The 57,671-nt window shown below is 41.8% G+C and carries 41 protein-coding genes, 1 pseudogene and 1 riboswitch (2 of these 43 cut by a window edge); of the genes and pseudogenes, 6 read left to right on the top strand and 36 right to left on the bottom strand.

Annotated features, from left to right (window positions below; all coding sequences use genetic code 11):
* The 8 genes from leuB to dhaS form a co-directional block, all read right to left on the bottom strand.
* Positions 1–902 carry the 5' portion of a 3-isopropylmalate dehydrogenase gene (gene leuB, locus ACEE44_RS03275; protein ID WP_449171268.1) on the bottom strand. Its footprint begins 151 nt before the window's first position, so 902 of the gene's 1,053 nt are visible here — the first part of the coding sequence; its start codon is at positions 900–902; its stop codon lies off the left edge, out of view.
* A gap of 8 nt (positions 903–910) precedes the next feature.
* Positions 911–2,473 carry a 2-isopropylmalate synthase gene (locus ACEE44_RS03270; protein WP_449171267.1) on the bottom strand — a complete coding sequence of 521 codons (1,563 nt, stop codon included), beginning with the start codon at positions 2,471–2,473 and terminating at the stop codon, positions 911–913.
* 379 nt (positions 2,474–2,852) lie between these two features.
* Positions 2,853–3,086 carry a GlsB/YeaQ/YmgE family stress response membrane protein gene (locus ACEE44_RS03265; RefSeq protein ID WP_002938398.1) on the bottom strand — a complete coding sequence of 78 codons (234 nt, stop codon included), beginning with the start codon at positions 3,084–3,086 and terminating at the stop codon, positions 2,853–2,855.
* A gap of 208 nt (positions 3,087–3,294) precedes the next feature.
* Positions 3,295–4,536 (bottom strand): aminopeptidase, encoded by a 1,242-nt coding sequence (locus ACEE44_RS03260; RefSeq protein WP_105159152.1) that lies wholly within the window; start codon positions 4,534–4,536, stop codon positions 3,295–3,297.
* A gap of 366 nt (positions 4,537–4,902) precedes the next feature.
* Positions 4,903–5,505 carry a nitroreductase family protein gene (locus ACEE44_RS03255; protein ID WP_449171266.1) on the bottom strand — a complete coding sequence of 201 codons (603 nt, stop codon included), beginning with the start codon at positions 5,503–5,505 and terminating at the stop codon, positions 4,903–4,905.
* A gap of 144 nt (positions 5,506–5,649) precedes the next feature.
* Positions 5,650–10,041, bottom strand: coding sequence for a PolC-type DNA polymerase III (locus tag ACEE44_RS03250; protein ID WP_449171265.1), 4,392 nt, complete (start codon positions 10,039–10,041; stop codon positions 5,650–5,652).
* A gap of 116 nt (positions 10,042–10,157) precedes the next feature.
* Positions 10,158–11,147 carry a DhaKLM operon coactivator DhaQ gene (gene dhaQ / locus ACEE44_RS03245; protein ID WP_449171264.1) on the bottom strand — a complete coding sequence of 330 codons (990 nt, stop codon included), beginning with the start codon at positions 11,145–11,147 and terminating at the stop codon, positions 10,158–10,160.
* Positions 11,128–11,709 carry a dihydroxyacetone kinase transcriptional activator DhaS gene (gene dhaS / locus ACEE44_RS03240; protein ID WP_449171263.1) on the bottom strand — a complete coding sequence of 194 codons (582 nt, stop codon included), beginning with the start codon at positions 11,707–11,709 and terminating at the stop codon, positions 11,128–11,130. Before dhaS ends, dhaQ begins: the two co-directional genes overlap by 20 nt.
* 143 nt (positions 11,710–11,852) lie before the next feature.
* Here dhaS and dhaK point away from each other — a divergent pair, with 143 nt between their 5' ends.
* The 3 genes from dhaK to dhaM are packed head-to-tail and all read left to right on the top strand — an operon-like array spanning position 11,853 to position 13,799.
* Positions 11,853–12,842, top strand: a complete 990-nt coding sequence (gene dhaK, locus ACEE44_RS03235) for a dihydroxyacetone kinase subunit DhaK (RefSeq protein WP_172002655.1) — start codon at positions 11,853–11,855, stop codon at positions 12,840–12,842.
* A 10-nt stretch (positions 12,843–12,852) separates the two neighbouring features.
* Positions 12,853–13,428, top strand: a complete 576-nt coding sequence (gene dhaL, locus ACEE44_RS03230) for a dihydroxyacetone kinase subunit DhaL (RefSeq protein ID WP_449171262.1) — start codon at positions 12,853–12,855, stop codon at positions 13,426–13,428.
* Complete coding sequence (gene dhaM / locus ACEE44_RS03225; RefSeq protein WP_449171261.1) at positions 13,425–13,799, top strand: dihydroxyacetone kinase phosphoryl donor subunit DhaM; 375 nt, start codon at positions 13,425–13,427, stop codon at positions 13,797–13,799. Before dhaL ends, dhaM begins: the two co-directional genes overlap by 4 nt.
* 90 nt (positions 13,800–13,889) lie before the next feature.
* On the opposite strand, the gene ACEE44_RS03220 is transcribed toward dhaM, so the two are convergent.
* The 18 genes from ACEE44_RS03220 to ACEE44_RS03135 all read right to left on the bottom strand — a co-directional run bounded on the left by ACEE44_RS03220 (position 13,890) and on the right by ACEE44_RS03135 (position 41,421).
* Positions 13,890–14,471 carry a DUF4352 domain-containing protein gene (locus ACEE44_RS03220; protein ID WP_449171260.1) on the bottom strand — a complete coding sequence of 194 codons (582 nt, stop codon included), beginning with the start codon at positions 14,469–14,471 and terminating at the stop codon, positions 13,890–13,892.
* 10 nt (positions 14,472–14,481) lie between these two features.
* The gene (locus ACEE44_RS03215; RefSeq protein WP_449171259.1) at positions 14,482–15,324 is read right to left on the bottom strand and encodes a mechanosensitive ion channel family protein; all 843 of its coding nucleotides are present in this window, start codon (positions 15,322–15,324) and stop codon (positions 14,482–14,484) included.
* 257 nt (positions 15,325–15,581) lie between these two features.
* Positions 15,582–15,746, bottom strand: coding sequence for a hypothetical protein (locus tag ACEE44_RS03210; protein ID WP_332412130.1), 165 nt, complete (start codon positions 15,744–15,746; stop codon positions 15,582–15,584).
* A gap of 229 nt (positions 15,747–15,975) precedes the next feature.
* Complete coding sequence (locus ACEE44_RS03205; RefSeq protein WP_449171258.1) at positions 15,976–16,185, bottom strand: hypothetical protein; 210 nt, start codon at positions 16,183–16,185, stop codon at positions 15,976–15,978.
* Between the two features lie 519 nt (positions 16,186–16,704).
* On the bottom strand, positions 16,705–19,392 hold the full coding sequence (locus tag ACEE44_RS03200; protein WP_449171257.1) for a hypothetical protein: 2,688 nt from the start codon (positions 19,390–19,392) through the stop codon (positions 16,705–16,707).
* Between the two features lie 103 nt (positions 19,393–19,495).
* Positions 19,496–20,047 (bottom strand): hypothetical protein, encoded by a 552-nt coding sequence (locus tag ACEE44_RS03195; protein WP_449171256.1) that lies wholly within the window; start codon positions 20,045–20,047, stop codon positions 19,496–19,498.
* A complete protein-coding gene (locus ACEE44_RS03190; protein WP_449171255.1) occupies positions 20,040–21,080 on the bottom strand; it encodes a hypothetical protein in 1,041 nt (346 codons plus the stop codon). The genes ACEE44_RS03195 and ACEE44_RS03190 overlap by 8 nt, the downstream gene beginning before the upstream one ends.
* A 6-nt stretch (positions 21,081–21,086) precedes the next feature.
* Entirely contained in the window at positions 21,087–23,477 is a 2,391-nt protein-coding gene (locus tag ACEE44_RS03185; protein WP_449171254.1) for a hypothetical protein, read from the bottom strand.
* Between the two features lies 1 nt (position 23,478).
* Positions 23,479–24,660 carry a TRAFAC clade GTPase domain-containing protein gene (locus ACEE44_RS03180; RefSeq protein ID WP_449171253.1) on the bottom strand — a complete coding sequence of 394 codons (1,182 nt, stop codon included), beginning with the start codon at positions 24,658–24,660 and terminating at the stop codon, positions 23,479–23,481.
* Between the two features lie 11 nt (positions 24,661–24,671).
* Positions 24,672–25,622: a hypothetical protein gene (locus ACEE44_RS03175; protein WP_449171252.1), complete on the bottom strand. Its 951-nt coding sequence runs from the start codon at positions 25,620–25,622 to the stop codon at positions 24,672–24,674.
* A gap of 141 nt (positions 25,623–25,763) precedes the next feature.
* Positions 25,764–26,531, bottom strand: a complete 768-nt coding sequence (locus ACEE44_RS03170) for a hypothetical protein (RefSeq protein ID WP_449171251.1) — start codon at positions 26,529–26,531, stop codon at positions 25,764–25,766.
* A gap of 94 nt (positions 26,532–26,625) precedes the next feature.
* Positions 26,626–28,482: a hypothetical protein gene (locus ACEE44_RS03165; protein ID WP_449171250.1), complete on the bottom strand. Its 1,857-nt coding sequence runs from the start codon at positions 28,480–28,482 to the stop codon at positions 26,626–26,628.
* A 419-nt stretch (positions 28,483–28,901) separates the two neighbouring features.
* A complete protein-coding gene (locus tag ACEE44_RS03160) occupies positions 28,902–32,264 on the bottom strand; it encodes a tubulin-like doman-containing protein (protein WP_449171249.1) in 3,363 nt (1,120 codons plus the stop codon).
* A 55-nt stretch (positions 32,265–32,319) separates the two neighbouring features.
* Positions 32,320–35,232: a tubulin-like doman-containing protein gene (locus ACEE44_RS03155; RefSeq protein ID WP_449171248.1), complete on the bottom strand. Its 2,913-nt coding sequence runs from the start codon at positions 35,230–35,232 to the stop codon at positions 32,320–32,322.
* 25 nt (positions 35,233–35,257) lie between these two features.
* A complete protein-coding gene (locus tag ACEE44_RS03150; RefSeq protein WP_449171247.1) occupies positions 35,258–36,991 on the bottom strand; it encodes a vWA domain-containing protein in 1,734 nt (577 codons plus the stop codon).
* A 98-nt stretch (positions 36,992–37,089) separates the two neighbouring features.
* Positions 37,090–37,659, bottom strand: a complete 570-nt coding sequence (locus tag ACEE44_RS03145; protein ID WP_277697343.1) for a ParB N-terminal domain-containing protein — start codon at positions 37,657–37,659, stop codon at positions 37,090–37,092.
* Positions 37,649–40,222 carry an ATP-binding protein gene (locus ACEE44_RS03140; RefSeq protein ID WP_449171246.1) on the bottom strand — a complete coding sequence of 858 codons (2,574 nt, stop codon included), beginning with the start codon at positions 40,220–40,222 and terminating at the stop codon, positions 37,649–37,651. Before ACEE44_RS03140 ends, ACEE44_RS03145 begins: the two co-directional genes overlap by 11 nt.
* A gap of 638 nt (positions 40,223–40,860) precedes the next feature.
* On the bottom strand, positions 40,861–41,421 hold the full coding sequence (locus ACEE44_RS03135) for a hypothetical protein (protein WP_449171245.1): 561 nt from the start codon (positions 41,419–41,421) through the stop codon (positions 40,861–40,863).
* A 372-nt stretch (positions 41,422–41,793) separates the two neighbouring features.
* Between ACEE44_RS03135 and ACEE44_RS03130 the strand changes: the two genes are divergently transcribed.
* On the top strand, positions 41,794–42,993 hold the full coding sequence (locus tag ACEE44_RS03130) for a hypothetical protein (RefSeq protein WP_449171244.1): 1,200 nt from the start codon (positions 41,794–41,796) through the stop codon (positions 42,991–42,993).
* A 20-nt stretch (positions 42,994–43,013) separates the two neighbouring features.
* On the opposite strand, the gene ACEE44_RS03125 is transcribed toward ACEE44_RS03130, so the two are convergent.
* The 10 genes and pseudogenes from ACEE44_RS03125 to treR all read right to left on the bottom strand — a co-directional run bounded on the left by ACEE44_RS03125 (position 43,014) and on the right by treR (position 53,795).
* Positions 43,014–44,348, bottom strand: coding sequence for an alanine/glycine:cation symporter family protein (locus tag ACEE44_RS03125; protein ID WP_449171243.1), 1,335 nt, complete (start codon positions 44,346–44,348; stop codon positions 43,014–43,016).
* 113 nt (positions 44,349–44,461) lie between these two features.
* A riboswitch (glycine riboswitch) is annotated at positions 44,462–44,565 on the bottom strand.
* A 107-nt stretch (positions 44,566–44,672) separates the two neighbouring features.
* Complete coding sequence (locus ACEE44_RS03120) at positions 44,673–45,305, bottom strand: ABC transporter ATP-binding protein (RefSeq protein WP_449171242.1); 633 nt, start codon at positions 45,303–45,305, stop codon at positions 44,673–44,675.
* 1 nt (position 45,306) lies between these two features.
* Positions 45,307–47,292, bottom strand: a complete 1,986-nt coding sequence (locus tag ACEE44_RS03115; RefSeq protein ID WP_449171241.1) for a DUF1430 domain-containing protein — start codon at positions 47,290–47,292, stop codon at positions 45,307–45,309.
* A 242-nt stretch (positions 47,293–47,534) separates the two neighbouring features.
* Positions 47,535–48,473, bottom strand: a complete 939-nt coding sequence (msrB, locus tag ACEE44_RS03110; protein WP_449171240.1) for a peptide-methionine (R)-S-oxide reductase MsrB — start codon at positions 48,471–48,473, stop codon at positions 47,535–47,537.
* 57 nt (positions 48,474–48,530) lie between these two features.
* A complete protein-coding gene (gene trxA, locus ACEE44_RS03105; RefSeq protein ID WP_002941035.1) occupies positions 48,531–48,845 on the bottom strand; it encodes a thioredoxin in 315 nt (104 codons plus the stop codon).
* A 219-nt stretch (positions 48,846–49,064) separates the two neighbouring features.
* Positions 49,065–49,777: pseudogene (locus ACEE44_RS03100) on the bottom strand (GNAT family N-acetyltransferase).
* Between the two features lie 23 nt (positions 49,778–49,800).
* Positions 49,801–52,134 carry an endonuclease MutS2 gene (locus tag ACEE44_RS03095; protein ID WP_449171239.1) on the bottom strand — a complete coding sequence of 778 codons (2,334 nt, stop codon included), beginning with the start codon at positions 52,132–52,134 and terminating at the stop codon, positions 49,801–49,803.
* Between the two features lie 35 nt (positions 52,135–52,169).
* Positions 52,170–52,718: a CvpA family protein gene (locus tag ACEE44_RS03090; RefSeq protein ID WP_105124490.1), complete on the bottom strand. Its 549-nt coding sequence runs from the start codon at positions 52,716–52,718 to the stop codon at positions 52,170–52,172.
* On the bottom strand, positions 52,715–53,026 hold the full coding sequence (locus ACEE44_RS03085; protein WP_449171238.1) for a hypothetical protein: 312 nt from the start codon (positions 53,024–53,026) through the stop codon (positions 52,715–52,717). The genes ACEE44_RS03090 and ACEE44_RS03085 overlap by 4 nt, the downstream gene beginning before the upstream one ends.
* Before the next feature lie 55 nt (positions 53,027–53,081).
* Positions 53,082–53,795: a trehalose operon repressor gene (gene treR / locus ACEE44_RS03080; RefSeq protein ID WP_449171237.1), complete on the bottom strand. Its 714-nt coding sequence runs from the start codon at positions 53,793–53,795 to the stop codon at positions 53,082–53,084.
* Between the two features lie 407 nt (positions 53,796–54,202).
* Here treR and treP point away from each other — a divergent pair, with 407 nt between their 5' ends.
* Positions 54,203–56,194: a PTS system trehalose-specific EIIBC component gene (gene treP / locus ACEE44_RS03075; protein WP_449171236.1), complete on the top strand. Its 1,992-nt coding sequence runs from the start codon at positions 54,203–54,205 to the stop codon at positions 56,192–56,194.
* Positions 56,195–56,274: 80 nt separating this feature from the next.
* Positions 56,275–57,671, top strand: the 5' portion of a protein-coding gene (treC, locus tag ACEE44_RS03070; protein WP_449171235.1) for an alpha,alpha-phosphotrehalase. 229 nt of this gene lie beyond the right edge of the window; only the first 1,397 of its 1,626 coding nucleotides appear in the window; the start codon lies at positions 56,275–56,277; its stop codon lies beyond the right edge, outside the window.

Genomic DNA, 57,671 nt, shown 5'->3' with positions numbered 1-57,671 from the left:
CTTTCCTCCAGCATCATGGCAACAGATAGAATCATGCTGACAGGATTGGCAATCCCTTGACCTGCAATATCAGGTGCTGAACCATGAATGGGCTCATAAAGACTAGGGCCTGCCACCGCATGACTGGCAGAAGGCAGGACGCCCAAGGTACCTGTCAGTACGCTGGCCTCATCCGACAAAATATCACCGAAGAGATTTTCCGTCACCAAAACATCAAAGCGACTCGGATTGGTCATCAGGAGCATGGCAGCACTGTCAACCAACTGGTGCTCCAAGGTCACATCTGGGTAATCCTTAGCCACTTGATCCGCTACCTTCCGCCACAATTTTGACGTCGCTAGCACATTTTGCTTGTCAATGCTGGTGACTTTTTGTCGTCTTTTTCGGGCTAAGTCAAAGGCAGAGCGGACAACCCGTTCGATTTCTGCTACTTGATAAGCACAGACATCACTAGCCCGGTCTTGTCCCAGCTGGTGCTCTCCAAAGTAGATGCCACCTGTCAACTCCCTGACCATGACCAAATCCACTCCCTCCAACCGCTCCGCTTTCAGAGGAGAATAGTCTTTCAAACTATCAAAAATCTTAACCGGACGAATATTGGCAAAGAGACCTAATTCCTTACGAAGTTGAAGAAGACCTTGTTCTGGTCGGACAGCCGCATTGTCATACTGAGGACTACCGATTGCTGCCAACAAAATCGCATCTGCCTGCCTGCAAGCCTGCAAGGTATCCTCAGGTAGAGGATGGCCAGCCGCATCAATCCCAGCACCACCAAAAGCTCTCTCCTCAATCTCATAATCAAATCCTACTTGCCCAGCAACAGCCTCGAGGACTGCTAGGCCAGCCTCCATGATTTCAGGACCGATTCCATCACCAGCCAGGGCTACAATTTTTTTCGTCATATTTCCTCCTAGATGTGTGGTAAGTCTTTCTCTGATAGTTTCTTATCTATCTGGCCACTATTTTCTTTTTGCACCATGACATTGGCATGGATATAGGCAATGGCCGAAGCCTTCAGTACGTCAAAGTCAATACCAGAGGCATTGAAGATAGTTTCCGTAGCTTTGTTTTCTACAGCGACAAGCACACGAGCTTGGGCATCGATACCATCGGTAATAGCGTCGATATGATACCGTTCCAAGCTGATTTCCTGCTGGAAGAATTGGTCAATGGCATTAAAGACAGCCTCAACCGAACCCTTGCCTGACTCTACAACAACCACTTCTTCTTCATCCTGATTGATGAAGGTAACTTGAGCCTGAATACTTCCGTCAGACTGACTATCCAAACGCAAATCTTTAAATTGAAAGCCATCACGATTGCTGATTTCTGTACCAACTACCAAGGCACGAATATCAGCATCCGTAATTTTTTCCTTCTTGTCTGCCAGGTTTTTGAAACGAGCAAACAAGCTAGCAACGTCTCCTTCTTCAAAATACAGGTCTAGTTCTTTCAGCTTTTCTACAAAGGCATGGCGACCAGATAGTTTACCCAGTGGCAGAGAATTTTTCTTGACCCCTACCAACTCAGGTGTAATGATTTCATAGGTCAATGGATTTTTCAAGACACCATCCTGATGGATACCGGATTCATGTGAGAAGGCATTGCCACCGACAACCGCCTTATTGCGTGGAATGGCAATCCCAGAAAAACGAGATACTAATTCCGAAGTATTGAGCGTTTCCTTAAGAACAATCGGACTAGTCACATCATAGAAATCTTTCCGAATTTCAAGGGCAACAGCTACTTCTTCAAGGGCCGCATTCCCTGCTCGCTCACCGATACCATTGATAGTACCTTCGACCCGACCTGCACCGTTTTTAATGGCCGATAGGGTATTGGCAACAGCCATACCCAAATCATTGTGGCAATGGGGACTGAAAATAATCTCACGGTCCGATTTGACGTTTGTTGTCAAGTAACGGAAAATTTCTCCGTAGTGCTGAGGAGTGGTAAAGCCGACTGTATCTGGAATGTTGATGTAAGTCGCACCCGCATCTACCGCTGTCTGCACCACTTCAAGCAAGTAATCCAACTCCGTCCGTGTCGCATCCTCTGGCGAGAATTCCACTACCTCAAAACGCTCACGTGCATAGCTGACATGTTCAGTGATTTGCGCCAAAATTTCTTCTTTGGTCTTTTGAAGTTTAAATTCACGGTGGATGGGACTGGTCGCAATGAAAACATGGATCTGCGGATACTTGGCATCTTTCAGAGCCTCATAACAAGCATCAATGTCTGATTTTACTGACCGTGCCAAACCTGTCACAGCCGTCTTGGTCATCGCTGCCGCAATCTGACGAACCGCTTCAAACGAATCAGGACTGGCCGCTGGGAAACCCGCTTCGATGGCAGAAATCCCCCATTTCTCCAACTGCTTGGCGATGCTCACTTTTTCCTTGATAGAAAAATTCACACCCGGCGTCTGTTCACCATCTCGCAAAGTCGTATCTAAAAATTCAATCACACGCATAAGAATACCTTTCTAAATAAGCCTAACGTCAATATTAGGTTCACTTTCTTAGTTATCTAAGTAAACTAAATAAAAGAAAACACCTCGAGGATAACTACCTGCGAGATGTTGTCAACAGCGCCCGCTTGGTAAGCCAAACAGGACTAATGCATTCTTTCAGCACTAGCCCGACCGTCGCAACAACAAAGCAAAGAATTTTGTAGTGACAGGTTTCATTTGACTTTTCCTTTCAGTGTTTTAATTATTTACAATGATACCCTACTAATTTTCACTTGTCAACAGAAAAATGGAAATTTTCTGAAAAATCCGAACAATGCGGCAATTCGCACAAATCCAGATAATAGAAAACCATGCTCCAATTGAAGCACGGTTCAGGTGTTTAATTCCGTCTAGAACTGCTAAAAATTGCCACTAACAATACCGCACCAAAGACTGACGGTACTAGGGCCATACCAGCAAACTGTGGACCCCAGTCACCGAAGAGCAGCTGTCCAATCCATGAACCTGCAAGACCAAGGATAATATTTCCTAGACAGCCACGACGGTCATCTGATGAGGTCAATGCCCCAGCAATCAGGCCAATAATGGCACCTGCGATTATACTTGTTAACATTCTATATTCCTCCTTATTTACAAAATGGGAGTGGGAAAGAACTCGACTAGGTCAAAAAGAGTTCGTCTTCCCACCCCCGCACAGTTGATTAGGTCAGATTTGGAGTGCAAAACACGAACAAATCTGACAATCAACCACTGCGCTGAGATGTTGACACGAACTCTGAGAAGTGATCCTGGGCTTTTTGCCCAGTTTCATTCAAATATCATTAGATAGCCCACTCACCGTCACGGAAGATTGGTACACGGGTACCATCCTCACGGATACCGTCAATGTTCATCTTATTAGAGCCAATCATGAAGTCCACATGGACATCAGAACGGTTAAGGCCTGCTTCTTTGAGCTCTTCTTGGCTCATTTCTGTACCACCTTCGATAGAGAAGGCATAGGCTTGCCCAATCGCCAAGTGGTTTGAGGCATTTTCATCAAAGAGGGTGTTGAAGAATGTCACACCTGATTGAGAGATTGGGCTCTTGTCTGGCACAAGGGCAACTTCACCAAGACCACGTGCACCAGCATTGTCAAAGACCAATTTCTTCATGACTTCATCGCCTTTTTCAGCTGTTACATCCACGATTTCACCGTCTTTGAAGGTTACTTTGATGCCTTCGATGATGTTACCGTTGTAGCTGAGTGGTTTGGTTGATGTTACATAGCCGTCTGCCACACGGTAGTCAGGTGCAGTGAAGACCTCTTCTGTTGGCATGTTGGCAATAAAGTGCTCACCTTGGGCATTGATTGAGCCTGCCGCTTCCCACAAGTGATTTTTCGGCATACCGAGCACCAAGTCCGTTCCAGGAGCTGTGTAGTGCAATTTGACAAACTGCTCGTCGTTGAGGACCTTAGCCTTAGCTACCAAGCGTGCTTCATGCTCTTCCCAAGCCTTGATTGGATCTTCCTCGTAGATACGGCAAGTCTTGAAGATTTGGTCCCAAAGAAGATCCACTGCCTCTTCGTCAGACGCTGCATTTGGGAAGACTTTTTTGGCCCATTCCAAACCTGAGGCTGCACCAAGTGTCCAGCTGATTTTGTTAGCTTGGGATGCTTGTCGCATTGGGTTCAAAGCCTGGCTGAGTGCACGAGCGTTGCGAGACAATTTCTCTGGATCCACACCGTCGTAAGCACCTGGATCTTCTGACAAGACAACCAAACGGCTGGCCTTACGCTCCAAAAGGTAGTTCATTTCAGTGATGCGTTGTGGATGAACTTGTTCCAAGAGTTCCACATCGACATTGACCAAACGCTCACGAGCAATCACATCGTCCAACCAGTTGACCAAGACTTCCTTAGCACCGTGGGCGTAAGCTTCTTTGACAATCAAACGAGCCAACTCAGCCTGTTCTACACCGATAGTCAATTGAACAGTGTGACCAGGTTGGACATTGATACCTGTTGAAACCAAGAGTTTAGCGTATTTAGCAAGATTTTCTTTAAAATTTGGTAGTACCATTTTATTCTCCTTTGAAATGTAATACTAGATTATTGTATCATATTTTAAAGCCAGACTGACAAAAAAACTTCCTGTTTAGCAGGAAGTCTCAGATTCTATCCGACAGTCTTACACTCACCTGGACAGACTGAAAACGAATATTTCCAATTTTCGCAGAGTAAAGTTTTCAGTTTGCATTTAGTACTAGCTTCAACTATCTGGGAGATAGTTGAAGGTTGGAGATGAAACGAACGAAGTTCGTGTCAGCAAGCCGAAGGTTGAACCCCGCTCCTCTCTTGTTTTAAGGGAGCAGGCTGTAAAGCTCCACTGGAGCTTTACACTCATCACATCAAGTCAACAACATCTGACTTCAATTTTCGCAGAGTATTAGTTACCAAAAACTTTTACACGGTCAGAATCCGCCATGTAGTCTTTGTCTGCTGCTGGAGCTGCAATGCTACCGAATGGTGCTTGGGCACGGAGTTTCCAGTTAGCTGGGATACCGTATTTTTCAGCAACTTGTGCATCAACCAATGGGTTGTAGTGTTGTACGTTCATGCCGATATTTTTCTCAGCGAAAGCCAACCATACTGCGTACAAGTTGATACCGTGAGCTTGTTCAGACCAGATTGGGAAGTTTTCAGCGTAGAGCGGGAAGCTTTCTTGCAAGCCTTTCACCACATCTTGGTCTTCGAAGAACAAGATCGTACCTGCACCAGCCGCAAAACCAGCTAAGCGACCTTTTGTGCCTTCAAAAGCTTCTGCAGGCGTTACTTTTTCCAATTCGCTGTAGGCAATTTCGTTCCAGAAAGCTTCTGACTCCGCACCGAAAAGTACTACTGCGCGGCTTGATTGTGAGTTGAAAGCTGATGGAGATTCTTTCATGGCTTTCTCAACAAGTGCTACTACTTCTTCATTTGATACTGGCAAGTCTTTACCAAGTGCGTAGATTGAACGGCGAGTTTCTTGAAGTTTTGCAAAGTTTGACATATAGTTTCCTCTTTTCTTATTGTTACTACATAGTAGTTTTTATCACTATGTAGGGATTATATACCTATCAACAACATTAGTCAAGAGGTTTGACTTCATTTTTTAAAAAAAATTCACTGCTTCCAAAAGAAACAGTGAACAGATTTAAAACAAATCATCAAAGAGACTGAGCTGGTTATCTTCTGGCATTTTGCCCAGAATGCCCATCTCATCCATTTTTTCAACGAGGGTGCTGGATAGACCGCCTCGCTTACGGAGTTCTGTCTTAGAGAGAAATTCCCCTTCCGCACGCGCAGCAACCACCTGCTTAGCTACGTTCTCCCCAAGGCCATCCATAGCGACAAATGGCGGGATAAGGGTATCATCTTCAATCAAGAAATCGGTCGCATGGGACTTATAAAGGTCTAATTTCCCGAACTTGAAGCCACGTTCCAGCATTTCATTGACCAATTCAAGTGTGGTATAGAGATCCTGCTCAACGTTTGAGGCCTCATTGTTTTTCTTCTTGAGGGCAATCTCTTCCATCTTGGCCTTGACTCGATCCAGACCACCGGACATGGTTGCCAAATCAAAGGCCTTGGCACGAATGGAGAAATAGGCACAATAGTAGTAGATTGGATAGTGAACCTTGAAATAAGCAACCCGCAGGGCCATCATAACATAGGCAGCCGCGTGGGCTTTGGGGAACATGTACTTGATTTTTCCACAGGATTCGATGTACCAGTCCGGCACCTTGTTATCCTTCATATGTTGGATATAGCTGTTTCGCTCTTCCTCAGAAATCTTTAGCCACATGCCCTTCCGAACCCGCTCCATGATATTAAAGGCCATCTTGGGTGGCAGACCAGCATGCATTAGATAAACCATGATGTCATCCCGACAGCCGATAACAGTGGATAGATCGGCAATTCCTGCCTTAATCAAGTCCTGGGCATTGCCCAACCATACGTCTGTACCATGGGATAGACCAGACAACTGCAAGAGTTCCGCAAAGGTGGTCGGCTTGGTTTCCTCCACCATCCCCCGTACAAAGTTAGTTCCAAATTCAGGAATGCCCAGCATACCTGTCGGCGTCCCAATCTGTTCTGGGGTAACTCCCAGAATTTCCGTGCCAGAGAAAAGGGCCATCACTCCCTTGTCATCAGCAGGAATGGTCTGCGGATCAATGCCCGACAAGTCCTGCAGCTTGCGAACCATGGTCGGATCATCGTGTCCCAGGACATCGAGCTTCAAGACGTTTTCATCAATATCGTGGAAGTTAAAGTGGGTGGTCTGCCAGTTGGCCGTCACATCATCGGCAGGATATTGGACAGGCGTAAAGTCATAGACATCCATGTAGTCAGGGAATACGATAATCCCCCCCGGGTGCTGACCAGTCGTCCGTTTGACACCGGCCGCGCCAGCAGCCAAGCGTTCTACCTCTACATCACGGTAGAATTTGCCATAATCCCGCTCATAGCCTCGGACAAAACCATAGGCAGTCTTGGCCGCCACCGTACCAACCGTTCCTGCACGGAAGGCATTTTCTTCACCGAAAATATCCCGAACATCCAAATGGGCAGACGGTTGGTCATCCCCTGAGAAGTTCAAGTCAATATCGGGAACCTTGTCTCCATCGAAACCAAGGAAGGTCTCGAAAGGAATGTCCTGTCCATCTTTTTTATACTTGGTCCCACACTTTTCACAATCCTTGTCAGGAAGGTCAAAGCCTGAACCGTAGGAACCATCTGTGATAAATTCACTGTGTTGACAATTTGGACAGACATAGTGAGGAGGCATAGGGTTTACTTCCGTAATCCCAATCATGGTCGCAACGAAACTGGAACCGACAGACCCCCGTGAACCAACCAGGTAGCCCCGTTCATTTGACCGTTGCACCAACATCTGCGATGCCAGGTAAATCACGGCGAATCCATTACCCAGAATAGATGTCAGTTCCTTTTCAATCCGCAGGTCAATAATATCTGGAAGAGGATTGCCATAAATTTCAAAGGCTTTTTGATAGGTCAATTCCGCAACCGTTTCCTCGGCCTTCTCAATATAAGGCGTATAAAGGTCAGTCTTAACCACCTGGACATCTTCAAACCGGTCCAGCATAGCATTTGGATTAGTAATGACAATCTCACGAGCCAGACTTTCTCCCAAGAAAGCAAACTCGTCCAACATCTCGCTGGTCGTTCTAAAGTGAGCCTTTGGCAGGGGAGCTGGTTGAGCATTCTCACCATTTCCAATGGTCCAGTTAATCGGTGCCCCTTGACCTAAAGCGCGGACAATGATTTCTCGATAGATTTCCTCTTCTGGGTCAATATAATGGACATTTCCAGTCGCCAGAACAGGCAAACCTGCCCTACGCCCTACCTCAATCAACTGCTTGATGGTTTCTTCAATCTCTGCCATGTCCTTGAATTGCTCCTTGGCAATCATGGGAGCATAGAGGGCAGGTGGCATGACTTCGATAAAATCATAATAGCCCGCTGTCTTAACCGCATCATCCATGCCCTTAGAAAGCAGGTCATCAAAAACCTCGCCATCCTGGCAGGCTGTTCCTAGTATCAAGCCTTCTCGGTGGGCATCCAGAACCGTTCTGGGAATGCGAGGAACTCCCTCAAAATACTTGGTGTTGGACAGGGAAACCAGCTTGAAGATATTTTTTAAACCAACCTGATTGACCACATAGAGCGTAGCGTGTTTGACACGGGCCTTCTTATAAGAATCCTCCGCCACCAATTCTGTATTGAGCTGGTTGAGATTGGTCAGATTGTGTTTCTCCAAGGTTTCTTTTAGGAAGATAAAGAGCAGGCGACCAGTGGCCTCCGCATCGTAGTTGGCCATGTGGTGATGCTCCAGTGCAACACCAAACCGCTTGGTCAAGGCTGCTAGACCATGCCGCTTGTAGTCTGGATAAAGGTTTCGGGCAAATTCTAGTGTATCGATGACCGGTTGGCTGATGATCGACAAGCCAGCTCGCTCGTAGTTGACATTCATGAAACCTACGTCAAAGGTGGCGTTGTGGGCAACCATAATGGAATTCTGACAGAAGTCCTGAAACTCCCGCAGAACTTGCTCCAAGGGCTTGGAACCACGCACATGCTCATCTGTAATCCCTGTCAGTTCAGTCGTAAATTTACTGAGCGGGTGACCTGGGTCAATAAATTCATCAAATTCCGCAATGATATTGCCCTTGTGCATCTTAGATGCTGCAATCTGAATCAGGGCATTGTTGACCGCAGAAAGACCGGTCGTTTCCACGTCAAAGACCACATAGGTAGCATCAGACAGGACTACATCTGCTTCGTTGTAAGCAATGGGCACAGAGTCCTCGACAATATTAGCCTCCATCCCGAAGAGCGGCTTAATCCCAGCCTTACGAGCAGCATGATAGCCATGGGGGAAGGACTGGACATTGCCGTGGTCGGTAATCGCCACCGCCTTGTGTCCCCAGGCTGCCGCACGCGCCACCAAGTCCTCAACGGCAGGCAGGGCATCCATAGTGGACATGTTGGTATGGGCATGAAACTCGACCCGCTTCTCCCCCTCAGGCATGAGATCTTTGCGAATTTCCTTCTTGACCTCCTGGACTTCCTGTACGTTCATCGTCAAATCACGGGTGAAATTATTGGTCTCCACATTTCCACGCACCCGCAACCAGTTGCCCTTTTTAACCATATCAAACTTCTGGGCCTCTTCCTCATTCTTAGCCCACTTCTGCAAGGTGAAGGACGACGTGTAGTCGGTCATCTTAAAGTTGATAATGACCCGCCCCGTCTTGGTCGTCTTCTGCTCCACCTCAAAGACAAGACCCTCAAAGACAATCCGATTCTCCTCGCTATCCACCTCAATCATAGGCGTAATCTCAGCTTTTTCAATATTGACCTTGGCAGGACGATTTTTCTTATATTCTGGGACGAATGGCTGAGCTGCCTCTGGTGGTGGCGCCATTTGAGCCAGTTGTTCAAGGGCCGCTAGGTTTTCTTCATTGGCCTGCTGGTAAATTTCTTCATTCTGCGCATGGAAGGTCGCAGCCTGCTGCTGCGTCATCTCTTGACAAACTTCAATATCCACCGCAAGATTAGCAAATCCAAATCGCTTGTATTGTTCCACAAGGTTTGGCAGGTGATTCTTCCGAAAATGATCTGTGTCAATGGTTTCAGGACCTTTTATCCACAGAGTATTCTCCCGATAAACAACCTCCAGAGATTGAAACAGAGCCTTGAAGCCTGCACTCTGGCACAAATCTTCCGTAAAAGCTTCTGGATAATATGCCTCTATCAAACCAGCTTCAACGGCCTCCGCATCACTGACGATAGAAAATTGAATTTTATTGCCCACCTTTTCAAACTCCGTTGCCAAACGAGCCTTGAAGAGTTGATAATCCATCAGAGGCAAGGGTTTTTCAAAGCGGAAGGTAAATTCCCAGAGTTTGCTGACCTTGTGCAAGACCACTTTCTCAATCGTTGCAGTCGAAAAAGCCCCTGATTGTCGTGCATCAAGAGGCATTCCGATTTGTTGTAGCAAGAGTTGAAACTTATCTGACATACTAATTTCCTTTGTAGTTCGTTAGAAACATTTTACCATAAATGGAGGAAAATTTCTTGGGGGAGAGAGAAAACCTCTTCTGGTTTCCAAAAGAGGTTCATCATTTGATACTTAACTTACCAAGCCGCTGCTTCTGTCGGAGCCTGCAAGAAGACTAGCCAGACTGGATCCTTGACACGACAAAGGGTGACAGATATACCTTCCATATCCAAACTGGTCATAAACTTACCTGTTTTAATATAGGGCAGTTTCAAGCCTTCTAATTCCAAAAATTGGCACAAATCGTTGAGAAAGATCCCTTGTTCTAGCTCAGACATGGTCCCTAGATTGTTGACCAATAGGGCATACTCTTCCCCCTCCTTCCAACGGAATTTCAGTTTGAGCTTATTGACAATTTCATTTGCTAATTGCTCCGAAGATTCGTAGGTTACGGTGCGATAACCTTCCTCTCCATGAATGCCGATTCCATAGGAGATTTCTCCATCTGCCAAATCAAATAAAGGCTGGCTGACATCTGGCAAGCAGGCAGACTTGGTCGCAAAACCGATGGTCGCAATCTCTGTTGCCAGAGAAAGCCCCAGTTGCTCCAATTGATTTAAATTGTAGCCTGAGAGAGCTGCAGCTCCAAGAACCTTATGCAGGAGAATAGTACCCGCCAGCCCACGGTGGCGCATCCGAAAATTATCCTTGGTATCAACAGAAATATCATCGTGGGATACAATATATTTCACAGCTATACTTTCTTTTCTCGCTTCCGCAATAGCCTGACCAAAGGTTTCTAAGTCCGCCTCAAAATTTTTGACAATCACAAAGACCCCCTTGCCCCTATTTACGGCGCGAATGGTAGCCAGGACCTCCTCAGCAGTTGGTGGAACAAAAATCTCTCCATAGACAGCCGCAGTCAGCATTCCTTTGCCGACGAAACCAACATGGGCCGGTTCATGCCCAGAACCACCGCCTGAGATGATGGGAACCAGCTGACTGTCCTGCTCTTTTTGGACTAGAATAGGTAGAGGTTCAAGTTTCTTTACATACTTATTTGTCCGATAGAATCCTTCAATGTAATCCGCAATCACATTATCCTGTCTATTTTTTATAAATACCATCCTTCTTCTCCCTCGAATTGTGATTAGAAAATGACTGCTCTAGCAAGGCTATAATCTGTCCATACATAGCGTGAATGGAAGAAGGTGATTGATGTAAGCCCCTCTTTATCAAGCCAATCCAAGCGCTTGAATGGTAGGTCACAAAAAACTCCTGTTCCTGCCTTGTAAAATATCGACCTTCTTTGAACTGATATTCCGCCAGTAATTTTTCCATCATAACCCTAAAATAGCCTTCCAGATAGGTCACAAAGTCATTTTGTCCCTCAATTTCAAACAAGTGTTTGTAAAATACCTGGTTACAATCAATGTAATAGAGCAGTTCATCTAAGAGTTTTACTCCACTGATATAGGTTAGATTGTCGGTCACCTGCTCCTGCAATTCTGTTTCAAAAATCCAATCCAGTAGCTCATACTTGTCCAAAAAATGGTTGTAAAAGGTTTGACGACGGATACCTGCTTCCTGCATGATATCGACAACAGAAAGCTTGTCAAAAGATTTTTGCGATAATTGCCTTTTAAAGGCCTTTGCGATTCTTTTCTTGGTAATCAACGAGGTTGGCATATGTCACTTCCTTTCGCTTCCTCTCCATTATACCCTATCATGATTTCCTTGTGAACAAAAGGGACACTTCTGTAAATTTGTCCCTTCCTTTTTCAACCATTTAAAAATATAATAACAGTATAAAAAACAAAGGAGTCTATCTCATGAAAAAAATCATTAACCAACCTGAACATGTCGTTGACGAAATGTTGAAAGGCCTTGTCTTTATGCACCAAGATGTGATTGAGCGTATTGACGGTTTTGAAGTCATTGTTCGCAAGGCGGAAAAGACTGGCAAAGTTGGCATCATCTCAGGAGGTGGTTCTGGTCACGAACCTTCTCATGCAGGCTTTGTCGGCAAGGGCATGTTGTCCGCTGCTGTATGTGGCGCAGTATTTACCTCACCAACACCAGACCAAATCTTAGAAGCTATTAAGGCTGCTGACGAGGGAGCCGGAGTCTTCATGGTCATCAAAAACTACTCTGGCGACATCATGAACTTTGAAATGGCGCAAGAATTGGCTGAAATGGAAGGTATCGAAGTGGCTAGTGTCGTTGTGGACGACGATATCGCTGTGGAAAATAGCCTCTATACCCAAGGCCGTCGTGGCGTAGCAGGTACCATCCTTGTCCACAAGATTCTCGGTCATGCTGCTGAAACTGGTAAATCACTTGCTGAGATTAAGGAACTGGCTGACCGTCTCGTCCCACAAATCAAGACTATCGGTCTTGCACTTTCAGGCGCTACTGTTCCTGAAGTGGGCAAACCAGGCTTCGTCCTTGAAGAAGATGAATTTGAATACGGTGTCGGTATCCACGGTGAACCTGGCTATAAGAAAGAAAAACTCCAACCATCTGCAAAATTGGCTGAAGAATTGGTCGAGAAATTGGCTGAAGGCTTTGACATTCAAGATGGTGAACACTACGGTGTCCTTATCAACGGTCTTGGAGCAACTCCTCTCATGGAGCAATATGTCTTTGCCAATGACGTTGCACAATTACTGGCCAAAAAAGGGGTTATTGTTGATTACAAGAAGATTGGTAATTACATGACTTCAATTGATATGGCTGGACTGTCACTGACTTTGATTAAACTAGAAGATCCAAGCTGGATAGACGCTTTACAGGCCCCTGTTGAAGTTGTCGCTTGGTAGGAGATTGCTTATGGATGTAAAAACAGCATTGACATGGATGGAGAAATTCAACGAAAAAATTCAAACGAATAAGGATTATTTGAGCCAGCTAGATTCTCCAATCGGAGATGGAGATCACGGGGGCAACATGGCGCGAGGAATGGCTGCTGTCATGCAAGAACTGTCCGATAAAGATCACACGAGTGCTGATCAGGTTTTCAAAGTGGTTGCCATGCAACTCCTCAGCAAGGTGGGCGGTGCCTCTGGTCCTCTCTACGGTTCTGCCTTTATGGGGATAACTAAAGCCAGTCAGGCTGGCGCGGATTTAGCTGATACGCTACAAGCAGGTTTGGACATGATCCAAAAACGTGGCAAGGCCGAATTAGGTGAAAAAACCATGGTGGATGTTTGGGTCCCTGTCATTGCTGCCCTAAGAGAAAACCAGCTGACAACGGAAATTATCCATAAAGCCGTTCAAGGGACAAAGGATATTGCTGCAACCAAGGGACGCGCGTCCTATGTTGGGGAAAGGTCTATTGGACACATTGATCCAGGCTCTTTCTCATCTGGACTTCTCTTTGAAGCAATGTTGGAGGCAGGACTATGACAAAGGTTGGTATCTTACTCGTATCCCATTCAAAAAATTTGGCCCAGGGAATCATCGACCTAGTATCTGAAGTCGCCAAAGATATTCCCATCACCTACTGTGGCGGATTGGAGGATGGTAGTATCGGAACTAGCTTTGAAATGGTACAAGACAGGATTGAAACAAATCCAGCAAGTACAGTCCTTGCCTTCTTTGATCTTGGGAGTGCTAGGATGAACATTGAACTGGCTGCCGATTTTACAGACAAACAAATTCTTATCCAAACCGTACCAGTCGTCGAAGGTTGCTATACTGCCGCAGCTCTCTTACAGGCAGGAGCAGATTTAAACACCATCCTTGACCAATTACAAGAGCTTGAAATCAAAAAATAAATTTATTGTTAGCTAAAAAAATGGTAACCACACCAAAAAGTCCACAGTAGAATTCATTCTACCGTGGGCTTTTATTTCGCTAGAGCAAGATCAAATTCCTTCTCCGACTAACTCTGTCCAGATGGCGTTTTCATAAATGAAACCCACACTGCTCTCTTGATCTACCTCATAGATCAATTTTACCTTTATCATTTCTCCAGGGTTTATTTTCTCCATGAGATTAACATCGTAGGTTCGCATATCCAAGTCATAGGGAAGGTAGGTTTCATCATCAATAAGTTGAAAATGGTACTCATCAAAATACACCACTTCATCTGTGGGATTTTTCACATCCATTTCCACAAGATAAGGATAGCCAAAATCACCGACTGGAGCAAGGCTGTCATCCTTACCCATCGAAGTCACCGTAATCTGCAAACCCGTAGAAAAATCTACACTATCACCCACTTGGTACTCTGTGTAGCTAATGCTATCGTCGAAATAACTTTCCGAATTCCAAGAATCACTTGTATCTGACAAGCTTAAACCGGCCATTAAAATCAAACAGGTCACTCCTAGGATAAAAGACAGGACTGCTCCAACTAAGGTCGTCCAAAATAATGGTTGTTTGAAGATGGGCTTTTTCTTATAATACATTTGGCCATTTTCAACGACAAAATCTTTCACTTCCATTGCTGTCTCCTTATTTTGTTAGGCTAGTGGAAGGCAAATCAATACCCGCCTGGCGAAGAGCTTCCTGATAAAAACCAAGGAACTGGTGATAAATACTACTTTGTTGCCCGTGGGCTACAAAGAGATTGACACGGAAAACAAATTGACCATTGGTCGTATTTTGTGGTCCAAGAACTGTCACTCCTGTAATCTGATCAAAGTTGCCAATTTCTCTACGGTTGACTTCCTCAATAACCTGACCAACCTGCTCCAAGTCGGTATTAAACTTGAGTGGGATATCTACCTGAGCCCGCATATCTCCACGGGATTGGTTGGACACGACAAGGATATTACGATTGGGGATAAAGTGCAGGGTCCCATCCGCATCCCTCACTTGTGTGGTCCGAATGCCCATGCTCACAATGGTGCCTGAAATAGTAATTGGTCCATTGGTCAGCTTGACCACATCCCCCACGTCAAACTGTCGCTCTATCAGGATAAAGAAGCCATTGACTAGGTCTGACAAAAAACCTTGCGCCCCCAGGCCAACAGCTACCCCCGCAATCCCCGCACCTGCAAGCAGACTTGAAACAGGTAAACCTAGGATACTTAAAATACAGTAGATAAGAATAAAGTAGAGCAAATAATTCAGGATACTCTCCACTAGACGGCTGATGGTTTTCTGGCGACCAATGTCCTGAGTGGATACTTTCAGAGATGGCACTAAGACTTTTTTTACAGATGCCTTAGCGAGTTTTTTCACCATATAAAAGGCAAGAAAGAGGAGCAATAACGACAGGGTTTTATTGACAAAGGCTGTCAAGATGGCATCCACATTAAACTGAGAAACATATTTTTGGATAAATTCATTCATACGTTCATTATAGCAGAAAAAGGATAAAAGATGAAAACCAGACCAAAAATTTCTGTTTCCTTCCATACTTCTATTTCGTTCAAGAATATTTTGGAGCAAATGTTGCGTAACCACTCAATACTTTTAATGTAAAAACGACTCCCTATCTAGTGAAAAGATTTGGAGCCGTTTAATCATTTATTATTTCAATGTCTGCTAATAAGTGTAGCTGATAGTTTCAACAAATATCAAATTCCCAGACCTTATAGAAATACGTACTAATAATTATTAAATTGATTTAGCATGAACTGCTTATCTGCTGACTGTGAATGAACCCTTCCATCCACATACAAAACATAAGAGATTCCACCCAAAAATCCCATTTCTTCCTTTAAAACAATATTTTTACCGTATTTATTCTTCGCATCTATAATAGTTGACATATTATTTCTCCTCGCTATAAATTAATTTTTGTTAAAAAATATAAATAAACTTCTAAGATAAATTGTAAAATCATATTGGCCCATACGCTAACATATAAAATACAATTAATAAGCAGTTATAGTCTGATTATCTAACTTGATAAAACTTATCAGCTCCTACCATCGCTTAGACAAGAAAATATATAACATAAATTATAAATGTACCACCTGTACATATTAATAGAAATGGTCAAGATATTCCCATTCTATCTTGCTTAATACCTAAATAGTCCTTGTTAAATCTAAGCATCGTTCTTACAATAATGTCCGCATGCTCAATTCTAGATTGATTTGAAATCGTTTGAAATTCATCTACTCTGCTTTGTTGCAATGATAAATATACTTTCTCTATTAGATGAGCTGGTATTGCTATCTGGATATTTCTAATAATACGGTTCATCAAACGGTCATCCAAGTGACGTACAATTTCAGATTGAACGGGTGGTACTCAGAGAGCATAACCATATTCCCCAGCCAAAGCTAAAATAAATAATTCAAAACTATCCATAGAATCCTCCTTGCAAAATGTAATATTTTAGTTTACTTTTGGTAGCCACCTTACCAATCTAGAAATAGACTAATAAAAATTGAAAACGAATCGAACGAAGTTCGTATCAAAAGCTGTAGATTGCTTGTACGGACATTCGACTATTCAAAGTTGGCGACAGCACGTGCAAAGCACACACAGGGCAAATTATCGAAGTAATATGAGATAAACTGACCGACTATGATTTATAGAATCATATACAGCCAACCCGTCTTGAATACGTTTGAAACGCAGTTCCCCTATTTTACTTTTTAGGATGCCCTATTCCAATTCAACAGAAACTTCAAAATAAAAATAGGATTCATAGCTATATTCTGTAACAAACATATTTTCCTCTCCGTCAAAACAACAAAATGAGACAAAGAAATAAACCTAGTCGGATCCTTTTAGCTGACTACCTAAATATTTGGCATTTTCAAAATACCCTTCAAGTATCTCAGCCCCTTCAAGAGTGGGAATCATCGAACCATCTGGCAAGGTAATCTGTCTAACTCTTGTAAACTTCCCCTCACCTGTCATTTGATTGTCTTTAAAATCACCCTCATAAAAATCTCCATTTGGATAGTAGAAGCTCCCTTTGCCATTCATTTTCTCATTTACAAACGGTCCTCTGTATACATGACCATCTTTTAATATCAATTTCCCATATTGGCGTTGCCCATTTTCAAAATTTCCTTCAAAAATTACTCCATCCTTATAATAATAAATGCCCTCACCATGTCTCTTTCCATCAACAAATTCACCCTCATAATAATCGCCATCTGAAAATGTTAATTTCCCATGACCACAGTAGACTTTATCTTTCCACTCTCCTTGGTAGATAGAACCGTCACCCCAGAAAAATTTTTGGTGATAACCATCAGTAGGGGATGGATTAAAGCTTCCTGAAATTTCTTGTCCATTCGGTAAGATGACCTTTCCTTCTCCGTTTACCAGATCATCTATCCAAGTTCCATCAAATATTTCACCATTGGGCCATGTCATAGTGCCCTGTCCTGACCTCTGATCATTAACCCAAGTTCCCCTGTAGACTCGACCATCTTTGTATGTAATCTGACCTTGGCCATTCCTTGCTCCATCTGCCCAATCACCTTGGTAAACAGGACCATCCGAAAATACCATTTTCCCCTGACCTGATCTCTTGTCATCTAGCCATAGACCATCGTATACGGCTCCACTTTTCCAGATTAACTTCCCTTTTCCATTTCTCTTGCCATCTTTCCAGTCCCCGATATAAACACTTCCGTCTTTTTGATAAAAATAAGCAGCAATCCCTTTTAGGGGCTCGGCAGTAAACTGACGAATAATTTCTTTACCTTTCGAGGCTAGAAATTTTCCTTTGCCAGAAGCAAGTCCTTGGTCAAACTCTCCAGTAAATATGGAACCATCTTGATAGGTCAGTGTGCCCTGTCCATGAAATAGGTCATCTAAAAATTCACCCTCATAGACCCGTCCATCTGGAAATACCCTTTTACCAATTCCTGTGAATTTTCCATCCAGAAAATCCCCATCATAGTAACCATGTTCCCCCCAGTCGTACTTTCCTTTCCCATTCATATTGTCATTCAGCCAAGAACCTGAGTAGGAATCTCCACGAGCACTTATCCACCTACCTTGACCAGATCTTTTTCCATTTTTCCAATTACCGATATAGATGTAACCGCCTTTATAAAAATAAGCAGCTTTACCATTGCTAGGTTCTAAAACAAACTCCTCTTCAATAACCTCTCCTGTTGCTGTTTCAAACCTTCCCCGACCGTGTGCTCTACTAGCTTCCCATAGCCCCTTAAAACTGCCACCATCTTTGAAAGTTAGAGTCCCTGCCCCATGCGTCTTGCCATCCTTCCAACCTCCCTCGTATATACTTCCATCAGTATAAATCATTTTCCCTTGACCAGTCTTCTGACCATCTACAAAATCACCTATATACTTATCTCCTGAAGTCCAGCAAATCTCTCCCTTACCAGTACGACTGTCTTCCAACCAATCACCTTCGTAAATAGAACCGCTCTTCCAAGTAAGTTTGCCACGGCCATGTCTTCTATCATTGACCCAATCACCTTCGTAAATATCTCCGTTCTTCCAAGTCAACTTGCCACGACCTTGCTTCGTATCCATGAACCAGCTTCCCTCATAGATAGAACCATCTGAGTAAGTTAATTTCCCATGTCCGTGTCGCAATCCTTGTTTGAATTCTCCTGTATATACATTACCATTTGTATAGTTCTTCATTCCCTTACCATGTGGCTTATCACATTCATAGTCCCCGTCATAATAGGAACCATCTTTAAAAATAGATTTTCCTTTTATACGTTGACCGTTTTTAGATTCCCCTTTGAAAAGGCTAGCATCCGATGCCCGAAATCTCTTGCATGATAGTTCCGTTCCATTATCGTATTCAAATGTTGCACAGGCACCATTCGGATAATCAACGATGATTTCCCCATGAAATCGACCATTGAGGAACCTGCCACTACTGCGACTGCCATCCGTGGAGAGATAGACTCCATAGCCCTCTCTTCTCCCCTCTACAAAATCTCCACAATAGATATCTCCATCCGAGAAATAGAGCGTTCCCTTCCCGGTTCTATCTCCCTCCTTGATATCACCATAGTATTTGTCCCCATTCTTCCATATCATTATCACTTTTCCATGACGTTTTTGCTTCAAAATCCCTGACATCGTTCCAATTACTCGTACGACTTCTTTTTCCGGGAGTGACATATCATTAAAATAATCAAACGGTGGATCATCGTGAATGACCGCAACCTTTACCTTGTTTTTGAAGAGATTAGTAACATCCACTTCCATCTCAGCATCCAGCTTACCATATCTCCACTTTTGCACAAGGTAGTCTTCTCCACCTTTGAAATATCTTCCATAGCCGTTTTTTCGACCATTCACCCACCAACCTTTAAATACACTACCATCGTCATGGACAATTTTTCCATAGCCATTCGAAACATAGTTATCGTGTTCACCTGTATAGGTTCCGTCCTCTAATTCAATGGTGGTATTGATCATACCTTTTCTTTTTAAATAAGCCTCATTTTCCATCATTAACCCTCCATATCAAATAATAAATCTTGTATGCAGCCCCTTGAAAAACTAGTCTGTTCATCAATCTCAGGTATAGCTCTTTACTCTCACTCCGTGATAATCCCTATTTTTTTATAAACACCTCATATAACAGGTAAACGACTATCATAAAAACCAAGACTCCCAAGCATATGACAGGCAGAGTTGAAAAACGATTATTTTGAGGGATTAAAAATTTCTCGTATTTACTATTGTGAAACTCATCCTTTTGATAATGAGGAAGTGGCTTTTTATAGAGTATATTTTCTAAGATAGTAGAGTAAATATTCTGCGGAGAAATCTTCGGTACATGCTGCCCTCTCAGATAAGCTAGATCTGTTTCAGTACCAGTCATCCACTCTAAAAAATCAACATAGTAGCTAACAGTATCATTGAAAAGTTTTTTATCGTACTGCTTAAAAGACGACACCTTAAAGTGAGCATTCAAGCGAGTAAATGAGAGAACAATGACACAAGCAATTTTTTTAAATACTCCAGCTGAATGCCATTGCTCATCCAACTCAAGATGGAGGAACAAAGAATCCTTTAATCTGTCATAGATTAGTTTTATGATTAAGGCTATTCCTAAACAAAGGATATAGGTCAAAAGCCTATCGGGCTCAAAATGTTCACTCATAACTATCTCCCTTACATGGTTTTTTCAGCCTATATTTCAATTGATTATTCAATTTGTTTTTTAAAAAATAGTCCAAGAATTTCTTCTGCTCCTTATATAGGTAAGTTTCTCTGACTTCTACAAGAAAATCTCTCAATAAGGCATTTTGAGTGCTGTCAAAATCATCCACATATTGTAGACAAGCACAGGCTAGTTTCTCACAGGCTTTTGTCCCTATTCCAACTACACCATCCTTCTTTGCACTCTGGATATGATATAAAAAATACACCGCTGACTCATAGCCAAATTTATCAATATCCAGTGAACAGACTTTTGCTACATATATTAAAAACTTCTTAGAATAAGAATAGTCATTTGGTATCAATCGATCTGTTTCCAAGTCCATCGTATAGGTTAACTTAGAGAGATTGGCACCCAGATGACGGATGCGCCCTTGTCTAAGTTCCTTAAAATTGGCTATATAACTCAACTCTCTCAACAAGTTATAAAATTCATGGTCGGAGAGGTCCCCTGTTTTTAATTCCTCAGCTAATTCTCGGAGTTGTTCCTGGTAACGACCACGTTGTGCCCTAAACTTTTCAGTTAACTGACTCACTAAGACAGATTTTGAAACACTCCCCTCTAAAGCATAATAGCTTCGTAATGCTTGGCTATTATCCACTAAACAATGAGTATAACGTAAATATACTCGAATAGGCAGATCCCTCATAGAAAATAAGATATAGGCTAGTGTTAAGCAGATTAATAAAAGAAATAACTGATGATGTTGAGAAGAAAATAAGAAATAGTATTTAGATAAAAAATAGAGAGATAAAATGAGTGTTACTGGAAAGAATATCTCCTTCATAAAGTAAAAAAGTTCAACCTTGATAGCCTTATCTAGGAGTTTATCTACAGAGTTTCTATGCCCTTTACGCATATTTACTCCTAGAAAGTAAGTCTGACCTATTTCATCGATATAAATCTGTTTATACTGATTACCTTTCAAGTTCCTATCTGTAATCAAATTGTTTCTATTTTTTTTCAAAAACATAGCGTTTTATCTATCCTTTTTTCCAAATGAAAATCCAAAGAAGTTAGATTTTTCTTTTCTTGATCGCGATTTCCGACTATTCTCATTCTCTCTATTTTTTTTCGGATTCGGTCCCATGACTTCCTTCTCTTCATTCATTTCCTTTTTATACTTTTGATATTCCCGATTAAATTTTAACTCTGCCTTTTCTTTTAAACTGAGCTTATTTCGCATTTCCAAATCAAGTATAAAGGAATGATGATAATTCATTATATCTCTTGAAGCAAGACCAAAGAAGCCCTTATAGTTATTGAGAATATCTACGAAATCTATAGCAGCGGACAAATTCGTCAAGTATCTTTTTTGAAAAGTAGTGACAACAGAGTCAAATATGCCCTCTCCATCCCCCATAAAATCACTTAACCATTCTAAGCGATGTAGATAATTATCAAAAGAACCTGCTGATAAAAACGTATCGACAAACTCTGTCATCGTTTTTTTATCCAATAGAGTCAGCAGATAATTATACTTATAGCTAAGCTCACTATCTTTTTCTGTATAATAGCCATAAAGATGACGTAAGTAGTCTGAATACTTGTCTATATGCCGAGCTCTTCTAACAAAATCTTCTACTTCTCCCAGTTGCCACTGAGGAAGACTACTATGCAAACTCTGTAATTCAACTATCGAATCCAATGTATGTTGACACTCTTTTGAATAGTTGAGCGGAAGTATAATAAAGGATTCAAGAGTAGCTAGAGGAAGGTCTTCCATCATTAGATTTTTTAAATTACTTAGTTTAGCCTCAAGAAATTCGCGGTAGTACCATTTGAGAATCTTACTGCTAGCTACCCGTTGGGCCAGCTCCTCATTTAGTTCCGATAGTGCAAACTCCCTATGAATACTCTTAGATAGGCTCCACAAAATATTTTCAATCGGTCCTTCTTGTTTAGAATCCCCAATAGAATGGTGTATCTCGAGTAAGCGTTCAAAGAGGGAGTCCAAGGTCGTCGGTTTCCCCAATTCGTAGGTTAGATATGTCCTTAATAATGAGTCATTATTTACAATACTGGAAGAAAATAACTGATGGTAAAGATTCAGATTGCCTTTTGTTGCTGAAACGATTTTTATAATGGCTTGAATGTCATCTTTTGCTTTCCTTAAGCCTAAATCCAATAAATCAATGACATCTTCTTTGGAAAGAGTACCCCGATCCATTTCCTGAATGAAAATAGTAATAAGCGATTGATCTGGGACAAGACCATTTCTATCCAGATATTTATAATAATCATAATGTAAAAGAGCTATACGTATGGATAGGATACTAGGAAAGGCATGGTGGGAGTTCATCCAGCTAGAAATGAAGTCTATCTGTGAGCTAATATAGGCAACAACTTCTTCATGTGGGCAGTCTTTGAGACTATAAAATGAAGGATACAATCTCTCTAGACATCCCAAATAGCCGTATTGCCCAATAGCTTCATCTCCGATGACTGCATCAAATAGGGCATAAAACTTAGACAAGCTATCTTTATCAGGGCAATCATCTAGAGATTCTTCCTGATTAACGGCCGCAAATAAGTCATAAAAGTTCGCTAAGGACTCTGAACTTCCCTTCCAAAGTTCTTGAAACTCAAATGTGTCCTGATTTATTTTGTCAAAATACTTACTTTCAACAGCATAGATAATGTCAACATTGACTCTCTTTCCATAAATTCTCTTTGCGGCATTTAAGATATGTCTAGGAACAAAGTAGAGCTGAATATTGGGATGATATAATTCATTGTTGATATCTCCCATAAAAAAAGTATTGTAACCAACAAGTGGACGAACCCGTTCAGGGAGCAAGGAATAAATTGCTTGCATAATAGCTAAGGCTGCATCGGTTTGATTCTCTATCGGTACATCCAATGATAGATAAATCTTTCTACCTTTCTTTTCATCAATGACTTTTAATAAATCAATAACAATGTTTGACAGTAAGCTCTGATCAATGCCGTAGGGATTTTCCAAAATAAAGTTTTGGAGGTCAAAATGACTTTCCACCCCCAAAAAGGATGGCTGAAGATCAACCTCGCTCTCATCAGCAAATCTTTCTATAAAATGTAGATTCCCTGCAAAATGATCGAGATTGCTACAATCTAGGCTATCTATTTGTGTCGTAAAATTATGGGTTAAGGGTGCCATACGACCGTCTGACAGACCATAAACAGACTGCCCTGTAACAAAAGTATCCTTTTCAGTAAAAGAATACCTAATCTTAGGTTTGAAATCTAGCTCATTGATCCCTTGTTGAGATAGGTATTTAGCATTTTTTTCTAAGATTGATAGGACATCATTAGGTAGGCCTGAATGAGCTATGGTTTGGAAGCCACCCATTCTGATATTGCTGCGGGTATATAGATGCTGATTAAACATACTAGTCATCTCCTAACTTCACTCCAGCGCCACGCAAAATCCATAAAAATGGCTCAATCAGTCGGGTAGAGTTATGAATAAAATCAATCCCTCCATTCTCATCTGGATCTGCTCCTAAACAAGAAACGGCAAAATAGTGGTGGTTTTCAAACTCCTCATCGTTAGGGTAGAATAAATCTATTGCATTCATAAAATTTTGTTGGTTTATATTTCTCAGATAGGCTCTAACCTGACGATTGATCTCAGCTAGGTCAGCAGCATTTAATCGGTCGGTATCTTCAAATAGTTTAGAATAGGCTGCTGCATCTGAACGGTGCTGCAACCTGTCCGATTTGCCAAGCACTACAGCTAGTCTGGCATGGATTTGCCTGTTGAGATGATTATTAAACGATGCTATCATGCGATTGTTCTGTTCTAGACCATTTAAAGCATTTTGATTATTGCCCACATCTATTGATCCTGCATCTGGGTGTACCAACATTATCAAGCCATCGCTATTTATAAACTGATTGAGTTTATTCGCCATCTGCTCGTCATTGTGCACACTTTCTCCTGCAATGTCACAAATAGCACAAAGATAGGTATGCCCATTTAAGGTTAACTTATAAATGACTGGCGGAAGGTACTCGAATACTGCTGTGGCGGCAGCAACTTGCCTTTCCTGTCCTCTTATTTTTTCCAAAATCCGTTCATAATCATTACCAATAGGAAACATAGTGCCATTATAAGAATCTGCTATCTTTTGAGGAGCGATATTTAGCAATTCATATAAATAAGTAGTCTTGCCAGACATTGTCGTTCCATACAAACTGATAGTAATCAGAGGATAGTGTCCAAAATCCGTCGGTAAGTCATTATGACACTGGGGACACAACTTCGTTGTATGGTAACGACCATCATTGGTTGTAATGCCGATAATGACACCGTTTTCTGCTACATTTTTTCCACTTATTTCGCTGTCTTCTAATGTAAAAAAGGCTGATTTAGTTTCAGGTGCTATCCCATTTTTTTGGCAGTAAGCATCAAAAAGAGTATCTTCAATTATGTCTTCCTCCCTTGACGACCTAAAATGAACATCATTGGCCCTTACTTGCTCAAAACAGAATGGACAACGATGAACGCGTTCAAGTAGACCTATCTCTTCATCTGCTTCTTTTTTGAATATTTTTAGAAAATCAAACATTATCACTTACCTCAAATCTCTATTAATCGAATGTGTTCCCTGTATCCATCTCGGACACGAGGATAAATCTCACCTTTAACACCTGCAAATATCCGACTAGTATACTGTCCCCTAAAGTCGACAACCCCTTCCGCTATGCCGCCTCCCACGATTTCAATCATATCATTGGTAATAAATGACTGATCTGCTGTGGTTAGAACAATCTGGCCTGTCTTTAATCCTCGTAACCGTTCCCCAAAAGATGTCTGATCAATTAGTCGCCAATTGAGGGTTATCTTCCTTTGCGGATTCCTGGTCAATAGATTAGGTGGCGTTGCAAATCGTGGCACTCCATTTACAAGTGGTAAAAAATACATGTCAAATTCTACATCGTCTTGAACCACTATTTTCATCTCTCTATATAAGGCATATTCATCCCTTGTTATGACCCCAAGTTGACGAACCTGATCGGCATCTTCCAATAATTGTCTCACTGTATTAGCATCTGACCAATCGATTTCCAAATTAGCAAACTGCCCGCTGTAAACTTGTATAGACTCAACTTTGTTTGGGTGAGTCCAGGTAAGAAACAAGGTATCCAAATTCCCATTTACAAATTCACGAGATCTTATTCGTAAATTTCTAAGGATAATGGACTCTGTTCGCCTTCCTAAGTTATTTCTCAGAATATTTTCTGGATGATGATAGGGAATAGCATTGATATAGGGTAAAAAGAGCAAATCAAATCCTTCATTTGCCGTCACTTCAAAAGAATGTTCTGTTTCTGTCGGCAAAAACGAATGTAGTCTTACTGCATTTGTTCCCTCAAAAACTGCCTCTACCCCCACATCACCCTCAGGAAAATGTTCTGCTTTGTAGACTTCGATTTTGCTAACGTCCTCTCTCGGCAATTCCCAGGAAAACTGGATATAGTCCTTTTCGTCTTGAAAAAAACGTCTCTGACTCAACTTTGGTATTTTCATATAAAAATCCTTTCTAAAAATCAACTCGTCACTAAGTTCTAACCTTACAAATATGGGCAAGCTCGAAGTCGCTATACTTTGTAGATTTTCCTTTCAATCCTGATGGAAAATAAGAATCCACTGGCGTCAATAACAACCCGGCTATGAAAGCGTATTTTGACTCAGCAACCAAGTAGGCAATTCTTCACCCTTAGAGAAAGTGACAGCTGGTAAAATCGATTGAATCTCTCTACTGAAAGCCAAAGAAATATCCACTAGATCCATCCCTGGAGACTGAGCATCCTCAAACAATACAGCGACAGGTTTCTCTAATTTTGATTTCTTGACAAATTTTAAAGTAGAATGGTAGAGACTTTGAAATTGCAATCGTGCAGCATCAAGTGACTCTTGGTTAGGAACCAAACCATCAAAGAATAGAACTAGGTTGTCAGAAAGCGTGACACTGCGATGCAACAACAATTTCAAGCTATTGGAGTAGTCCTCACCCTCATCTATCGCTACATGTAAACCGATATAGTAATAAACCCTTGTCGCCGTTTCTATACGAATAGCTTCTAGATTTTTTCCAGTCCAATCACTGAATCCCTTTTTTGGAAAAGCAAATCTATCCAGTGAATGATCTAATTTTTCAAAAATATCTTTTAAGACACCATTGTTTAGGTTGGATCGAGTAAATAATAATAGTGAAAATACCTGTTGTTTGACCCAGGCAGCCGAATCGATCTCCTGATGACAATGGGGACAAATTCTCCTTATCTCACTAGAATCAACCTGGTCTAAATGAAGCTGCTTTCTTTCAGAAACTGCCAGCTCTTTTGGATTGAAAAATAAATGCTTAGGTGGACATTCAACTTCCTCTGGATCAAATTGGAGTGCAAACTGAAACATTTTCAGATCTTGCCGTTCCAAAAATGGCAAGTCTCCTCTATGGTTGACTGACATTAAGGTCTGATTCCTATCAATCTGAAAAAAACAGTAGGGGCAAATATAGGTGTAGTTAGAATTAATTAGCATGAAACAGTACCTGTAGATTCTCGATTTCCAAACTATGAACTTTCAACACAACTATATCATCAACGTTCTCATCCATATAGTGATTCTTAATCGTTTGCGCGAGTGACTGATAGATGTATAGATTTGGGTTACCAATTAGATAAGGGATTGTCCCCTCTGCAAAGTGGATACCATTGGAGCGGACAGGGATTATTGTTTCTGCCAGTAATTCATTGGCCAAATGATCAGAAAAAGTCCTCATCTCTTGGTCACTCTTTGTTCTGCCTACTGCATTCATCAATTGGCTAATATCGGTAGGCAGCCCCCCTTGATTAATCAACTTGGTAAGCATAGCTTGGAGGCTGCTTATCCTAGAATCAATGGATGGATTCTCATTCCTTATCTCTGGAAAATAGAGTCGAAGTAGGTCTGACATATCTTCTTTTTCAAAGCCTGTCATACTTTGGCCCACTATCTCCTCAAGCTTAGTAGTAACCATTTGTAAAGTCATACCTGGAGTGTAGTATTTCGCAATTTCCTGGTCATAATGCTCTTCTAATTTTGCCATATCCGCCTGATAAGCTTTTAAGAAACCCAAACTACCATTAATCATCTCAGATAAGTGGTCCAAAAGCTTTTTCTCTATCTGAACCTTGATGATTTCGGCCTTCTGTTGATAGATATGTTTCCTAAGGTAGTCAACAAGATGAGTTTCTAGGGCTCTCTGATATGAGTTAAATAAAGAGCTCAAGAAAGATTGTTTCGGCAGGTCCTGTCTGAAGACCACACTATCCTCATAAATCCCTTCTATTCTCTCTTCTATATCGTCAACTGTAGGCAAACTATCCTTACTCTTCTCTACAAAATCGACAAAATTATCAATTACCTTTTTTAGAAGATAGATGCCTCCCTTACTATTGGCAGAAAAACGCTCCATAGACTCCTGATAGACTGTACTAAATATAGCTGCAGCAGCAGTTGTAGCTCGTTCTTCTATGGTTACATCATCAAATATTTTTGTCTGATTTTGATAGCTGATGTCCAGGGATTGACCAAAAAATCTATTTTCTACTGATCTGAGGCTTTCCTGATTAGCAAGTTTTTGCTTGGTCCCAGGAATAACTTGAAAGGACAGCCGATTCAACTCAGTTGTAGCTCCTTGAAAAACTGTTTGATAGGTAGTTGTGAGGTAATCCTTGATAGCATCTGCAGAAACAGGATTTCTTGTCAAGCAATCTTTAAGATGCTGATCCCCCTTTTTAAGTAAGGTTTTTCGTGTTAGGGTTTCTAGAAGTAATCCATTCAGACCTGTAGATTGACTGGATACAGTGAAGAAGTTTCCATTAAGATTAAGTTCAGGGTGACTGTTTAATAACAAGATTGTATTCCAGATATTAAGCACAGACTTTTGAATAGGGTAAATCGGTCTCGCATTACTGTCTATATCACCGAACAGATAAACCTTTCCGTTCAGCTTATTATTCTGTCCAAACTCTTGCAGTTGTCTTAAATTTTCGATCGTAGATGGACCGGTTTCTTGGTAGTAAACCAATAGATTTTCTTTGTATGTATAAAAAAGCGGTAGTTTTTTCTTGATACGGTCCAAAATAGTAGCTAACCAAGTATAGTCGATCTCTTGATGGGAAATATCGGTCATATACGATACCATCAGTGTGTCATACCGAACCATATTTCGTTCAGTCAGCCTATCCAATTCTTCTTGTATTCTGTCTGTAAAAGTGGTCAAATCTTCCTCTGTTGCAATTTCAACAAGGATACAGGGTTCCGCCCTATCTTGAAAGTGGGAGAGAGATTGGATAATCTGCTGGCCAATCAAGCAGACGACATTGACATTATTAAATAACATATCATTCTCCTAATGTATGATTCTTTCTAAACCCTTCGTAGTCTTTCGTCACTATAAAGTGTAACATGGTATGACTAGCGCTGGTTATATAGTCATTTAGTTGACTTTTTTTCTGCGTCAGATGAAAAAGTCGGCAGGATTTTGCTAACTACCTATCAATCAATGAATGGTGGTGACAACCGTAAATAAGGGTAGGATTTTTGAGGTCGAAAATAAGGAAAGGATTTTTCTTCGCTCGTCGAAGTAAGCTAAGTAAAACTAAATGTCTATAAGAGGCTTCCTAAGTCAGTTCAGCTAGTACTTAAAGACGGTAACATGATATCCTGTCTGCTTGGAAACAAGGGAGGAGGACCTTCTACTGGTCCCCTGCCCACCTCCAAGCTAGCCTAATCTAGGTCGCCACTGGTCTTAGGCCAATCTTAGATAATATTAGCAATCTCTCTTTCAAGTCCCTCATAAAAGGCTAGCATCTCCGTTTGACCATCAGGGGCTTTTGCAATGATATTCCTTTTAGCCTGAAGAACCCTTTCTTGGAACTCCTCAACGGTCTGAAGAATGGCAAGTTCCGCCGATAACTTCTCAAAGACTTCATCAACCTCTGTCGCAAATTCTTGCAACTGTTGCGGGTTCAAGACCTCCTCTGCTCTTTGGATCATATAGTACTCTTTCCAATGATTATATTTTAGGAAGTTCCCCAACTCGAACACCTGACCACGCAATACTAACTCGTATACCAAGCCCCCTTCTTTCGGCCTAATCAAGCCAGATAGAAGAACCTTAAAACGCCATTGACTAGCTTTCTCCTGCTCTTCTTTCGCACTATTAGCCGCTTCTTCAGCTTGCCGCCTCTCTGTTTCCTGTTCAACCAGGGTCTTAATCAGCTTGTAATTTTCATACATTTTCATAAACCGCTGAACAGCTGTTCTTTTAGATAAACGCATATCATTATTGATTGGTAAGATGTAGTTATCCCCCTCTTCTCTAATAATGTCATAGTCTACTGCACGATCAAAGAGGGTTGATTTTTCCTCATGCTGGTAGAAGGAGCTTTTATCGGCCATCTTCCTAGCATCACCTGCCCAGTTGGCCAATGGTATGACACCCGGTAGCTGTCTCCAATCTTTGTCCTTGGTCGCAAAGAGGTGGAGAGCTTCTGGATGGCTTGGGTCATGACCAAGAGCAGCCTGATACTCATCCTCATACTGTGAAATTTTTGAGTACATATATAGAGAGAAACCGTAGACGAAGTTTAACATAGAGATATGACTATTATCCTCGATGCGATCAAGCTGATTGATGTCATTCATATCCACAATTGCCTGATGAATCGGATCTGCGGAAGAATCAGCAGGCAGGGCAAGCTGCTCATAGTTTAAGTTTTGGGTCAACTGGGTGATGACTGCATCCCCTGCTGGCATATTGGATCTGAGATGAATTAGGGGTTGACTATCCGTTTTTATTCTTGTAACAATACTTTTTCTAAGATACCCATCTAAATCAATATCATTTATGTTTGGAATATTAGTCAAAGAGTCATCAGCTTGAATAATACCATCTCGAATCCCTGCCTCACGTTTGATAGCAGCAGCTAGACGGGTACTTAAGATGCCTTGACCATACCGTTCTTGCAAGAATGCCTTGACAAAGCCGATAATGTCGACTTCATCGGGTCTTCCGATAAATTTATTCTGCTGAGCAAAATACTGCTCCAAGAATTTTTCCTTCAACTGTTGCTTCTCAATATCAGTCTTGTTATCCACCTCTTTTTTGATGGATTGCAGGACATTTTGCAAATCAAGGAAAAACTTAATAGTCGATGTTTCCTGCAGGGCATAGTCACTGGTCAGGTGCTGAACAGATTCTTCCAAATTCTTCCGCATCTCTAGCAATATTTCTGCCATTGGGCGATAGATATCCCTAAAGACTGTATCGATAATTTTCCCATAGCCCTCATAAATCCTCTGGAAGGTTTGATAATAAAGCTTCTCAGCCTCAGCATTCACCAGATTGATGGTTGTTTGGATGTAGTCCTCTACAATGTCCTCCTTGGTTCGCCGTTTGTCAAATATATTCCCTTTAATCGTTTTAGGCTCCTCACTCTTCAAGTACGTAAGACGCTCCCTTACAGTTTGGATTCGATCCTCAGTCTCTCTTTCAGCCTCCACTGCCAAGTCATACATATAGTCTGCTTGCCTATTAAGAGTATGGTTAGTATAGGGATTACCATCTCCAAAACCGAAGAGTTTAGCGACAAAGATAGGGCCTCTGGCAGGGTCTACAAAAGACTGGTTTAAAATGGTTACCAATTGCTCCCTAAAAGACCGAGCATCATTTGGATCCTTGAAACTATCTGCTGAAGATAGGTTCTTATCATGAATATCGTAGCCTACTTGCGTCATCACATCTTGAATAGGATAATAAATGTCTTTTTTAAGCCTGCTATAGATTTGTGCCCTGTCAGAGGAAATGACATTGTCGTAGGAATATTCCTTCCCAGATTTAATCAACTCTTTCCAACTGACGTGTTCAAAGAGATTTCCTCTCTGATACCAAGCATGGATATTGTTGGTTGACTCTAGCCTGCTAAGGTAGAGGTCGTTAAAAAGCTGTGTAAAGTCTGCATCCTTGGGATTGGATTGATTGGGTTCAAAGAGGGGTTCAAGCGTTTCAAAGGTCAAGCCGAAGAGATACTGGGTCATTTCTTGGAGGGGCAGGCGGTAGCTGGCAGAACCAAAGGTTCTGTAGTCCATACACTCAATATCATCCTTGTCAACGACAGCAGTTAAGCTCTGATTAATATTGGATATGATGCTTTGGGTATTCTGACCATTGTTGTCTATGGAGTCTGATATGAACTCCATGATACTTTCTGACACAATCCCCAGCACTCTATCAAAGCCTTGCGGGCTGGTGTGCCCTTCTGCATCCTCACTTGAAAATAGATAGGGAACAAAGGGGGCTTCATCTCCACTATAGCGATAGGTACCACTATAGGTTTGCTCAAAAAGCTCTCCATTTTCTCTTAAGGAGTTCAAATAGTCCAATTCCTTGAGATAGGCATAGCCATTTTTCCCCAGATAAGGATTGTCTGCATCAAGGGCATTGACATCTGGTAGGATGATGTAGCCGTTCATGCTATAGAAATTATCAGTCAACTGGAAGTCCCTGAATAAAATAGCTCTTAGTAGATAGGCTATATCAAGGGAACAGCCAGAACCGGTCCCTCCACCAATACCGGTCAAAATCATAATATTGATTTGAGTATTATTCCCTGGGACGGCAGCCCCAAGCCTAATCTGCTTGATGATTTTATGTAATTTACTAGCTAAAGCATCAATATGCTTGAAGAGCAGGAACCGGCCTGCTAAGCGGTAGCCGCCCGCTCCTTGAGTTGCTGGATCAAAGGTTACCTGGTCTGGCATGAAACCATGTATTGCCGGTGTCCACTTATGGGGTTCCCTCATTTGAGCCAGCAGGTTGCTATGAAGATGGAAAAATTCCTCATCTTCTAAATTTGTTTGTTGTAGGAGAGATCTTTCGTTGATTGCCTTGGCATTCTCATCGGTATCAATCCCGTAGAAATAGAGGTGCTTGGATTCCTTGTAGCGGGTCTTATAGAGGTGCTTGGTTTTGACCAGGGCCTTGACCCCTGTTCCTCCGACACCGATGATAAGGGTGGGGGTCTTGGTCACATGGCTCTTGAAGTCATCTAGGATAAAGGCCTCACTATACTTCAAATAGGCAAGCTGGTCTTGTACTTTAGTTGGTAAATGATTTGGCATAGGTCGTTACTCCTTTTTTTATTTTTAAGATTTGAATACTGTAGTTTGTGGATGCTTAGGATGATGGAAGCATGTTTTTTATCTGTTTATAATTTTCATACATTTTCATAAACCGTTGGATGGCTGTTGCCTTATCTAGGACCGTTCCTCCATTGATTGGTAGGATATAGCTATCCCCCTCTTCTTTAATAATGCCGTGAGCAACTGCACGATCAAAGACGGCTTGTTTCTCCTCATGCTGATAGAAGGCCCTTTTATCTGCCATCTTCTGAGCATCACCCGCCCAGTTGTCCACTGGTATGACACCGGGTAGCTGTCTCCAGTCTTTGTCCTTGATTGCATAGAGATGAAGGAACTCAGAGTGACAGTAGTCATTCATAAGAGCAGCCTGGTATTCATCTTCATACTGTAGAATGTTTGAGTACATATAGAGAGGGAAACCGTAGACGAAGTTTAACATGAAGATATGACTATTGTCTCCAGGTCGAACAAGCTCCTTGAAAACATCCATATATTTAATCTCATGATAAATCGAATCGGCAGAGCTATCAGCTGGCAGGGTAAGCAGCTCTAGGTTTAAGTCTTTGGTCAACCGATGGATGGCCTGATTACCTCCTGACATACGGGACTGGAGATGGATCATCGGCCGCCTATCCGTTTTTATCATATTAACAATTCTGTTTTTAAGATACCCATCTAAATCAATATCATTTATGCTTGGAATCTTAGCCAAAGAGTCATTAGCTTGAATAATACCATCTCGAATACCTGCTTCACGTTTGATAGCATCGGCCAAGCTGAAGGATAGGATACCTTTTCCATACCAGTCTTGCAAGAATGCCTTGACAAAGCCGATAATGTCGATATCATCCGTCTGACCGATGAATTTTTCCTTCTGTCCAAAATATTTCTTCAAGAAGTCGTCCATCAGCTGTTGCTTTTGAGTATCAGTCTTGCTATCCACCTCTTTTTTGATGGATTGCAGGACATTTTGTAAATCAAGGAAAAACTGACTAGTAGAGGTTTCTGGTAGGGCATAGGTACTGGTTAGATTTTGAACTACTTGAGCAGAAATCTCTCTCATCTCTAGCAAGATTTCTGCCATTGGCCTATAGATATCCCTAAAGACTGTAGTGATAATTTGTCCATAGCCTTGGTAAATCCTCTGGAAGGTTTGATAATAAAGCTTCTCAGCCTCAGCATTCACCAGATTGATGGTTGTTTGGATGTAGTCCTCTACAATGTCCTCCTTGGTTCGACGGCCGTCCCATACTGCTAATTTCGATTTATAGTCCTCCTGCCTCAAGAAAGTAAGCCTATCCTTTGTAGACTGAATGCGTTCCTCAACCTCTCTTTCAGCACTCACTGCCAAGTCATACATATATTTTGCTTGCCTATTAAGAGTGTGGTTGGTATAGGGATTGCCATCTCCAAAACCGAAGAGTTTAGCAACAAAGATAGGGCCTCTGTCAGGGTCTACAAAAGCATGGTTTAAGATGGTTTCCAATTGCTCCCTAAAAGACCGAGCATCATTGGGATTATTGAAACTATCTGCTGAAGATAGGTTTCTATCATAAAAATCGTGGACTACTTGCCCCATGACATCCTGGATAGGCCTATAAATGTCTTGTCTAAGCTTCTGGTAGATTTGTGCCCTATCAGCGATAATGACATTGTCATAGGAATATTCCCTCCCAGATTTAATCAGATTTTTCCAATTATCATGTTCAAAGAGATGCCCTCTCCTATACCATCTATGTATATTACAGGTTGACTCTAGCTTGCTAAGGCAGAGATCATTAAATAGTTGCGTAAAGTCTTGGTCCTTGGGATTGGATTGATTTTCTCCGAAGAGGGGTTCAAGCGTTTCAAAGGTCAAGCCAAAGAGATACTGGGTCATCTCTTGCAGAGGCAGGCGGTAGCTTGCAGAACCAAAGGTCCCGTAGAACGTACACTCAATGTCAGGCTTGGGTACGATAGGGATTAAAGATTGCTCAATAATGGACATGATATCAGGAGCATGTTTTTCTATGTCTTCTGATATGAACTCCATGATACTTTCTGACACAATCCCCAGCACTCTATCAAAGCCTTGCGGACTGGTATATCCTTCTGCATCCTCACTTGAAAATAGATAGGGAACAAAGGGTGCTTCATCTCCACTATAGCGGTATTTTTCATTATAGGTTTGCTCGAAAAGCTCGCCATTTTCTCTTAAGGAGTTCAAATAGTCCAATTCCTTAAGATAGGCATAGCCATTTTTCCCCAAATAAGGATTGTCTGCATCAAGGGCATTGACATCTGGCAGGATGATGTAGCCATTCATCCTATATTGGTCTGCATCCAGCTGGAAATCCCTGTATAAAACAGCTCTCAGTAGATAGGCTAGGTCAAGGGAACAGCCTGAACCCGTCCCTCCACCAATACCGGTCAAAATCATAATGTTGATTTGAGTATTATGTATTTGGACGGCAGCCCCAAGCTTAATCTGCTTGATGATTTTATGTAATTTACTAGCTAAAGCATCAATGTACTGGAAGAGCAGAAAACGTCCTGCTAGGCGATAGCCACCTGAGTTGTGCTCTCCTAAAAAAATGTCTACCTGTTCCGGCATGAAACTTTTGATTTCCTTTGTCCATGTATAGGGTCGTTTCATTTCAGCCAAGGCTTTGCTATCCAGATGGAAAAACTCCTCATCTTCTAAATGTGTTTCTTGTAGGGTAGATTTTTCGTTGATTCCCTTGGCATTCTCATCGGTATCAATCCCAAAGAAATAGAGGTGGTCAGATTTCTTGTAGCGGGTCTTGTAGAGGTGCTTGGTTTTGACCAGGGCCTTGATCCCCGTTCCTCCGACACCGATGATCAGGGTGGGGGTCTTGGTCACATGACCTTTGAAGTCATCCAGGATAAAGGCTTCACTATACTTCAAATAGGCAAGCTGGTCTTGCACATTATTTGGTATTGGCATAGGTGGTTACTCCTGTTCATTTTTATCAATAATCTGGATAGCGAATAGTTAGGGTGAGAGACCCGTTTTTGCTAAAGCCGATTTCGTCTCCCGGTTTTAAGGTATTATTGAAATTACCAATAATTTCCAAATCAGTCACTTTCCTATCAACCTCTACGTGAATTGTCCTAGCTTGATTTCTGGAAGCCACTAAAAAGATTTTAGATTCTGTTCCCCCAAGCACGGATTTCATCCTAGCCTGTTTCAGAAGATCTTTCAAAGCTACTTTATTTTTAGGCGGAAGACTGACATAAGCATCCTGAACCGTTGCTCCTGCATCTGTAAGAACAATCTCTAGACGGGCATTTAATTTCGGTCCACTGTTTGCACTACTAAATAATTTAAGGACTACAGCTAGGACGGACAAGCCCAATAGACCTAAAACAATGATGAGCCAGAGGGGCAAACCAGTAGCTTTTTCTTCTTTGGCTGGAGTAGCCGATGTCAGATTGATGTTAATGCTGTTACTATTCTTATTAAAGTTAACTCCCTTGACAGAGGCTTGAAGGATGTAATCTGCCTCCTCATCTAGAACAAAACTTGCGGTCAATTGATCTGTTTCAAGTGACATGGGTACTGTTTCTACTTTATCCTTGGTGACATTGGTTATGGTTAATTCTCCAGAAAAACCAGAATAATTTTCTGGGGTGAACTCAACCCCCTTTAAGCCAAGTTTGACACTAGCAACAGCCTCTTTACCTACCTTAATATCCTCAGGAACTTCTAATTTGACTTCTGCATCATGATTAAAAATCCAATCAACCTTAACTTGAATCTGTTTCGTTTTTGACTTAACCCTAATGGTCCAATCCCCCTCTTCTGGATGAAGAAGTTTTACGTTTGTATATTTTTCTTCAGAGTAAAGAAGAACTTGCTTCTCATCTGATAAATCAATTGTTTTACCAGCGGTATTGACCACCTCAATTGAAATCGGCTCCTCATGGTCGATCTGAATATTGGCCTCTAATACAGCTTCAGGAACCTTTTGAACAATGTCTGTGAACTGATCTGGTTTAACCGTAACAAACGATGAATTTGCCAAATCAATATTTCCAAGCACTGCTGCAACTTCTTTAATTATGCCATTCAGCTCATCTGCAGACTTGGGAAACCAAGACTTGGCTCCTGATTGTTGCGCAATAGTAATCAAATAATTTTTGAAGTGATCAGTTTCAGGATTAATCCCAATCGTATATACTGGATACCCCTTGCTCATAAATTCAGATAAAACTGCATTTGATTCTGCCTCTGTTCTATTAGTATTACGAAAATCATTGGCTCCATCTGTAATGAGGACAACTGCTTTTTTGGACTGACTGTCCTTATTGGCCTCCAACATTTGTGCTGCACCGGCAAGACCTGCCGCGGTATCTGTATTATGACCTTTTTGAGTAATCTTCTGTATAGAAAAATCTTTCAATTTCTGCTTGGCATCCTTGCCAGTTATAGTCATTAAATCTTGACGTTCAATAGGATTAAAACTATAAGTCAAAATCCCAAGCTTATCTCCCTCCGCTGGAAGTAAGTCAACAAATCGACGAACTGCCTCGCCAGCCAGTTTATTAGGGTCATTATCTTGCATAGAAGCTGAATCATCAACTACAAAGATGACTTCCATACCTCTTGCAACCTCAGAGCCGTTGGCAAATACAGGTAAGTAACCAACAACTAAGTTTATGGCTACAAGGAAAATTGTTAGTATTTTTGCTATTGTTTTCATAGGTCCTCCTTAGAGTTTAATAAAATTATGACTAATCACCTGTGGCAATTTATACATCCTGTAGTGACTAGTTTCCAGCTGACAGTTGCTATATTTGACTATCCCATATAGTCTCCCCGTCCTTTCTTTGTATACTGTCCGACAACCTTGACATTAATGCTACTTAGCCCTGCCTTTTGCGCCGCCCTGACTCGATGCCTTCCATCCGCATCTAACACATATTTTCCATCCAGTTGACTGACAAGTGGTACTTGCTCAAAACCTAGTACAACACTATCTGCTAGTTTAGGATGCGCTTGTTTGATTGATTCCAAGCTCATCCCCTCTCCTTGAAGCTTATCTATTTGAGAATAGCTAGATACCAGTCTAAGATAATCAGACTCCGGTCGTTTTTCCCATCCAAAATTCTCTATATGCGACTCTGTAAATAGAATATCATTGGGATTGACAGAAGCCATATAGGCATTCTCTTTTAATGCTCTGCAATCGTAATTCGAAAGTTCCTCGTCAAGAAGTGTGTTCATTGAATTTCTTTCAATTTCAGCAGGAGTATAGAAAGTAGTATCTAAAGGAATATCAATCGTCGGATGATACTGCTCCCATATATCTAAAGCTTCAATATTGGTTGTTTCTGTCTGTTGCTCAAGACTTTCATTTTCATAGGACATGGCTTCTCCTCCTCTTTTTCAATATAGTTAGATACTCTCTCTGTAAACTAGGTGGGATATTTAAAGAAAGTATGAACGCCTCCATAAATACATTCTCCTCCGCTTCTGAAATAGATACCCTTTCCCTATACTTGGTTAATAGACTATTCAAAACATTCAGTAAGCCATGTTGATGTATCTGACTGATATAGTAACTTGTATCAATCCTATCCTTGTTAAAGTGCGAAAGGAATGGATTACTGAAATCTGAATTGCCTTTATCCTCAAGAAATGTACGATAGGAATCAAAGGTGTTTTTCAACACCTGCTCTCGACTAATTCTTGCTTCACTTTCAACACAAGGCATTTGTACAAGCTTGGGTCTAAAATCCCCTTCTGAATAAACAGCAGCAATCCCACGCTTTAAACTACTTAGATAAGAAAGTTGTTCCTCCGTCATATTCATCGACTTTCCTATAGCCAAGCGATCCTCTTCTGAAACTGTTCGATGGACTATTTTTAAATTTGTGTTTTTAAGAATATCCCCTGCTAGTTTTGTTGGAATTTGATCTATAATAAATATCCCTTGACCAAAACTACGAATTTCTGCTAATAGGTTTGTAAAAAATTCAATAGCTTTCCGCTTGCTTACTTCTTCACCACTGACTTCTTTTAACAATCTATGAGCTTCTTCAATGACTAATAAGTGTTTAAAAGGATTTCTTCCCATTGTCAGAGATTTCGATTGATGATATTCATAAATTTGTGTCAGCAAAAGACCAATAACAAAAGATTTTGTTTCATCGTCTCCTAAATCCTCTAATTCTAGAATGGCTGGTTTTTCCATTAGTAAGTGAATAGGTAGGCTTTTTTGAACATCCAACATGTAACCCTTACCACCAATCCTCAAAGAATTAATTCTAGCTCTCAGACTAGCTTTGATGTTGGCTTCAACCTCTCCTTTGTAACCGCTTACTTTTGTGATTTCATCAATCTTTAAAACTAAGTCTGTCAAGGTAGGGTAGGCTGAGTAACCATACTTATTCTCATTAGTAACAATGTCCCAACCTGCATCTTGGTAAATTTCATATAAAGCTTGTTCCAATATAAACGGAGTCGGGGAGACCAAATCGAAACTAGCTTTAAATGTAGAAAACAATCTATCAATATGAGCTTGAATAGAAGCAGTTCCAATAACTTCAAATGGATTAATACGATAAGGAACACCTCTTTTGCTGGATTCTTCTCCTAAGGTAAATACCATCAAATCAGAAAAATTATTTTGTCCTCCCACAGCTGATAGATTGGATAAATCCCAATATTCTCGCTTGGCTGACTCAATGACCAGAAAAGGAATGGACTTCTGGCACCACAAAGATGACAGCAGTTGTTTACTAGTGTTCGTTTTACCCGAACCTGTCATGCCAATTAATAGAGCATGCCGATTAAAATCAGTCATCTCAATCTGATATGGCTTTGATACAGAGGATTGATTGGTGCAAATTTCACCAATTGTAAATGGAACTTCCAAATGATATCTACGATTCTCAACTTCAAATTCCACCTGCTCATCAACCGCAAATCCTGCTATTTCTTTCTCAGGATATTGGAAATATGTGGCTAATTGTTCGGAATTTAAAACTGTTTGAGTAACATAGCCTTGAAGAGCTAGGACTTTACGGTTAATGGCATACTGAGAAGTATAAATATCTATCAATCTAACACCAAGCGGTTCAATAGCTAGTCTATCTGGAGATTGCTGCATTGGAAATAACTGTAATGGTTCAATAACTTCTGCTCCTTTCGAGTACGAAGTTCGGAACATAGCTGATAAGAGTTTATAATCTGCAGTTCTTCTAGCAGTTAAAAAAATTTGAGTATGCCAGTTTCCTGTCGAAATCCCTTTTTCTATCTGCTCTAGTTTCTTCTCTAAATGACTTACATACCTACTAGCACTATAGTCCTTAGATTCCTTGTTTTCCGTTCCAATAGATCTCTCCATCGTTCTAGTTATTCCCACGGCCTCGCTAGCATCCGTCAATTCCTCAAGAAGAGATTCTTTTGCTAAATACATTAACTGGGGAGAGATGCTTTTAGCTATTACCATAATGGAAAAATCTTTTCCAAGCATAGACTGACAAATAGGATATACCAGACTTTTCTCCTCAATTTCTGTTATTGAAGGTGGGTGTCCAATAACCAAACCAGCCTTACGAGTAGGAATTTTTATAGATTCATAGCTCACTGATTCTGTTTCAAAAACGAGACTCTGTGAAGATAGGACCGATACAACACGCTCTAAGTCCTCAGAAGTTGCTCCGACATAAATACCAATCCCATTTTTATCCCCCTTTATCAGATAACATAAGGGGGAGGACATAGTTGAAAATCCAGATAAAATATTCTCAATACCAAGATTGATACTACCGTTTTCATCTACATCCCTTGAAATCTTATGTATTCGTACAAATGATAAGTTTCCCATGAACTCAATATCATCAAGAGTTAGCTGAATACCTGAATACTCTTTTTCATTCAAATGAAGACGAGACAAAAACTTATCCTTTTCATCAAAAAAACTCATAATCTACCTCTATATCAAATATACAGACCCTATTCCTGAAGGCTAGGCTCAAATCCAACCTCACTTATCAGAGTACATTTCAACATCTCAGTACAGTGGCTGATTAGCAGATTTATTCGTATCTTACTCTCCCCACTTATTTCGTTACTGTAATATCATCTAAAATGATAAATTTACCGTTTTCCTCTTTCAAAAAGTACTTTAGCTATTATAATAAGAACTAATAATACAAAGATAATTGGCCAATATTGTGTGAGTAGATTTATTATGACCACCAATAATATACATAATATAAATAATTGAACAATAAGTTTCCCCATCTCTTTCTCCTTAATAATTTCATTTATTGTCATACAAAGCGATAATAGTTATAGGACCCTATCCAAACTTTTTAGCTGTCTTTTTGTTCCCAAATTAAGACTTTATGGCAGTTCCTTTACTAGTGAGCAAATAATATATTCCCGAAGTACGTCCTCCACTGGGCTACCGAAACCAGAATAAACTAGTTTAGTCATACAAAAAGTAAGCTACTAGCCTTATCTACCAATCTTTTTAGTATCTATATAAAATCCTCTTCTGATTTATGCAGGTTACACAGGTTATGTAAGCTCTAAACCAATCAACAAAGAAGTTCTAGTTTATTTTATATCACTTGAAAACAATAATAGAACAAGAACCACAGCAACTGTTGCTACTGAAACAAGGATATTTCCAAACGTAATGTGCATCATTACACCCAAAAAAATAGATAAAATAATAAACACTGATATTAACAGTTTAGCTACACTCGTTGTTTGTGAATGATAGTAGTAGGTAACCCCAGTTGTCGTATCTGTCAAAGTATTCGTGATAAATTGATGTTTTCTATTAAAGTAGCCACTAGCCTCAATCTTATTACCTACAGAAATTTCTCCAAAATTGCTAGTTTTCCCATGTGCTATAAGTTGACAACTACTCTCCTTGTCGATGGAAATCTGAACAATCGTGACTGCTCTTGATAGTGAAAATCTCTCACCATGAATTGCAGCGTGAAGAATATGTTCTCCTATCCCTCCTTTAAAAACATCATGGGAAATATTTTTAACAACGCCACTCACATAGTTGGTAGAATAAATTCCCAATCTACCATTCTCTAACGTTGGTCTTAAAACAGAAGGAGTTGATAAAGTATTGGAAGGTACACTCGTAGGCACAGCCACCTTTTTCCTACATACATCACAATAATCTCCATCTTTTTCAACTTTTGTTAGTCTACAACGATTACAAAAACACATCTATATCACCTCCATTGACTCTATCTACAAACACCTTTATTTATAGATTAATCACTAGAATCCAGAACAGATTATAAATAATATTTAGATTTCTACATTTCTTATATGTTATATACCATTTTTCGCCGACTATTTCCTTTCTATCCACAACTGAAAAGTTGCCAAAATATTTAATAAATATACACAATAACTTTCCTTATTAAAAAAGAAAGTTTCCGAGCACATAATTAGCTGATTTCCTTTAATTTTTTTGATAAAATAGAAATATAATACGCTTTCAAAGAGGAAGACTGAGCCATGATTTTTTTATCCTTTAGCGAAATTTTACAGGTTATCCTAGCAGTCAATAAGAGAAATAAGAAAACTATCGGCTGGGTTAAACAAGAAGCTATTGTTAACAGTATCTTTCAATTTCTAGAAGTCCCTGGCAAGGAAGATGAGGAATTTTATGTTAGCACTTCGGATTGCTCTAAGTATTTCAACGGAAGGAAAAATATCCCTCAGAAACTCAAGAACTATCTAGCACAACAAGATTTTTCTCAAATCGTAGAGAAATTTGCACATCGAATGATGCAATATACAGAAATATCGACTATTAGTGTTGCTAAAAAATTACATGAAGCTGCTAGTGAACAAACAAGAAACTCAAGCCATGAAAACCCATCGTTTTTAGAACAAGAAAAAAGACTAGCCTCTTACTACTCCCAAGAAAAATACCACCACTATATCGCAACGACCATCCTCTTTTCACTTATCCATGTTCCCAATATCCTTAACTGTCAACAAGAGGAACCCTCCCTCCTTGATAGCCTCCACTTCAATCAGGACTTAGAGGAATCTATCCAACAAGGACGCTATTACCAATCTTACGAACGGGACATCATTATCCATCCAGATATGAAGAAAAAAGAGTATAAAGTCCTAGTCAAACGGCAGTACATCTCCCACTATCCCAATCCTGTCCATCCTCATAAGGACCGATTTATCCTAAACACCTTCTACTCCACACCTGCCTTACGAAGCAATAATCACTTTATCAGTCTAAGAATTAACCAAATCGATTATTCCGATAGGGTGCAGGTTCTGGACGAAGACTTGGATATTGAAAAACATCGCTACCCTTACAAGCGTAGCCTCTTTGTAGAAAACCTTCCTGATTCTGAACTCTACCACATTGACTTGCAGACCAAGTACTTTGCCAGTTTTCCCATCCGTTTCGGCAGTTTTCGCCTGCATTCTCCGGCCAAACGTTTCAAGGTCACTGTCCGTATTCGGACCAATGAAAAACGCAAACTCTGCCTGACCTTGAAAAACTTCGGTAGCTTCAACAAACAAATTTCTAACATCGACCGTATCGAACCCAATGCCACCATGGCCTACTTTGAAAATGTCGACTGGACCTTCCCTTCTTCAGGCTATGCCTACATTGTCAAACCCTGGAACGAATTTTGGCAGGATTTCCTACCACAAAGCCAGCAAAAAAGTGCAGAGGAATAAAATCCTTTGCACTTATTTTTTTATTTCTTCTTGGCAAAATACTGGCGTGTTTCCTTGATAATGACAGGAGAGAGAGCTAGTAAGGCAATCAAATTTGGAAGAGCCATGAGCCCGTTCACAATATCTGCGATGGTCCAAATCAAGTCCAGCTTGAGGAAGCCACCAAGAGCAACCATGGTTACAAAGACCATACGGTAAGGCAAGATAGACTTGGTTCCAAAGAGGAATTCGATACAGCGCTCCCCATAGTAAGACCAACCCAGAATGGTCGTATAGGCAAAGAGAACCAAACTGATGGTTAGAGCCAAGGCCCCTGGCTGTCCAAAGACAGAAGCAAAGGCTGCCTGAGTGAGCGGAGCACCTGCCAGCCCTTCAACAGACCACTGACCTGTCACCAAAATGGTCAAACCTGTCAAGGTACAGATGATGAGTGTATCGATAAAGGTACCCGTCATAGAAATCAAGCCCTGTTCTACTGGATTATCTGACTTAGCTGCTGCTGCTGCAATAGGCGCCGAACCCAAACCAGATTCATTTGAAAACACACCACGCGCAATCCCACGCTGAATGGCTTGTTGCACGGTCGCACCTGCAAAACTACCCACAGCTGCAGCTGGAGTAAAGGCAGATTTGAACACTAAGGCAAGGGTTGGCAAGAGTTGTTCCCAATGCAGGGCCAAAACAGCTACACTTGCTAAGATATACAAAATCGCCATGAAAGGAACAATTTTGGTCGAAATATCCGAAATCTTCTCAATTCCCCCAAAGATAAAGAATGCGATGGAAATGGCAGTTACAATGCTGACCAACTGGGGAGCCAAGCCAAAGCTAGCAGACATAGATGAGGCAATGGAATTAACCTGTGAAAATGTCCCCATCCCCAAAAGCGCTACGAGGACACCTGAGACAGCAAAGAAAACTGCCAAGGGCTTCCACTTCTGTCCCATCCCCAAGGTGATATAGTGCATAGGTCCACCAGCTGCTTGACCGTTGGCATCCTTAGTTCTATATTTGATAGCTAAAAAACCTTCCGCATACTTGGTCGCCATCCCGAAAAAGGCCGCCACCCACATCCAGAAAAGAGCCCCAGGACCACCTGTGGTAATAGCTGTCGCAACTCCGACGATATTTCCTGTACCAACTGTCGCTGCCAAAGCTGTACAGAGGGCCGCAAAGCTGGACACATCTCCCTGACCAGACTGGTCACTGGAGAAAATCAGACGAAAGGCGGTTGGTAACTTGCTGACCTGAAACACTCCCAAACGAAGGGTAAAATAAACACCCGTTCCGACCAAGAGTAACAAGAGGGGTGGACCCCAAACAAAATCATTGATGTGCTGCATCAATTCTAACATAGCTTCCTCCTAAGTATAATTCTTAATCCGATAAAGCTGCCGGAAAAAACAAAAGAGGCTGAACTCATCAACCTCCAGAATCAACGCGAAAAACAAAGGAAAATCCCCTGTCTTCAATGCGCTCTGTCCTTTTACCTGAGAGTTTCAGCAGTTCTACTTTTCCAAGCAGAACCACCTTGCCCCTTCGGTGCCTGATGGTCTCTCCAGAGTTCCGTCCTTTGGACAGTCAGTCGCCTTTCTGCCCACTATCAACCGGTTATTCAGTTTTATCTTGCTCTATTCTAGACTATTTTTCAGGAAAAATCAAGAATATTTTTTGAAAAATTATAAGTCTTCCATTCTTATGATGACGTCTGCTCGCTCCCAAATCAAAGGATTATGGGTGGCAATCACAATTAGTCTATCTGGACTTTTCAAAGATAACAAAATATCCATAATTTCTTGGGAGCTCTTAGGGTCTAAGGCAGCCGTCGGCTCATCTGCCAAAATCAATGGCGGATTTTTCAGGATGACTTTAGCAAGAGCTACCCGCTGGGCTTCTCCTCCTGAGAGTTCATAGATAGGCTGGGACAGGTCCAGATAAGACAGACCAACTGCATCAAGTGCCACTTCCTGCCTCGATTTCCTTTCGTCTTTGGACAATTTCTGACCAATCAGTCCCAAATCCAGATTTTCTTTGATTGTCTGACTTTCTAACAAACCAAAATTCTGAAAGAGATAGCCTAATTCCTCCCTAAAAAAGAGATGGGGCTTCAACTTTTTCAATTCCTTACCCTTGTAGAGAATGTCACCTGCATCATAGGACTCCAGCTTGGCTAAAGTATTCAGCAAGGTCGTTTTTCCGCTACCACTGGCACCTATCAAGGCATAGACCTTTCCAGCCTGCAAGTCTAGCGTTACATCAGAAAACAAGCTGCGCTTCCCAAATTTCTTTTGAACTGATTGGATAGAAAACATACTAGGCTCCTTTCAAAATACGGATATTCCAAGCTCCTTCTTTTCTTGTCTGCCACCTCAATAAGTAGAGCGCGTCGAGCAGAAACAAGATAAAACTGATACTACTTATGAATATGTGACCTGTTACTACTACGCTCGCTCCCAAGGCTAATAAAAGGGCCAGTAGCTGAACCGTTAGGTATTTCTGATGAATACCCCAAAAATCCATCCCTGCAATTTCCTTGATCAAAATATCACGTTTAAATTCTTCAAAGTATAGAAGATTCATGGTATTAAACAGGACAATTGATGTCACAATCCCTAAAATGGCACCCATAGATGTTGAAATGGTCTCTATCCGAATACGATCCAAAAGTTCCGTAAAGAGGGAGGAACTACTTTTCACTTCATTGACAAATTGAAACAGATTTCTTGCCTTCAATTCGCGCAAAAGTTTATCTCTATTTTTAAATAAGATACTGCTATCTACTTCATTCAACCAAAAGTCAGCAGAATCTTTTCCCAGACTTGACGGTGCCAGCACAACTAAAATGGGGTCTGTCAGGTATTGTACATGTTGACCAGAACGATGATTGTAGATAAACTGCTTCTGCCCATCTTTTAGATAAACAACTTTTCCCTTAATGGTAGCTGAGCGTGCTTGATTAGCAGGGCTAACCATACGATTGATATAATCTTGGTAAAGATGGAGATAAGTATCGCTTTCAGGGCGCAATTTTTCAGGCAACAGAAGCTCAAATTCTCCTTCTTGTAGAGGGAGCGCTACTTCTCCTTCTGCTAAGTTTACATCCTGTATCTGCAAATAATTTGGACTAACGTAGAGAGTGTTGCCTGCTGGATGGTAGCTGTCAAGGCGTGTCCCATCTTCCAGTTGGGAGCCCATTAAATAGGCATTCAAATTACTTTTGACAAAGAGCGCGCCGTCTTCCTCCAAAGCTTGCTTTAGTAAAGGATACCAATTTTCAGGCGAATTTAGTCCTGAGCGACCATCCGCAGAAATATTCCAAGCTAAACTATAGTAATCCCCTTCATTCTCCCACTGCTGAGCACCTACTTGGTATTCCTGCCAAATCCCTGAATAATAGACGGTTTGAGCCACACCAAATGACACCACCAGTAGAGCCAGCATTTGTCCCATAACCATAATGGTCAGGATCCCTTGCAGGGGCATCTTCCCTTTTAACAAGGGTAAAAAGTGATAGGTCCGAATGGCCAAGGTAAATGTAGTAGCGAAAAAAAGTGCAATCAAACCAAGCAAGAAATGATAGCCCACTAGAGCTGCGACCAGATAGTAGACAGAATAGCCATCTAATCCAACGAGGTAGGCCAGTCCAACTGCTGGAAGAACCGCAAATGGGATAGTTAGAGCTATCTCTTTCGCATTTTCCTGTAGAGATAGTAGAAATAAATGCCAACGTGAATCTCCTGCAATCAAACGGATACCTGCTGTACGCAACTGCCTTACATTGGCAATCACGACCAAAGCCATATAGGTAATGAGAAAGACCAGTATGGCTAAGAATTGACCTCCTTGGGTCAGAAATGCTAGTAAAGTAGCAATAGTCGAAGGCTTCCGAATCTGAACTTCATCAAATCCAAGCGAGACAAGAAGAGAACCAAGCTCCTCTACCGTCGCTTTCCCTTGGAAAACAAAATATTTGGTTAAAAGTGCAGACTCCACCTTTTCTGATGCCTGAAATTCCTCTAATCCTCTTGGTAGGGGAGATTGACTAAAATTATCATAAGAAAAGGTACGTCCGCCTGATGTACTTGGCTCAATTACTCGTCTGGCAATGATACTATCCGTCTGTTGAGAATAGTCCTCTAATCGCTGTCGTACATCTGAATATGTCACGTCCTCAGATACCGACAAGGTAGTCACAGAAGGATAATAATGAACTAGCATGGTCTCCTTTTGACTGACGCCCAACCAAATCATAAAGACGGCTAGAATGATCGTCGATACAAGCACAAATTTTCCTTTCATCACAATCACCTGTCTTCCTATTCTCTAAAATGTAAGAAATAGGCTAGGAAAAAATTCCAATGTCTCTGCTCAGAGTTCGCTTCAATATCTCAGCGCACTGGTTAATTGACAGCAAAATAGCCACTTCTTCAACTAAAATATTATCTATGTATAAATCATTATATCAAAATTATATGTTTAAATATACTATTTTGACACAAAAAAGCCTATTCTTGACGAATAGACTTCCTACGTTACTAAATTTATTTAAGTAGTTCCAAAAACAAGCCATATCCTGCTTCTTCCATTTCCTCTCTCGGTATGAAACGAAGGGCTGCTGAGTTGATACAGTAACGTAATCCACCCTTGCCACGCGGTCCGTCATCAAAGACATGACCTAAATGAGCATGGCCGGCCCGACTGCGGACTTCGATGCGGTTCATGCCATGGGAGAGGTCTTGGAAATATGTCGCAACTTCCTTGCTGATTGGTTTGGTAAAGGAGGGCCAGCCACAGCCTGAGTCGAATTTGTCTGTCGAGAGAAAGAGTGGTTCACCAGTCGTAATATCGACGTAGATGCCAGCTTGGTCGCTATTCCAAAACTCATTTTCGAAGGGTCTTTCCGTCGCAGCTTCTTGAGTGACTTGATACTGGAGGTCGGTCAAGCTGTCTTTTAAGACTTGCTGGTCTGGCTTTTGGTAGTCTGCAACATCAATCAGAGGGATTTTTGCCTGCCCAAGATCGATATGACAGTACCCTTGGGGATTTTTCTTGAGATAATCCTGATGGTAATCTTCGGCGGGAATGTAATGTGCGAGTGACTCCACTTCAACGGCTAGGGGGCGTCCGCCAAAGAGCTGGGACTGCTCCGTCATGACTTGCTCGATAGTCGGCAAATCAGCCTCATCTGTGTAATAGATACCAGTCCGATACTGACGTCCCTTGTCAGGTCCCTGCTGATTGACAGAGAAGGGGTCAATGACGCGGAAATAGTAGAGGAGAATTTCCCGCAAATTGATACGAGTCTCATCATAGGCTAGATAGAGCGTCTCTGCGTGGTCTGTTTGTTTGAGGAGTTGATAATTGGTCGTCTCCACCTGTCCATTGGCATAGCCAACGCTGGTGTCAAGAATACCATCGATCTGGGAGAAATAGCCTTCCATCCCCCAGAAACAACCGCCTGCTAGGTAGATTTCTTTCATGTGAGTTTCCTTTCTATACAGAAAAAGGCTGAGTTTCCTTAACCTTTTCTTCTTTGTCTAACCAATCTCTGCCAAGATTGCTTTGATTTGGTCTTTGGTGTGAACACCAGCAACTTGTTTCACAACTTGTCCATCTTTTTTGAACAAAAGGGTTGGGATTGACATAATACCGAATTGACGAGCTGTGTTTGGATTCTCATCAACATCCATTTTGTAGATGCGCAATTCATCTTCATCCACTTCACCTGCTAATTGCTCTAAGATTGGTGCTTGCATGCGGCATGGACCACACCAAGGTGCCCAAAAGTCAACAAGGACTACGCCTTCTTGTGTTTCAACTTCAAAGTTTGCATCTGTAATAACTTGAACCATAATTTTCTCCGTTTCTGTTTTTGGTACTATCATTTTACACCAAATGAAGAGAGAATGCGAATTTTTGCTACGGGATGAGAGTGGAGATAGGCATGTCGAGAAAATAGTGACTTAAAAATGCCTATTGTCAAGCCAAGCTAGACCGCAGGGAGAAGAGAAAGGACTAATAATACCTTTGACTTGCCAGGCTCATTGCCAAAAGAAAAAAGTTGAACCTTTTCAACTTTTTTCCGTCAAATCCACCACATAGGTTAATTCTTGATAGACATCTTCTATGTCAAAGAGTTCCAAGTCGGTTTCTTCACTAACGACATAGACACCTTCGCGTAGATAGTAGGGTACTGACTGACCTGTTTCATCTGTAAAGGACAATCGGCCTTGCTCTAAATCAATTCCGAAACGGAAGGTAGGAATGTCTTTTGGTGCTCCGACGACTAGATAGTCAGTGCAAACCAATTGTCCACCCCATTTCTTATACAAATGGTTGGATGCGTCATCCTCACGAGTAAAGATGGCTAGTTTCTCTACACCTTGCTCTCTCAACTCTTGCTCAGCTTTTTCAAAAAGCGCCTGGGCAATGCCCTGCCCTTGAAAGTCGGGATGAACAGCAAGGTTGGTGAAATAGGCAGTCCGCTTGCTTGGTGCGTAAATATAAGACTGGCTACATTCCTCTGTGTAAATATCGATGTCGATTAGACCAACTTAATAGCAGAAACTTGCTACGCAAGTCCCATCTCCAACCTCAAACGGTTCCCCAAACTGTTTGAGCCATCTACTTCAGCCACCCATTCCACACGGTAATCATAAATATCTGTCAGTAGTTCGGGCTTTTCAGTTTCTCTATCGTCAAAAAAGGGAGAAAAAAGGTAGCTGAGTGCCTTACAGTAAACCCAGCCTTTTTCATCACTGGTTTGATATTTTCTGATAATCATAAGAATCTCCCATCGGTTGATTGCTATTTAAAGGTCACAATAGTACAGCCTGATCCACCTGCATTTTGTGGGGCGTAGCCGAACTCCTTGACCTGCTTGTTACGGCGTAGGTACTTGGTCACGCCTTCTCGGATAACCCCTGTACCAATACCGTGAACAATGTCGACTTGTGCCAAATTGTTAAGCAGCGCCTGGTCGATAAATTCATCCAATTCCATCATAGCTTCTTCGTAGCGTTTGCCACGGAGATCTAAGCGGGCTTTTGGTCCTCGTACATTAGCGCGTTTGACTGTGTGAACCTGGCGTTTCTTAGGCTGCTCTGCCTTTTCAGCCTTAACAAGCTCAAACTCCTCCTTGGTCAAGGTCATCTTGATTAAACCAACCTGAGCTTCCCAACGCCCGTCCTTGAGCTGATTGGTCAAGGTGCCTCGCTGTCCATAAGCTGTAACGATAATGTCATCGCCCACCTTGGCTTCCCGCTGGATTTTAGCTTTCTTCAGAACCTTGTTTTTAGACAGATCCACCACTTCAGGCGCCAACTTTTTCAGCTCTGCCTTGGCTTCGATAATCTGGTGAGGCTTGAGACTGGCTGCTGCATGGAGATTTTTGAGAATATCCTCGCTTTCTGCCAATGCCATATCTACAATTTCCTTGGCTTCCAAGCGTGCCTTGTTGAGTTCATTTTCCCGCTCACGATTGAGCTCGTCATAGAGCTTGCGGAGTGCTCGGTTCATCTTGTAATTTTCTTGCTCCACCTCATGAATCTTATCTAGGCGACGGCGACTTTCAATCGTTTGGCTTTCCAATTTCTCGATAATGCGGTTCACATCGCTATCGGTGTCGGTCCAAGATTGGGCTGACTGGATAATAATATCAGATAGACCAAGACGGCGGGCAATTTCAAAGGCATTGGAGCGACCAGGAACACCCTGCATAAACTTATAGGTCGGACGCAGGCTATTGGTATCAAATTCCATGCTGGCATTTTCAATACCAGAGGTTTCTATTCCGTAGGCCTTGAGCTCAGGATAGTGGGTGGTTGCCATGGTCTTGATCCCCCGCAGACGAAGGTCATCCAAAATAGCCATTGCCAAAGACGCACCCTCCTGCGGATCTGTCCCCGCTCCCAACTCGTCAAAGAGAATGAGAGAATCTTGATCCGCCTCCGCTAAAATCTGCACCGTGTGGGTCATGTGACTGGAGAAGGTTGATAAACTCTGTTCAATGGACTGTTCATCACCAATATCCGCAAAAATTTCTTTGAAGATAGCTACTCGACTGCCCTTATCAGCCAAGATAGGCAAACCAGACTGAGCCATAAGGTGCGTTAATCCCAAGGTCTTAAGCATGATGGTCTTACCACCAGTGTTGGGACCTGTTATCACGATAGCCGTCAACTGGCTACCGAAATAAAGGTCATTTGGTACGGGCTTAGCAATGAGCGGATGCCGAACGTTGAGAAGGGCAATATCCTGCTTCTCCGAAATAGTAGGCACAACCGCCTTGAAATCTCTTGCAAAGAGGTGCTTGGCTCGGATAAAGTCCAAATGCCCAATGACCCAAGCATTGTTGCGGAGGATACTGCTGTGTGGTCGCAGCATATCCGACAATTCCTGTAAGATCCGACTGATTTCATGCCGTTCCTCTGCCTTGCTATTGGTAATGTCCTCATTGAGCGTAACGACCGCTCTAGGTTCAATATAAACCGTCGAACCAGAAGCGGAAATATCATGAACGACACCTGCAATTTTATTGCGATAGGTATTTTTAACAGGAAGAACATTGCGCCCATTTCTGCTAGCCAAAATAGTATCTGACAGCATATCGCTCTTGTTCTTCAAAATATCCTGCATGACCTGACGGACCTGGTCCTCTGCTTCACGGATTTTTCTTCTAATACGAGCCAGCTTTTCTGAGGCAAAATCCTCTACAAAACCAGCATCATTGATGGACTGGAGCGAGCCTTGCAAGTGGGGGAAAAGCTCAATTTTTTCAAAGAGCTTGTCCAGCTGGCTGAGGCTGACATTTTCAAGATTGCCATAAAAGTCCAGGAGAGACTTGGACACTTCCAATACCTTCTTGACGGCTAATAACTCGGAAATATTGAGATCCGTATCCAATTCCAAACGGCGCATGGCTGGATTGATGTCATTGGTCGCTGAGAGGCTAAAGTAAGGACTTTCGACAAAGATTTGTCCCATATCAGTCAACTCATCAAAGGCCTGCTGGATACGGTGGGCTTCCACCATGGGCTCCAACTGCCTTAATTCTTCCAAACCCTGCTCCGTCAAGAGATAGGGCTCGATTTTTCCTATAACCTTGTGAAATTCAAGGCTTTCAATAATTTTACTATTCATATTTTCCTACTTAGTCAAAAAGGATAAGGTTCCCCTTACCCTGCAATATTACTCAACCAAAGAGATTTTAAAAAACTACTCGTAAATGGTGTGTACTGAATCATAAAATTGGCCAGAAAACTTCCATGGAGCCTATCTTGAATTGCTGCCAAGGGGATGGTCGATAGCAAGACCAAAACAATCTGCAAGGAAAGAAAGGTCACCAAAACAGCTATGGCACCACTAATCAGATTGGTCGTTCTTGTATCCGGGTTAAATTCCTCTAGTAGATGGACAAAAATCCCCACAAAACGTGCCAATCCATAAATCAGGATATAGATCAAAAGAAAGGCAAGACCAGCATAGAATACCTTGTCCAAATCAAATAGATAGTTTTCATCAAAGTAATAGGTCGAACTACCCTGAGTGGCATTGGCAAAAGGCACCCAAAGGTAGAGAAAGGCTATCCACTTCTTGTAGGTCGCTGTTGCAATGACCAGGGCCAAAATACTAGATAGACCATAGAAAGCCTGCAAGACCAAGCCACGACTGTAGCCAATATAGAAGCTCCAGGCCAAAATTAGCAAAATTACCAATGAAATCATGCCTTCTCCTCAAGTTCATCCAAATCAACTAATGTGACATTTTTCTTCAATACTTTTTCTTTTACAAAGGCCAACTCCGCCTCGGTCTGCTCAAAAGCGATTTCACGCGTTAATTGAACAGAGAGGGCGTTGATTGCCAATAAAAGCGCCAAGGTTTCAGGGTCAGCCGTTGGCATCTTTTCCTTGATTGCCTGATATTTTTCGGTTGCAACACGCTCAATTTCTTCCATGAAGAGATTATCATGTTCTGTCGTTAAGGTTAATTGCTTCTCACCAAATGTAAATTTATATCGATTTAAGTTTGCCATAAAACACCTCGCTTACCATTATACAATAAAATAGATGATTTTGCTAATCCATATCCTACAAAGAATGTTTTCTGCGTGCAAAATCTACAAATCGGAATTTATCAATCTTATGCTTGCTTTCTGTATATTGGAACTGTCTTGTATCCCCCAGATAGACCCGGGACTTGATGAGAACCAAATAATCATCCTGGCACTGCATCAAATCACGTTCTTCCCGACTGGTAGGCTCCACCGTAATTTCCTTTTGCGCATAGGCGATATCCAAACCCAACTGGCCTTCTAGGTATTCATAGATGGACTTCTCCGCAATCTCAACTGTCAGAGCTGGAACCAACTCCTCAGCCAAATAGTCCGTATCCACTACAGAAATCTTCCCATCAATAGAACGTGTACGGACAACTTTCCAGACCTTGCTATAGGGTTCAAAACCTGTCAAACTAGCCAGACTGCTATTGACCGTCACCTGTTCTAGACTGACAACCTGTGTCTGACTAGACAATTGAAGAGAGTTGGTCAATTCCTGATAGGAGGTCAAGCCAGAAACAGGAAAATTCAAGATCTCTTGCTTCAAGACCATGGAACCACGTCCCTGAACCTTTTGGATAAGCCCCCCTTCTGTCAGCATAGCCAAGGCCTTGCGTACCGTGTCCCGACTAACCCCATAGATTTCCTGCAATTGTAGCTCGGTCGGTAAGGACGTTTCTGCAGGATAAAGATTTGTACGGATTTTTTCCTTTAAATCATGATAAATTTCTTGGTATTTTTTCATTTCTCAACCTCATATATTGACTGCTTTCTATCATACAACATCACTATTATAACAAAATTTTAAAAAATTTAAGTAAAAGGGCTTGCATTATTTTTTGAAATCGGATACAATACTAGCACAAACGAAATTTGTCCGTACAAATTTCGTATATCCAATTTGTTGTGTCCCCCTAAAACATGATAAATCGGAAAACAAAGTCTTTTAGTTTACTTTTGGTACTAGGCAACTAGCTACTGGCCGCTCCAACAATCAGACTAGCGACTATTGAAGGTTAAAAATCATACTGCTGATAAAATGTAACCCTCATAGCGTACGGCAAAGCGAGTTAGCAAAGTACCAAGAGAGAAGCTAAATGACAAAAAATATGGGAACGGCACTAGCCCAATTGTGCCTAGAAGGAAAAATATATGGGAAAATTTGAAAAAGAAGCCAAACAGCTCTTGGACGCTATTGGCGGCAAAGACAATGTCACAGCAGTTTCTCACTGTGCGACACGGATGCGTTTTGTTCTTGCAGATGACAAAAAAGCAAATGTCAAAGTCATCGAAGACCTTCCAACCGTAAAAGGAACCTTCACCAATGCTGGTCAGTTCCAAGTTATCATCGGTAACGATGTACCTCTTTTCTACAACGACTTCACAGCCGTATCTGGTATCGAAGGCGTATCTAAAGAAGCAGCCAAGTCTGCTGCTAAAAGCAACCAAAATGCCGTCCAACGCGTGATGACTATGTTGGCAGAAATCTTCACGCCTATCATCCCAGCCCTTATCGTCGGCGGTTTGATCCTTGGTTTCCGTAACGTTTTGGAAGGCGTACAATTCGAAGCACTTGGTCAAGCTATGAAAGATGGAGAACTCCTCTTTGACGCAAGTGGTAAACCAATCTGGAACACCATCGTTCAAGTATCACCATTCTGGAATGGTGTCAATCACTTCCTCTGGTTGCCAGGTGAAGCCATCTTCCACTACCTACCAGTAGGTATCACTTGGTCTGTATCTCGTAAGCTGGGGACATCTCAAATCCTCGGTATCGTCCTTGGTATCTGTTTGGTTTCACCACAGTTGCTCAATGCCTACGCTGTACCAGGTACGGATGCTGCGACCATCGCTAGCGACTGGTCTTGGAACTTCGGCTTCTTCTCAATCGCCCGTATCGGTTACCAAGCACAGGTTATCCCAGCCCTCTTGGCAGGTTTGGCCCTTTCTTACCTAGAAATCTTCTGGCGCAAGGTTGTTCCTGAAGTGGTATCAATGATTTTTGTTCCATTCCTATCCCTTCTGCCAGCACTTATCTTGGCTCACACTGTCCTTGGTCCTCTTGGTTGGACTATCGGTCAATGGATGTCAACTATTGTATTGGCTGGTCTAACTGGTCCTGTAAAATGGCTCTTCGGTGCGGTATTTGGTGCCCTTTATGCACCATTCGTTATCACTGGTCTTCACCACATGACCAACGCCATCGATACCCAATTGATTGCAGATGCTGGTGGTACTGGTCTATGGCCAATGATTGCCCTCTCTAACATTGCACAAGGTTCTGCAGTATTTGCTTACTTCCTCATGAACCGTAAGAATGAAAAAGAGGCACAAATTTCGCTTCCAGCAACTATCTCTGCCTACCTTGGTATCACTGAACCAGCCCTCTTTGGTGTCAACGTTAAATACGTTTATCCATTCGTAGCGGCTATGATTGGTTCAAGTATTGCTGGTCTATTATCTGTAACCTTTAACATCCAAGCTGCTTCTATCGGTATCGGTGGGCTTCCAGGTATCTTGTCTATCAAGGCTGAATACTGGGGAGTATTTGCCCTCACTATGTTGGTAGCAATTGTAGTTCCAATGATTTTGACAGTTGTTTTCAAACGTGCAGGACTATTTGCAAAAAAGGATGAGGCTCCTGAAGAAGTAAAAAGCGTAACTCCAAGCGTTTCCTCAGGAGAAAAATCTGATTTGATCAGCCCCCTAACTGGTCAAGCAAAAGAATTGTCACAGGCAACTGACCCTGTATTCGCATCAGGTGTCATGGGGCAAGGTGTCCTTATTGACCCTAGCGAAGGTCTTCTGGTAGCACCTGTTGATGGTGAAGTATCTGTCCTCTTCCCAACCAACCATGCAGTTGGTATCACTGCTGCAAATGGTCTGGAATTACTAATGCACATCGGCATGGATACTGTCAGCTTGGAAGGAAAAGGCTTTACAGCCCATGTCAAACAAGGTGACAAGGTTAAAGCAGGTGACAAATTGATTAGCTTTGACATCGATGTTATCAAGGCTGCCGGTCTGGTAACAGAAACACCTGTCATCGTAACAAATCAAACTGATTTCAATACAGAGGTTCTTGGAGAACTTCCTCGTTCAGTAGAACGTGGACAAGCTATCCTAACCGCTAAAAAGAATTAATATACTAGGAGGGCGCAGGGTAACTTGCACCTCCTATCATTGCTTTATCAACCAAGATAATTCTAGAAAGAGAGAGCAAAATGACAATAGACAAACGAAAGGTTGTTTATCAAATCTACCCCAAATCATATAAGGACACGACAGGAAATGGTGTAGGGGATTTACGAGGAATTATTGAAAAACTTCCTTATCTAAAGGAATTAGGCATTGACATGATCTGGCTCAATCCTTTCTACCCAAGTCCGCAACGGGACAACGGTTATGATATTTCTGATTATACAGCTGTCAATCCTGATTTCGGCACCATGGCTGACTTTGAAGAAATGGTGGCTGTCGGTAAAGAGCTGGGTATTGAATTCATGCTGGACATGGTTCTCAACCACTGCTCGACAGACCACGAATGGTTCCAAAAAGCCCTAGCCGGCGACAAATACTACCAGGATTTCTTTATCCTGCGTGACCAGCCAACTGACTGGGTGTCTAAGTTTGGCGGCAACGCCTGGGCTCCTTTTGGAGATACTGGAAAATACTACCTCCACCTCTTTGACGTGACCCAAGCCGACCTCAACTGGCGAAACCCTCATGTCCGCGAAGAACTCTTCAAAGTGGTCAACTTCTGGAAAGACAAGGGTGTCAAAGGCTTCCGCTTCGATGTTATCAACCTGATTGGTAAGGACGAAGTCCTCGAAGACTGCCCAATCAATGACGGTAAACCAGCCTACACCGACCGCCCGATTACCCACGACTACCTCAAGATGATGAACAATGCCACTTTTGGTAGCGAAAAAGGCTTCATGACCGTTGGGGAAATGTCTGCCACCACCATTGAAAACTGTATCCTCTACACAGCTCCTGAGCGGGAAGAATTGTCCATGGCCTTCAACTTCCACCACTTGAAAGTGGATTATAAGGACGGACAAAAATGGACCATTATGGACTTTGACTTTGAGGAACTCAAACACCTCTTCCACACTTGGGGGGAAGAGATGTCCGTCGGAAATGGCTGGAATGCTCTTTTCTACAACAACCACGACCAACCTCGTGCCCTCAACCGCTTTGTCGATGTGGAGAATTTCCGCAAGGAAGGAGCAACCATGCTAGCAGCCTCTATCCACTTGTCCCGCGGTACGCCTTACATCTACATGGGCGAGGAAATCGGCATGATTGACCCCGACTACGACAGCATGGACGACTATGTCGATGTCGAGTCCATCAATGCCTATCAGATGCTTTTGGACCAAGGTCACGCACCTGATCAGGCCTTCAAGATTATCCAGGCCAAGTCCCGCGACAATTCCCGCACTCCGATGCAATGGGATGCTTCTGAAAATGCAGGCTTCTCAACAGGAACTCCTTGGCTGAAAGCTGGCAAATCCTATCCAACCATTAACGTTGAACAGGAAAAAAAAGGTCCAATCTTTACCTTCTACCAAGAACTCATTCGCCTGCGGAAAGAACTTCCTCTGATTTCAGAAGG

The organism is Streptococcus sp. 32226D021BW (assembly GCF_053545015.1).
This window is presented reverse-complemented; position numbering and strand designations above follow the sequence as displayed.

What these genes read in the sequence shown, in the direction of transcription:
- ACEE44_RS03190 (WP_449171255.1), bottom strand. Translation starts at nt 21,080, where the DNA reads ATGTTTTTGAAAAAAAATAGAAACAATTTGATTACAGATAGGAACTTG.
- msrB (WP_449171240.1), bottom strand. Translation starts at nt 48,473, where the DNA reads ATGAAAGAAATCTACCTAGCAGGCGGTTGTTTCTGGGGGATGGAAGGC.
- ACEE44_RS03115 (WP_449171241.1), bottom strand. Translation starts at nt 47,292, where the DNA reads ATGAAAGGAAAATTTGTGCTTGTATCGACGATCATTCTAGCCGTCTTT.
- ACEE44_RS03215 (WP_449171259.1), bottom strand. Translation starts at nt 15,324, where the DNA reads ATGAATGAATTTATCCAAAAATATGTTTCTCAGTTTAATGTGGATGCC.
- ACEE44_RS03095 (WP_449171239.1), bottom strand. Translation starts at nt 52,134, where the DNA reads ATGAATAGTAAAATTATTGAAAGCCTTGAATTTCACAAGGTTATAGGA.
- ACEE44_RS03270 (WP_449171267.1), bottom strand. Translation starts at nt 2,473, where the DNA reads ATGCGTGTGATTGAATTTTTAGATACGACTTTGCGAGATGGTGAACAG.
- ACEE44_RS03120 (WP_449171242.1), bottom strand. Translation starts at nt 45,305, where the DNA reads ATGTTTTCTATCCAATCAGTTCAAAAGAAATTTGGGAAGCGCAGCTTG.
- ACEE44_RS03250 (WP_449171265.1), bottom strand. Translation starts at nt 10,041, where the DNA reads ATGTCAGATAAGTTTCAACTCTTGCTACAACAAATCGGAATGCCTCTT.
- trxA (WP_002941035.1), bottom strand. Translation starts at nt 48,845, where the DNA reads ATGGTTCAAGTTATTACAGATGCAAACTTTGAAGTTGAAACACAAGAA.
- ACEE44_RS03260 (WP_105159152.1), bottom strand. Translation starts at nt 4,536, where the DNA reads ATGGTACTACCAAATTTTAAAGAAAATCTTGCTAAATACGCTAAACTC.
- ACEE44_RS03200 (WP_449171257.1), bottom strand. Translation starts at nt 19,392, where the DNA reads ATGATGGAAAATGAGGCTTATTTAAAAAGAAAAGGTATGATCAATACC.
- ACEE44_RS03175 (WP_449171252.1), bottom strand. Translation starts at nt 25,622, where the DNA reads ATGAAAATACCAAAGTTGAGTCAGAGACGTTTTTTTCAAGACGAAAAG.
- ACEE44_RS03210 (WP_332412130.1), bottom strand. Translation starts at nt 15,746, where the DNA reads ATGTCAACTATTATAGATGCGAAGAATAAATACGGTAAAAATATTGTT.
- ACEE44_RS03130 (WP_449171244.1), top strand. Translation starts at nt 41,794, where the DNA reads ATGATTTTTTTATCCTTTAGCGAAATTTTACAGGTTATCCTAGCAGTC.
- ACEE44_RS03125 (WP_449171243.1), bottom strand. Translation starts at nt 44,348, where the DNA reads ATGTTAGAATTGATGCAGCACATCAATGATTTTGTTTGGGGTCCACCC.
- ACEE44_RS03085 (WP_449171238.1), bottom strand. Translation starts at nt 53,026, where the DNA reads ATGGCAAACTTAAATCGATATAAATTTACATTTGGTGAGAAGCAATTA.
- dhaK (WP_172002655.1), top strand. Translation starts at nt 11,853, where the DNA reads ATGAAAAAAATCATTAACCAACCTGAACATGTCGTTGACGAAATGTTG.
- ACEE44_RS03185 (WP_449171254.1), bottom strand. Translation starts at nt 23,477, where the DNA reads ATGTTTAATCAGCATCTATATACCCGCAGCAATATCAGAATGGGTGGC.
- ACEE44_RS03165 (WP_449171250.1), bottom strand. Translation starts at nt 28,482, where the DNA reads ATGTTATTTAATAATGTCAATGTCGTCTGCTTGATTGGCCAGCAGATT.
- ACEE44_RS03150 (WP_449171247.1), bottom strand. Translation starts at nt 36,991, where the DNA reads ATGAAAACAATAGCAAAAATACTAACAATTTTCCTTGTAGCCATAAAC.
- dhaM (WP_449171261.1), top strand. Translation starts at nt 13,425, where the DNA reads ATGACAAAGGTTGGTATCTTACTCGTATCCCATTCAAAAAATTTGGCC.
- ACEE44_RS03155 (WP_449171248.1), bottom strand. Translation starts at nt 35,232, where the DNA reads ATGCCAATACCAAATAATGTGCAAGACCAGCTTGCCTATTTGAAGTAT.
- dhaQ (WP_449171264.1), bottom strand. Translation starts at nt 11,147, where the DNA reads ATGGTATTTATAAAAAATAGACAGGATAATGTGATTGCGGATTACATT.
- ACEE44_RS03220 (WP_449171260.1), bottom strand. Translation starts at nt 14,471, where the DNA reads ATGGAAGTGAAAGATTTTGTCGTTGAAAATGGCCAAATGTATTATAAG.
- ACEE44_RS03180 (WP_449171253.1), bottom strand. Translation starts at nt 24,660, where the DNA reads ATGTTTGATTTTCTAAAAATATTCAAAAAAGAAGCAGATGAAGAGATA.
- ACEE44_RS03265 (WP_002938398.1), bottom strand. Translation starts at nt 3,086, where the DNA reads ATGTTAACAAGTATAATCGCAGGTGCCATTATTGGCCTGATTGCTGGG.
- ACEE44_RS03255 (WP_449171266.1), bottom strand. Translation starts at nt 5,505, where the DNA reads ATGTCAAACTTTGCAAAACTTCAAGAAACTCGCCGTTCAATCTACGCA.
- treR (WP_449171237.1), bottom strand. Translation starts at nt 53,795, where the DNA reads ATGAAAAAATACCAAGAAATTTATCATGATTTAAAGGAAAAAATCCGT.
- dhaS (WP_449171263.1), bottom strand. Translation starts at nt 11,709, where the DNA reads ATGCCAACCTCGTTGATTACCAAGAAAAGAATCGCAAAGGCCTTTAAA.
- dhaL (WP_449171262.1), top strand. Translation starts at nt 12,853, where the DNA reads ATGGATGTAAAAACAGCATTGACATGGATGGAGAAATTCAACGAAAAA.
- ACEE44_RS03090 (WP_105124490.1), bottom strand. Translation starts at nt 52,718, where the DNA reads ATGATTTCATTGGTAATTTTGCTAATTTTGGCCTGGAGCTTCTATATT.
- ACEE44_RS03140 (WP_449171246.1), bottom strand. Translation starts at nt 40,222, where the DNA reads ATGAGTTTTTTTGATGAAAAGGATAAGTTTTTGTCTCGTCTTCATTTG.
- ACEE44_RS03205 (WP_449171258.1), bottom strand. Translation starts at nt 16,185, where the DNA reads ATGAACCGTATTATTAGAAATATCCAGATAGCAATACCAGCTCATCTA.
- ACEE44_RS03145 (WP_277697343.1), bottom strand. Translation starts at nt 37,659, where the DNA reads ATGTCCTATGAAAATGAAAGTCTTGAGCAACAGACAGAAACAACCAAT.
- treP (WP_449171236.1), top strand. Translation starts at nt 54,203, where the DNA reads ATGGGAAAATTTGAAAAAGAAGCCAAACAGCTCTTGGACGCTATTGGC.
- ACEE44_RS03195 (WP_449171256.1), bottom strand. Translation starts at nt 20,047, where the DNA reads ATGAGTGAACATTTTGAGCCCGATAGGCTTTTGACCTATATCCTTTGT.
- ACEE44_RS03160 (WP_449171249.1), bottom strand. Translation starts at nt 32,264, where the DNA reads ATGCCAAATCATTTACCAACTAAAGTACAAGACCAGCTTGCCTATTTG.